This window comes from Mycobacterium sp. OTB74 (assembly GCF_029892685.1).
Lineage (GTDB): Bacteria > Actinomycetota > Actinomycetes > Mycobacteriales > Mycobacteriaceae > Mycobacterium.
In genome coordinates, this window is sequence record NZ_JARXVD010000007.1 from 171,914 (window position 1) to 221,389 (window position 49,476).

Consider the following 49,476-nt stretch of genomic DNA (forward strand, 5'->3'; position numbering starts at 1 on the left):
ACCGTCGCGATCTCGTAACCGTGCAGCGTCAGACCGTCGTCGGTGGCCGACGGGCGCTCCAGCAGGTCCAGTCGTTCGGGCTCGTCCAGGTGGCGAATACCCGACGTGATGCGGACATCTGTCGGCCTGCCCGAGGTCTGCACCAGCCGCAAGGTGATCCCCGCCCGCGGGTCTACCGGGGCGCGGCTGCCCGCGGCGATCGGGTTGCCGGTCGCTTTCAACGCACCGAGGCTCACCTCGGTCGCCGGTTCGACACCCAAAAGCGAGCCGATGCAGGGCAGTCCGCCGGCCACCGCCGGATGGTCGGTGTGCACCCCGATCAGCGGATGGCCGAACTCTGCACTGCGGCCGGGCATGGATGACGCCCGCCAGTCCCCGTCGCCGGCTGCGACGGCGTAGTCGAAGGTGTGGGTCCAGTGCTGCAGCTGGAAATTCGACCCGTCCGGCGCGGTCCGACGAGGCGGGTCGATCCAGGTGCCCGACGGCCATCCGGTGCATGACCGCATGAGCGAGGTATGCAGCACACCGTCGGGCTCGACTGCGAAACCCGGTATGCCACTATTGAATACGGCGACGGTACGGGATTCGAACGGACCCACCTCAGCGGGCGCATCCTGCACTACGGCGATCCGCGCGTCGGCAAGATCGTCGATCAGATCGGCAACCGCCTCGAGCCCGGCCACGATCAACACCGGCAGAGCGCGCACCGCACGCAGGTCGGCACCGGGCACCCAACGCTGGATCAGATCGGCGTCGGCAGGTACCCACACCCGGGCCTGCCCGGCTTCCAATTGACGCAGCACATCAGCCCGGTAGGCACGGCCTGCGGCATCCAATACTGCTGCAGTGAAAGGGTTCTCATCAGGTCCACCGAGCGCGATGCGCGCGTCGGGCAAGTTCGAGTCGACGGCAAGGTCGCCGTACCGTGGGTGGTCTGCGGTACTGCTGGTGGCGGTGACTCCGGCCCGGACCAGCGCGACCATCAGATCACGAGTGCTCGCGCTCCCATCGGGTGCCACCACTTCGGCAACCGAGATGGCGCGCACCCCCTCGCCGTGTGCGTCACGCACGTGCACCTGCACCGCCGACGACAGCCCGAACCACCCGTAGGCCGGGTTGTCCAGGGTGTACGGATGATGGGCGGTATCGACGGCGGTGTGTGAATGGCCTTGGTGCAGAAGCCCGAATCCCCTGCCGATCACCGCGTCGCCGACCTCACTGATCGGCATGGCGCCCGGGATCGGGCAGGGCCAGCGCAACCGTAGTAGATGGTCAGAACCGGTGAATTCGTCGACGACGGTGCGGCAGTCCACGCGGTCGACGCCGTGCCACAACGTGATGGTCTGGGTGTAGCTCAGTACCTCGCCGATACGCCCAGTAACTACGATGCGTTCACCGAGCGCACTGCGGTATGCATGCACCGATTGGGCGGGCTGGTCGGCTGAGCCCACCACCGGCCCCTTGGGCAGCAGGTGCCACGGCCCCTCGTTCTCGGTGGGGTGCGCTGAATACTCGTCATAGACGGCTAGTTCGTTGCCCACCTGTCCCTCGACGATCAGCTCGACACCGCCTCGGCGCAGCGAAGACACTGCGCCTCCACGAGCCGGGTCGACGGTGCAGCAGTGGGTTTCGGTGGCAATCACGTTGCCCGGCACTGGCCGCCAGGTGTCGGCGACTGCCTCACCGTCAATTCGGTAGGCCCGCCAACCCAGCGGCGGTACGTCCTGTGCCAGCCAGCTGACGGTGCGACCACCGTGCTCGCTGAGCACCGGGACCGGAGTCCCGCCGGAATCGTGCACTGCACCCTGCAATGGCTGGTCCAGGTACACGGTGACCACATCGGTCCGGTTGTGCGCCAAGGGATTCCACACCACCACGTCGCCGTCCACCGCCCGCGACAACAGCGCAAGTGCATTGTCTCGCGCGGTGCGCCCGAGTTCCCAGGCCTCCCGCCACCCGGTCAGCAGATCCAGGTAGACCTGGTCGGATTCGGATCCGGTGATGGCGTCGTGGTGGGCACCGTAAGCCAGCTGCACCCAGGCCTTGGCCAAGGTGGCCTGCGGATACGTTGCGCCGGTGAGCAATCCGGCGAACACGGCGAATCGCTCAGCTTCCAGCACCGCGTTTTCCGCCGCGCGGTTGGCTTGCTTGGTGTCGATGTACGACACGTCCTTGCCGGTGTAGATGGGATTCATGTCCCGGGTCTGCGGCGACGGGGACGCACCGGTGCGGTCGAGTTCATCCCGCACTGCGGCGAAGAACTCCCGCGGCAGTGCGCAGACGAAGCGCGGCCAGGTGTAGCGGCTGGCCCAGTCCCGATGAATTTCGGTGACCCACTTGTTCGGCGGGGTGTAGTCAGTGCCCACCGGAAGCAACACATTGCGGGTCAGCGCAACCTTTTTCAGCTGCGTGAACAGCTTGTACGTCTCGGCTTCTGCGTCGGCCAGCGATGCTGCCGAGTCCATCCACCAACCAGCCGAATAGTGCGCGGGCATGTAGTGGGTGAGCAGGCCACGGCCAGACGGTGCGATCCAATCGAATTCGCTGGCGAACTGCATGCGTTCGGGGTCGCCGTCGCGGTGCATGGGCCCCCACTGGTGGTGCGGCCCGCGGGCCCATGAGCTGGACGTCAGGCCCACATCCGAAGCCATTCCGGGGAACTGCGGATCATGGCCGAACACGTCCAACTGCCATGCCGTTTCCGGATCAGCACCCATGATGTCACGCTGGAAACCGATGCCGTGCACAAAGTTCCGGATGGCGGTCTCCGGGCTGGTCAGGTTGGTGTTGGGCTCGTTGTAGGTCCCGCCCATGATCTCGAGCCGCCCCTGATCGAGCAGCTCCCGCAGCGACGCGCGTTGTTCGGGATGGGTGTCCCAGTATGGCTTGAGGTAGTCGACCTCGGCCAATACGAATTTGTATTCCGGTTCCCGCCTTGCCATTTCGAGGTGCGCGGTGACCAGGTCGAAGCCGTTGGTCTGCCGGCACCGGCCTGGCGGATTCTCGGTCCAGACACTGGTGTAGGCAGCCTGGGTGTTCCACCACACCGGGTCGTAATGGAAGTGGCTGACCATGTACATGGTCCAGCCCGGCTCTGCGACGGCGAAGTCGAACGGCACCTGGGCCCCGCCCACCTGCAGCTGCGCCGCCCGGACCTGGCCAGGCACCGGGTCGGTGACGGTTACGGGAATTTCGACGCTGCCATTGCCCGGCCCGGCCTCCGCCTGGCCGGTCAGGCCGTCGCCGCGGACGCGCAGCTGCGTCGGTTCGGTACAGCCGGTGTAGTCGACTCGGACGATCTGGACCGGCTGATCGACCGGCCCGACGAACAATTCGGTGGCAACCACCGCCGTTATCTGCAGGGATCGTCCCTTCGACACTCCTGCACCCTACGACGCGGCACAGCTAGTCGGGCGGCATTGCGCCGCCGAGTCGTTGGGCAACCGAACGTAATGCGACCTGCACCTCGACGGGTTCGAGCACCTCGAAGCGCGGGCCCGCCATCGCCAGCCACAGCACCAGCCGCTCCGGATCATCGGCCCCAGTCGTGACGATGCACCGGTCCGGCCCGTCAGCTTCGACGTGCACCGCTGCTGAGGAAAATGACTGGGCGACAACACTTTCCGAAGCGTGGAAACGTACCCGCGCGACGTGCCGGTACGGCAGAGCCGAGATGGCCCGTCGCACATACTCCGCTGCATCGGGTGCATCGCGCGGGACGAACCTGCCGCCGGTCGCAACCACCTCGGCCATCCGGTCCAGGCGCAGGGTGCGCCAGTCCCGCCGGTCTCGGTCGAAGGCCATCAGGTACCAGCGGCGACCAGTAGTGACCAGCTGGTACGGCTCGATGCGACGGCGGGTGACATTGCCAGACCGGTCGGTGTAACCGAGGCCGACGTGCTCGTGGTCGCGACAGGCCCGCGCCAATGTCATCAGCACGTCAGGCGAAACGATCTCGTCGGGCCTGCCGGCCGGCTGCAGGGTCACGGTCGCGCCGTGCACCGCGGCCACCTGCGCCCGCAGGCGTGCCGGCATCACCTGGTCGAGCTTGGACAACGCACGCAGTGCGGACTCCCCAACGCCCGCGACGCTGCCTCCGGCTGCGAGGCGCAGACACACCGCCATCGCCACAGCCTCGTCCGGGTCAAGCAGTAGCGGCGGCAGCGCGGCCCCCGCGCCCAGTTGATAGCCGCCGTCGCTCCCCTTGCTGGCGTGCACCGGGTAGCCAAGGGCACGCAACCGCTCGATGTCCCGACGCACGCTGCGGTCGGTGACGCCCAGTCGCTGCGCCAATTCTGCGCCTGTCCAGACCCGCCGCGACTGCAGAAGTCCCAGCAGTTGCAGCACCCGGCTCGCGGTTTCGGACATGCCAACTATTGTTCCGCACCCTTAGGACACAAACTGTCCTAAATCGATGAAAGGCTTCTCCCATGACCACCGAACTGGGCGACCAACTCGAATGGCATTGGCAACATCAACTACGACCACGGCTCAACGGACTCACCGATGACGAGTACTTCTGGCAGCCGGTACCCAACTGCTGGACCGTCCACCCGGACGGATCGATCGACTTCGCTTATCCCCCACCAGCTCCCGAGCCGTTCACCACCATCGCCTGGCGGTTGGCACACGTCATCGTCGGGGTACTGGCCATGCGCAACCATTCACACTTCGGCGGCCCGCCGGCCGACTACCAATCCTGGCCATCCGCCACTGACGCCGACACCGCGTTGCGGCAGCTCGATGATGCCTACGCGGACTGGATTGTTGGGGTCCGGGGATTGGACGCCGCCGCGCTGGCGCGACCGTGCGGACCGGCCGAAGGCCCCTACGCCGACCTGTCGATGGCCACCCTGGTCTTGCACATCAACCGCGAAGTGATCCACCACGGAGCCGAGATTGCCTGCATCCGTGACCTGTACGTCCACACCAAACCGAAGGAGAACTGACCATGCCCGGACTACCGCTGCCCGCCACCAACGAGCGCCAATCGCTACTCAATTTCCTGGCCTACCAACAGGACTCGTTCTATGCCGTGGCGTACGGACTCGCCGATACGCAGGCCCGCCGCACACCCTCGGTCAGCGCGCTGTCGATCGGCGGCCTGATCAAGCACGTCACTGGGGTTCAACGAGGCTGGACGGCCCGCGTGACCGCGGCGCCGGACTTCCCCGCTCCCGACTCCCGCCCGATGGCCGAGATCATCGCCGAGCACGCCGACCAGCACGTGATGCGTGACGACGAAAGCCTCGAAACTCTGTTGGCGGCGCTGCGGGTGCAGAACGCCGCCACGCTGGACGCATTCGCCGAAGCCGATCTGGACCTCCCGGTTCCGGTTCCCCACGAGGTGCCGTGGTTCCCGGCTGACGTCGATCACTGGTCCGTGCGCTGGGTGGCCATGCACCTGGTCGAGGAGTTGTCCCGACATGCCGGGCACGCCGACATCATTCGCGAATCGATCGACGGCGCAACCATGTACGAGCTGATGGCCGCGGCCGAGCACTGGCCGGAGAACGAGTGGATCAAGCGCTGGCGGCCCGCCGCGTCGTAGGTCGGCGACGAGGTCGACGAAATGTTGGCTCGCCGCGACCCCGGAGCAGCCATTTCGTCGGCTTCAGCGGCGGATGACAGTCAGCGCGTAGTCGACGACCTGGCACCGCACACCGAGCCCGAATACGTGCTCGGCAGCGACCCGATCCGCAGCCGCGCAGAGATCGAACACGACTTCGCTCCGGTATGAGATCGCATAGCGACACATGTGACGGCAGACACACATTTTTGGCGGTACCCACGGTTTTGAGACACTGCATTGATGAGTACTCCGCGGAAACCTCCCCACCGCGAAGGTGCCCGGCTGGATCGCGTGCCGTTGCCGGTTGAGGCGGCACGCATCGGCGCCACCGGTTGGCAGCTCACCCGCACCGGACTGCGCGTGGTGACGAACATCTTCGGCGGCGGTTCGCTGCAGCAGAAGGTTCTCAAGCAGATGCCGCAGGCCTTCGCAGACCTGGGCCCCACCTACGTCAAATTCGGACAGATCATCGCGTCCAGCCCCGGAGCCTTCGGTGAACCCATGTCCCGCGAGTTCCGCAGCCTGCTGGACCGGGTCCCGCCCGCCGACAAGGCCGAAGTGCACCAACTGTTGCGCGAAGAACTCGGCGGCAACCCGTCCGACTTGTTCCAGACTTTCGACGACGAACCGTTCGCCTCTGCCTCGATCGCCCAGGTGCACTACGCAACGCTGCACAGCGGCGAAGAGGTCGTAGTCAAGATCCAGCGGCCGGGCATCCGCCAGCGAGTGGCGGCCGATCTACAGATTCTCAAACGCGGCGCGCAGGTGGCCGAACTGGCCAAGCTGGGTCAGCGGCTCTCCGCCCAGGATGTGGTTGCCGACTTCGCCGACAACCTCGCCGAGGAGCTGGACTTCCGGCTTGAGGCGCAGTCAATGGACGCCTGGGTTGCACACATGCACGCCTCGCCGTTGGGCCAGGGCATCCGGGTCCCACAGGTGTACTGGGACCTGACCAGCGAGCGGGTGCTGACCATGGAACGCATCCAGGGCATCCGCATCGATGACGCCCCCGCCATCCGCAAGGCCGGCTTCAACGGCGAAGAGCTGGTCAAGGCACTGCTATTCAGCCTGTTCGAGGGCGGCCTGCGTCACGGCCTGTTCCACGGCGACCTGCACGCCGGCAATCTGAACGTCGATGAGAACGGCAAGATCGTGTTCTTCGACTTCGGCATCATGGGACGGATCGACCCGCGCACCCGCTGGCTGCTCCGCGAGCTGATCTACGCGCTGCTGGTCACCAAGGACCACGCAGCCGCGGGCAAGATCGTCGTGCTGATGGGTGCGGTCGGTACCGTCAAGCCCGAAGGCCAGGCCGCTAAGGACCTGGAAGCGTTCGCCACACCGCTGACCATGACATCCCTCGGCGACATGTCGTACGCCGATATCGGCCGGCAGTTGTCAGCCCTGGCCGAGGCCTATGACGTCAAGCTGCCCCGCGAACTGGTGCTGATCGGCAAGCAGTTCCTATACGTCGAGCGGTACATGAAGCTGCTGGCACCCAAGTGGCAGATGATGAACGACCCGCAGTTGACCGGCTACTTCGCCAACTTCATGGTCGACATCAGCCGGGAACACAAGGACACCGGCGAAGATCAGCCGATCCCCGATCCGGCCAACTGAGCACAAGAGACAACGAGAAGGCATGCAACCCGAACGTGAAACCGAACCGGTGGTGCGCACCGGCTTCGCGAAATCCGGTGATCTGGATATCGCCTACGAGGACATGGGCAACCCTGACGACCCCTCAGTGCTGCTGATCATGGGACTCGGCGCACAACTTCTGCTGTGGCGCAAGGGGTTCTGCGACAGGCTGGTCAGCAAGGGCTACCGAGTCATCCGGTTCGACAACCGCGACGTCGGACTGTCCACCAAGCTGGATGGCCGGCACGCGTCGTCGCCCTTGCTGCCGCGGATGGTGCGCTCGTTCTTCGGGCTGCCCAGCCAGGCGGTATACACACTGGAAAACATGGCCGATGACGCCGCGGCGCTGCTCGATCACCTCAATATCGACCAGGCACACATCGTCGGCGGCTCGATGGGCGGCATGATCGCGCAGGTCTTCGCGGCGCGCTACCAGCAGCGCACCAAGACACTCGGGGTCGTCTTCTCCAGCAATAACCGCGCGCTGCTGCCGCCGCCGGGGCCCAAACAACTCAAGGCGATCACCACCCGTCCCCAGGACACCTCCCGCGAGGGCATCATCGCCAATGCGGTGCGGGTGGGCGAGATCATCGGTAGCCCGGGATACCCGACGCCGACCGAACAGGCCGAAGCCGACGCCGCCGAAAGCTATGAGCGGTCCTACTACCCCATCGGCGTCGCCCGGCATTTCGGCGCCATCCTGGGCAGCGGCAGCCTGCGGAAATATGACCGGCTGATCACCGTGCCGACCGTTGTCATCCATGGGCGCGCCGACAAACTGATGCGCCCGACCGGTGGCCGCGCCATAGCCAGTGCCATTCGCCGGGCTCGGTTGGTGTTATTTGACGGCATGGGCCACGATCTGCCCGAGCCGTTGTGGGACGGCATCGCCGCCGAACTGGCAACCACATTCGCCGAAGTTCAGTAATCATCCAACTTCTGGTTAGCTTCTCGACGAAGCGCGCTAACCTACGCGTGGTCGGTCCCAATGGGATTACCACGCGGGTCCACTGCAAATTGCCTGTGGGGGCCGCGTGTCTTCAGCGCCCGGCCAGGTAGTGTGCGGGCAGAATTAAGTGCTAGTGATGACCGTCGCGGTCGCCATAGGGAAGGCCTAGCGGGTACGGATATGTCTGAAAACACAGCGAACACCAAAGATATGCGACCGCATTTCGAGGACATCCAGGCTCATTACGACCTGTCGGATGATTTCTTCGGGCTGTTCCAGGACGCCACTCGTAAGTACAGCTGCGCGTACTTCACCGGCCCGTTCGTCTCGATGGAGACCGCCCAGATTGCCAACGTCGACCAGCATCTCGAAAGCCTTGATCTGAGGCCCGGGATGACGCTGCTCGAGATCGGCTGCGGCTGGGGCCTCACCATGCAGCGGGCCATGGAGAAGTACGACGTCAACGTCATCGGCCTCACCTTGAGCAAGAACCAGCAGGCGTTCTGCACCCAACTGCTGGACGGCTTGGAATCCGACCGGTCGCATCGCGTGCTGCTGCACGGCTGGGAGGAATTCCACGAGCCAGTGGACCGGATCGTGTCGATCGAGGCGTTCGAACACTTCGGCTTCGAGCGCTACGACGACTTCTTCAAGAACTGCTACGACATCCTGCCCGCTGACGGCCGCATGACCATCCAGAGCAGCGTCAGCTACCACCCCATGGACATGGCAGCGCGGGGCAAGAAACTCACGTTCGAATTGGCGCGGTTCATCAAGTTCATGGCCACCGATATCTTCCCCGGCGGCCGGCTGCCCACCACGCAGATGATGGTGGACCACGGCGAGACGGCCGGCTTCGGCGTCCCAGACGTGACGTCGCTGCGCAACCACTACATCAAGACCCTCGGGGTGTGGGCGGCCAACCTGGAGCACAACAAGGACAAGGCCATCGAAATCTCCGGCGAGGTGAACTACGACCGGTACATGCGTTACCTGACCGGTTGCCAGTACTACTTCCTGGACGAAATCCTCGACGTCAGCCTGGTCACCTACGCCAAGCCAGCCGCAGCCTGAGCTAATACCCCGCTGCCTGTGGTGGACACACCTCGTGTCCACCAGGGTCAGCTGACCGGTACATCGAGGACCGGACGCGGCTCCTTGGCGCCCGGTCCGTCGAAATGCCACCACTCCCCCGAATACGGGGTTAGCCCGCCCGCCACCATGGCGTCCCGTAGCCGGGCCCGGTTGGCCTGCTGCTGCGCGGTGACACCCTCTGTGGCATAGGCCAATGCACGCGGGCTGAAGTCATCGAAGTCGGTTCCCATGTCGGCACCGGCGATGGTGACGTCGACCGACCTGCCGGCCTCGTGGCTGCGGGCAAACTCGGTGGGTTTGGCCACCCAGTTGGGATTGGGCACCGCCTGGAACATCCGCACCTGCACCTCGTGCGGTCGGTAGCAGTCCCAGAACACCAGCCGCTCGCCGTGAGCGCGCAACTTGTCGGCAGCCTTGGCCAACCCCGACACCATCGATTGGTGCACCAAGCAGCGGGCATCAGCCGGATACAACGCGACCCCGACGAAGTTGTTGGGCGTCGCATAACGCAGATCGATGACAGCGTCAGGCACCACGGTCCGCACGTCGACCAGACCGGCGGCCTGCGCTTGCGGCGACACCGGCGGCGGCGCGGCCGACGCGGTACCGAAGTCGGTGATCGCCCACAGGGCGCCCAGCGTCAGAGCCAGCGTTCGCACGATCATCCTCTGACCCTATTACCCGGTGCCGAAATAGCCGGTGTCGACGGATCGGTGCCGTCCGTCAAAACAAAAGAACCCCGCACGTCTGAACGTGCGGGGTTCTTTTCAGTCAGATTCGGCCTACGCCTCTTCGATTTCGACCTACGCCTCTTCGGTGAAGTTACGGGTGATCGCCGGGTCAACCGGGATGCCCGGGCCGGTGGTCGTCGAGATGGTGACCTTCTTCAGGTAACGACCCTTCGACGACGACGGCTTGGCGCGCAGCACCTCGTCGAGCGCCGCACCATAGTTCTCCACCAGCTTGGTCTGGTCGAACGAAGCCTTGCCGATGATGAAGTGCAGGTTGGCCTGCTTGTCAACGCGGAAGTTGATCTTGCCGCCCTTGATGTCGGACACGGCCTTGGCCACATCCGGGGTGACGGTTCCGGTCTTCGGGTTCGGCATCAGGCCACGCGGGCCCAGCACGCGGGCGATCTTGCCGACCTTGGCCATCTGGTCAGGCGTCGCGATCGCCGCGTCGAAGTCGACCCAACCACCCTGGATCTTCTCGATCAGGTCATCGCTACCGACGGCATCGGCGCCGGCGGCCACAGCGGCCTCGGCCTTCTCACCGACCGCGAACACCACTACGCGGGCGGTTTTACCGGTGCCGTGCGGCAGGTTGACGGTGCCGCGCACCATCTGGTCTGCCTTACGAGGATCGACACCCAGCCGGATCGCGACCTCGACGGTTGCGTCCTGCTTCTTCGACGACGTCTCCTTGGCCAGCTTGGTGGCCTCGAGCGGGGTGTACAGGTTGTTGCGGTCCACCTTCTCGGCGGCTTCGCGGTATGCCTTGCTGTTCTTGCTCATTGAAACTCCAGTATCTCCAGTTCAGAGGTTGTGGTTAACGAGCCGAAGCGGGCTCTTCCACGTATTGCTTGTGTTGACTTTGCGCTCATGGCGGTGGCTACTCGCCTGTTACCGCCCTCAGCACAGGGTCAGGCGGACTTACTCGACAGTGATACCCATCGACCGGGCAGTGCCGGCGATGATCTTGGCAGCGGCGTCGATGTCGTTGGCGTTGAGATCTTCCTTCTTGGTCTCGGCGATCTCGCGCACCTGGTCCCAGGTCACCTTGGCGACCTTGGTCTTGTGCGGCTCGGCCGAACCCTTCTGCACACCGGCGGCCTTGAGCAGCATCCGGGCGGCGGGCGGGGTCTTCAGAGCGAAGGTGAAGCTGCGGTCCTCGTAGACAGTGATCTCCACGGGGATGACGTTGCCGCGCTGCGATTCGGTCGCAGCGTTGTACGCCTTGCAGAATTCCATGATGTTGACGCCGTGCTGACCGAGCGCAGGACCGACCGGCGGGGCGGGGTTGGCCTGCCCGGCCTGGATCTGCAACTTGATCAGCCCGGTGACCTTTTTCTTGGGGGCCATGGGTTGTGGTGTTCCTTTCTAGGCAGCCGCGGCGCGACTGCGTCCTGCTAGTCGGTGAGCAATTGCTCCCGGCTAAATCTTGCTGACCTGGTTGAAGGTCAATTCGACCGGCGTCTCGCGTCCGAAGATGGACACCAACACCTTGAGCTTCTGCTGCTCGGCGTTGACCTCGCTGATCGAGGCCGGCAGCGTGGCGAACGGACCGTCCATGACGGTGACCGACTCGCCGACCTCGAAGTCGACCTCGATGACCGGACGCTCCAGGCCACCGGTCTCGGCGACGGCACCGGCAGCCGCGGCCGCACCGGTAGACTTGGCCGGCTTCTTCGCCGCGCCCTGCGGCAGCAGGAACTTGACGACGTCGTCCAGCGACAGCGCCGAGGGCCGAGAGGTTGCGCCGACGAACCCGGTCACACCCGGGGTATTGCGCACTGCGCCCCACGACTCGTCGTTGAGCTCCATGCGAACCAGGATGTAGCCCGGCAGCACCTTGCGGTTGACCTGCTTGCGCTGGCCGTTCTTGATCTCGGTGACCTCTTCGGTGGGCACTTCGACCTGGAAGATGTAGTCGCCGACATCCAGGTTCTGCACGCGGGTTTCGAGGTTGGCCTTCACCTTGTTCTCGTAGCCGGCGTACGAGTGGATGACGTACCACTCACCCGGCTTGCGACGCAGTTCCTTCTTCAGCGTGACTGCGGGGTCCTCGTCCTCAGCGGCGGGCTCCTCAGCAGCCGATTCCTCAGCCGCGGGCTCCTCAACAGCCACCTCGTCAACAGCCACCTCGTCAGCAGCCGACTCCTCGACGGCTTCCTCGACAGCCGTATCGGCCGCCTCGACCGTCTCCACCGACTCGACTGCCTCGGCGGTCACGTCGGACTCATCCGAGGGCGTCTCGCCATCGAAAGTCGTCACGGTAGTCAGTCCTCTCTAACGTTTTCCAGCTCATCACGGGCAGATGGATCGGCGTCAGCCGAACACCCACATCACGAGCTTGGCGAGACCGAAGTCGACCCCACCGATCAGCGCCACCATGAACACCAAGAAGACCAGCACCACCGTGGTGTAGCTGATCATCTGCTTGCGGTTGGGCCAGATGACCTTCCGCAACTCGGCCACTACCTGCTTGAGGTAGTTCCAAACGAACACGAACGGGTTACGCGACGGGCCGTCCTTTTTCGGCTTTTTTGCCTTCTTGGACTTGGCCTTCTTGTCAGCCTTCGCATCCTCGGCGCCCTCGTCCGAGTCCTCGCCGGCCTCGGTGGCGTCCTCGAGTTCGGCGTCGTCGGTGTCAACCGACACGGCACGCCGTGCCCGCTTACCAGTCGGGCGCGCCGGACGCGTCACAACCGCAGTCTGGCCGCGCGACTCAATATCGCCCGCGTCGGTGCCCGCATCAGTACCGGCGCCTGCGGAGCCGGCACTATCGCGCTCGTCGCTCACCGCATGCCTTTCGTCTGGTCCAGGTGGTCACATAATCCAGTGTCCACATCGGGTATTCAGTTGAGCAGGGGCGACAGGACTTGAACCTGCAACCTGCGGTTTTGGAGACCGCTGCTCTGCCAATTGAGCTACGCCCCTTCAGCGTCGGCATTGCCGCCGCTTCCGGTTGGGGCCTCACACAGTTCGCGCGCTCTCCGATCGGTCGATATCAAACCGACGGACAGCGCGCTGAAATGGAAGAAGCCCCGAGGACCGAGTGTACATCGGCCCATGTCGGAGTTACTAATCCGCTAATAGCCTCCGGCGCCGCCGCGCAGCGTCGCGCTAGTGAACGGCGGTCCGGACGACCTGACCCGTCTCCGGGTCCCACTTGGCCGAGATGGAGTTCTCGCCCTCGTGGCCCATCAGGGTGGTGAAGGCCTCCATGACGACCTCACCCTTGTGGTCGGTCAGCACGTTGCGGGTGGTGACTATGTCCGCACCAAAGCGCTCGACGACGGAATCAACGTGCATGACACCGGTCAGCACGTCGCCGTTCACGATCGGCCGGTGGTACTTGAACCGCTGGTCCACCTGGACGATCTGCAGCGTCTCCATACCGATGTCGACCGTCTGGAAGAAGTACCGCTGGATCATCACAGCGAAGATCGACATGAAAGTCAGCGGTGCGATCAGCGCCATGTGGCCAAGTTCTGCGGCGGCCGCCTCGTCCATGGAGGCAGGGTCGGCGGACTTGACCGACTGCGCGAACTGACGGATCTGCTCGCGACCGACCACGAAGCTATCGGGGTACTGGCAGGTCATGCCGCGGATGTCTGTCTTGAGAGCCATGAGCTAACTCCTCGCCTACGCCAGCTTGGCGGTCGCGACGGCGCGGCCGAAGATCTTCTTTCCTCCGGTCGTGGCCGAGATCGCGACAGTCACGGAGTTGGTCTCAGGATCGACGGACTTCACCCGGCCGCTGAACACCAGCTCGGCGCCGACACCGTCGTTGGGAACCGGCACCACCGCGGTGAACCGGACGTTGTACTCGGTCACCGCACCCGGATCGCCGACCCAGGAGGTGATGTAGCCGCCGCCCAGACCCATGGTGAGCATGCCGTGGGCGATCGCGGTATCCAGACCGACCTGCTTGGCGATGTCGTCATCCCAATGGATGGGGTTCAGGTCACCGGAGACTCCGGCGTAGTTGACCAGGTCCTGCCGGGTCAACTGAATGATCTTTTCGGGCAGATCGTCGCCAACCTTGACCGAACTGAACTCACGCAGCGCCATCTGAGAAACCCTCTCGTCCGTCCTCACCCGACCGACCCGCCAGGGTCGTGTAGGTCTCCTGCACAACATCACCGCGATCATTGGTGATGATGTTCTTGGTCACGATGATGTCGGTCCCATGCGCCCGCCGGAACGCGTCAACGTAGACGTCGCAGTAGATCTTGTCCCCAGCTTTGATCGGCACCAGGAACTTCAGTTGCTGATCAACCTGGACGATCTGAGCGTCTTCGATGCCGATACCGGCGTCTTCGAACATAGCGAACTGTGCCTGGTACCCGAAGATACAAATGAAGGTCAGCGGCGCGAGAATTGAGTCGTGACCGAGTTCGGCCGCGGCTGCCTCATCGAAGTAGCACGCGTCGTCGTTCTTTACGGCCGTCGCGTGCTCACGGATTTTCTCGCGTCCGACCTCGTAATACTCGGGATGGCGATAGTGCAACCCGACGATATCCGACGATAGACCCACGGTTAGTGGCTAACGCGACTCTTTGTGCGGCTGGTGCGTACCGCAGTTCGGGCAGAACTTCTTCAGTTCGAGCCGATCGGGGTCGTTACGACGGTTCTTCTTGGTGATGTAGTTACGGTGCTTGCACACCTCGCAGGCCAAGGTGATCTTCGGCCGTACGTCGGTACTCGACGCCACGTCTCTGCCTCTTTCGCGGTTCTTTTCGGGTCTTCGTTATCTAGCTTCTTGCGCATTGCGCTTGTAGCGGTGGGGAGGCTCGATCTCCCGACCTCACGATTATGAGTCGTGCGCTCTAACCAGCTGAGCTACACCGCCCCGATAGACGCTGGCAGTGCGCCGGCGGAGTTGGCCTCCGTCGCTCAGCTCGCCTTATGTCCACCGAGCCCCCTAACGGAATCGAACCGTTGACCTTTTCCTTACCATGGAAACGCTCTGCCGACTGAGCTAAGGGGGCCTGGCCCTCGGATCGAACAGCCGGTTGATGACTGCCTGCCCGGTGGGCCTTAAAGAGGGTACAACCTACCTGGCAGCCGCACCAAACCGCAGGTCAATGCGGCCGCCAGGAGTGCGTTCTAGCTGCCAGGATTCAATTCAGCAGCCAGTCGTTGGGTGAGAACAGCTCGCAGTGCACACGCTCGGCGGTGATGCCGCGGTCGAGCAATTGGCTGCGTACAGCTTGAACGAATCCGGACCCGCCGCACAGGTAAATCTGCGCATCGCCCGGCAGATCGACGCCGGACACGTTCATCAGCCCGGGGTGCACACCAGGAGTTCCTGCGGTGACGCCGTCCTCGTACCAGACTTCCAGACTCGCGTTGGGCAGCGCCAGGATCAGCTCGTGCTGACGCTCCCGCAGCGGGTGGGTGGAGTCACCGCGGTCGGCGTGCAGGACTTGCACACGGGTGTCGGGATGCCCGGCTGCCAACGCCTCGAGGATGCCGATCATGGGGGTGATCCCGACGCCCGCCGAGATCAGCACCAGGGGCTGACCGGTCTCGCGGGCAGTGTGCAGGTCGCCGAACGGCACAGTGACGTCGAGTAGGTCGCCGATGCAGAGATTGTCCCGAATCCAGTTCGACACCTCGCCGGCCGGCGCGTCACCGGCCGCCTCGACAGGCTTGACCGCGAACGTGAGGTGGTCGGTTCCGCTGACGCCGACGAGGCTGTACTGACGCAGTTGGCGGGCCCCGTCGGGCAAGGTGACGCCGACCGAAACATACTGTCCGGGAAGGAAATTCGTCGGCGTCCCGGTTGCGACGGTGACCAGCACGGCTCCGGAGGGGTCATCGATGCGCGAGGTCACGCGGAGCCTGCGGTAGACATCGCCCGGTTCGACTCCCGCGGCCGCGTAGAGGTCCCGTTCGAGCGCGATCAGGGTGTCGGCCATGATCCAGTAGACCTGGTCCCAGGCCCCGGCCACCTCTGCCGTGACCGTGTCGGCGCCGAGCACCTCCACAATCGCTGCGAACAGGTGCTCATGGACGATCGGGTACTGCTCGGCGACGATGCCGAGCGACGCGTGCTTGTGCCCGATCCGGGACAGCAGCTCGGCCGGGTGCGGCAGCGCTGGGTCAACCAGATGCGTGGCGAAGGTCGCGATCGACGCCGCCAGCGCGCGCTGCTGAGCCCCGTGGGCCTGGTTTCCACGGTTGAACAGATTGCGCAGCAGTTCGGGGTGCGCCTGGAACATCCGGCGATAGAACTCAGAGGTGATCTCGTCGATGTGCGCGCCGACCAGCGGCAGCGTCGCCGAGATGATCTCGACGTTACCGCTGTCGAGTTCTCTTGCAGCAGAGACCTTTTCGGAACCTACGCCGGACATGTTTACTCCTTCTCCTTGCGGTGATGATGGTTGAAAATCGGGTTGCGGTAGCTCAGCTCACGGCCGGGCCGTGATCTGCAGAGTGCGACCATTGACCAGGTCGTCAACGGTCAGTTCGTCCAAAGTTCGGTAGAACGCGTCCTTCGCATCGGATAGCGCCCAGCGCAGTCGACACCCGGCGATCAGCGGGCAGGGGTTCTCGCCGTGGCAATCGATGACGTCGTGATCGCCCTCGAGTTCGCGGACCAGCCAGCCGATGGACGCCTGGCGGCCGGCATCGGTGATCGACAATCCGCCGGACCGCCCCCGCCGGGCCTCCACCAGGCCCAGTTCGACCAGTCGCGAGACCGCCTTTGCCACGTGATTGTCCGAGGCGTTCGAGCTGGCCGCGATGGAGCGCGTGGTGACGCGGCGATCGGCGACGTCACCGGTGGCCAGCAGCATCACGGCCCGCAGACCGAGATCGGTGAACCGGGTGAGTTGCATGTCAATCACGGTATTAAATTCCGCATCAGAAATGCGGAATTTAGTCAGTGTTGTCAAACACCCCGCCCGGTGCGGTTTTTGCACCTGCAGTTTTGGCGGTCACCCCTCGGCAATAGGCTCGTCTTCATGGCTCATCCCACGGCTGACGACCGCCTGTACTTCCGCCAGTTGCTCTCCGGCCGCGACTTCGCGGCGAGCGACCCGATCGCCCAGCAGATGCGCAACTTCGCCTACCTGATCGGCGATCGCGAGACCGGCGATGCCGTGGTGGTCGATCCCGCCTACGCCGCCGGTGATCTGGTCGATGCGCTGGAGGCCGACGGCATGCGGCTGTCCGGAGTCCTGGTCAGCCACCACCACCCCGACCACGTCGGGGGTTCCATGATGGGCTTCGAGCTCAAGGGCCTGGCTGAACTGCTGGAGCGCGTCAGCGTCCCGGTGCACGTGAACACCCACGAAGCCGACTGGGTGTCCCGGATCACGGGTATCGCACTCTCCGAACTGACCCCGCACGATCACGGCGACACGGTGAACGTCGGCGCGGTACCCATCGAGTTGCTACACACCCCGGGCCATACCCCGGGTAGCCAGTGCTTCCTGCTCGACGGCCGACTGGTCGCCGGGGACACCCTGTTCCTCGACGGCTGCGGCCGGACCGACTTCCCCGGCGGCAACGTCGACGACATGTTCCGCAGCCTGCAGTCGCTGGCCGCACTGCCCGGAGACCCGACGGTGTTCCCCGGCCACTGGTATTCGCCCGCACCCAGCGCCTCGCTGGACGAGGTTCGGCGCACCAACTACGTCTACCGGGCCTCCAACCTGGACCAGTGGCGCATGCTCATGGGCGGCTGACCAGCAACTGCAGCTGCTGCGTTGTGCAAGTTCACCAGCGAAGCTCTAGGGTCGGGACGACGGTACGATTGGCCGCGCCGTCGTAAAGCCCCGCAAGCCTTGCCCACCCCAATGGACTGGATGACGCCGTGGACTGGATGACCAATCGTTGGCACGACCTCACAGGTTTCGGATCCGGCGGTTGGCTCGCTCTCGCCGCCTGGGCCGCGCTGGCGTTCGGCGTTGCGGCGCTGGTCGTCACAACGCGCCAGCTGAACCGGAATCGCGAGCTCAAGCGAGACCAAGTCCGCCCCCAGGTCACCATGTTCATGGAGCCGCACTCGTCGGACTGGCACCTGATCGAGCTGGTGGTACGCAACTTCGGCCAGACCGCAGCGCACAACGTCATGCTCAACTTCACGGAGCACCCAACGGTCGCCGTCTACGAGAGACACGAGTACGACGGCGAGCTCGACGTCACTGAACTACCACTTCCCAGCGAACTCTCAGTGTTAGCTCCGGGACAAGAGTGGCGAACAGTGTGGGACTCGGCGATCAGCCGCGAACAACTCGGCGGATCGATCCGCTCCCGGTTCGACGGCACGGTCACCTACTACGACGGGCCGCGGATCGAGAACGCCAAGCGCACCGCGAGATTCGGCCCCCAGCGCAGGCAGTTCGAGTCGACCGCGGTGCTGGACTGGGACGCGCTGCAACCGGTACACCGCCTGGAGTTGATGACGTCGCACGATCTGGCCAAGCGCGAGAAGCAGAAGCTGGAACTGCTGCGGAGCGTGCTGACGTACTTCCACTACGCCTCGCAGGAGACTCGGCCCGACGTCTTCCGGGCGGAGATCGACCGGATGAACCGCGCCGTCCGGGAGACCCAGGATCGTTGGCGCTCAACGCAATTCGATGAGACCACCGAGCTAGAGGTGCAGTGGGTCGACGCAGGTCAGCAGGGCCGGCACCGCAACGGCGCTGCAGCACCGCGATCGCCCGACCCCCGGCCCGTCTAGCATCGGCTCAAACCCGTTCCCGGCACTGGGACAAACCAGGCACGGGACGAACCAAGGGAGAACGATGAGCACCGTCAACTACGCGCAGGCCGACGCGGTCGCGACCATCACGCTCGATGACGGCAAGGTCAATGTGCTCAGCCCGACCATGCAGCAGAACATCAACATCACACTGGACCAGGCCCAGCATTCCGCCGCAATCGGCGAGGTCAAGGCCGTCGTCCTGGCCGGAAACTCCCGGGTGTTCAGCGGCGGATTCGACCTGGCGATCTTCGGCTCCGGAGATCCGGTCGCCGGGTTGGCCATGCTGGGCGGCGGGCTGGAACTGATGGTCCGCATCCTGACCTTCCCCGTCCCGGTGGTGATCGCGGCCACCGGCCCAGCGATCGCCGGTGGATCGTTCCTGCTGATGTCCGGCGATCACCGGGTCGGGTCGTCGAAGACGCGGTGCCAGGCCAACGAGGTCGCCATCGGTATGACTGTGCCGCAGGCCTGTGTGGAGATCCTCCGAATGCGGTTGACCGGCGCGGCTTTCCAGCGGGCAGTCGGCCTGGCCGCGACCTTCGCCGGTCCCGAGGCGGTGGCCGCCGGTTGGCTGGACGAGATCGTCGAGCCGGAGAACGTATTGAGCCATGCGCAGCAGGTAGCCGCCGGATTCGCCGCGACACTGCATCCCCAGCACCACCTGGCCAGCAAGCTCAAGGCCCGCGGCGAGGGGCTCGCGGCGATCCGGCTCGGCATAGACGGGTTGGCCGCCGAGTTCGGCGGATAGCGTCCTAGGAGATACCAACACCGTTGTCGGTGGGTCCGACTACGCTCGTAAACGGCGCTGACCAGTAAGAACGGTATCGGTGCCGGAGGACGCAGCGAGCAGAGGCAGACGGTGATGGCCGAGGGCGCACGGCACAGGGCCGGCCATGAGTAGCAGACGCTCATCCGGCGGATCCGGTGGCGTGGGCGGCGCAATTTTCGGTCTCATCGTGCTGATCGCGTTGGTCCCCAAGCCGGTGTGGATAGTCCTGGGCATCGTCGCCGCCATCGCGGTGACGGGCTGGATTGCCTATCGCATCTTCGCGGCCGCGGACGCGCGCCGCGCGGCAGTGGAGGAGCACGCCCGTGTGCAGCTGACCCAGCGGGCGGCGGCCGCCGAACAGGAACGCGAGGATCGAGCCCGCCAGGAAAAGCAGCAGCGCCTCGACACCCTCGGCAGGGAGAATGCCGCATTCGTCGAGTCGGCGCTGACCGCCGTGAAAATGGTCGCGACGTCGGAAGCGGCGCGGGCAGGGTGGCTGGGCGATGTCGACTTCAGCGCCGACATCCAGCAGATCACCGCCACCTTCGAGAAGGCGTACGCCCTACGCGAGTTGACCAGAAAACTGTCCGCACTGGACAAACCAAGCGCCGAGGACCGCAAAATCCTCGCCGAAGCCCGAACCACCGCGGCAAAACTGGAACTCGCCGCGGTCGAGCGGGTCGACCTGATCGACAAATGCGCCATCGAAGCGCAACTGATCGACAAATCGCTTCAGACCGAGCGCGAGGATGCTCGGATTGCCGAACAGCGCGCCGAGTTGCACGCGAAGCTCACCTCCATGCTGTACGGGATCGAGGCCGCACCGGACACCACGCCCACCGATTCCGCGGTCGACGCGGTGATGGCCCGCGTGCAGGCCTACCGGGAGATCAAGAACCAGATTCATCAAGCCCGCGAAGGCGAAGCCTGAAAGGGCATAGCTTCCGCGGCTTTCAGATACCCGCGTAGAACTGTCGGTCCCACGCCCTAGGGTTGGGGCCGATGGCACTACACCTGCATCGAGCCGAGGACACCGGCGCCCTCGCCGCCGGACTGGGCGCACTGTTGTCCGAACCGATGCCGGACCCGTTCGCGACCGAATTGGTTCTGGTCTCGGCCCGTGGGATGGAGCGCTGGCTCAGTCAGCAGCTGTCCCATGTCCTGGGCACGGGGTGGACAGGCATCGCCCGCGATGGTCGTCCGTCGACCGACGGGGTCTGTGCTGGAGTCGAATTCCGCTCCCCCGCATCACTTCTCGCCGAGATCTCCGGCACGGCCGGCGGCACCAACCCGTGGGACCCGGATGCCATGGTGTGGCCGGTACTGGAAGTCCTGGACCAGACCGGCTCAGCGCCGACTGTTGGTACGTGGGCTGGCGCGCTGGCCGCCCACCTCGGATACACCGAGTTGGGCAATCCCGAGGAGACCGACCTGCGCCGGGGGCGGCGCTACGCGGTGGCCCGCCGCCTGGCCGGCTTGTTCGATACCTATGCCAAGGCTCGGCCGGCCATGCTCGCCGACTGGCTGGACGGTCGTTACACCGACGGGGCGGGCCGCCAACTGGACGATGACCTGCGCTGGCAACCGCAGCTGTGGCGATCGGTCGCCGAGCGGATCACCGCCGATCCGCCGCCGGTAAGACAAGCGAAAATCGTTGCACAGTTGCAGGATTCGCCCACCGATTTGCCCCAGCGATTGTCCCTGTTCGGCCACACGCGGTTGCCCGCGGCCGATATCGAGCTGCTCGGCGCGTTGTCCACTCACCACGATCTGCACCTGTGGCTGCCACATCCCAGTGACCCGTTGTGGCGCGCACTATCCGACCTGAGCGGGCAGGTGGCCCGCAGTGCCGATACCAGTCGACTGCGAGTCGGTCATCCGCTGCTGCAAACGCTCGGCCGCGACTTACGCGAGCTGCAGCGCGGGCTGCCCGCTGCGCAAACCGATCAGTTCCATCCCCGCTCGGCTTTCCCGGATACGTTGCTCGGCTGGCTGCAGTCCGACATCTCGGCCAATGAGGTGCGGCCCGTCGGGCACCGGTTCCACAAGCAGGACGACCGCTCCGTCCAGGTCCATCGTTGTCACGGCGCAGCCAGGCAGATCGACGTCCTGCGCGACATCCTGCTCGGCCTGCTCGACGACGATCTCACTCTGCAACCGCGCGACATTCTGGTGATGTGCCCGGATATCGATACCTATGCGCCGCTGATCACCGCGGCGTTCGGCGCGGGCGAGTACGCCGACCGCAATCATCCCGCCCAGGGGCTGCGGGTCCGACTGGCAGACCGGGCACTGACCCAGACCAACCCGCTGCTGGGTGTGCTGTCCGAGCTGCTGGGTATCGCCGACGGGCGCGCCACGGCCAGCGCCGTACTGAGCCTCGCGCACAGCGAACCGGTGCGGCGCCGCTTCGGTTTCAGTGACGATGATCTGGTGACCATCACCGAATGGGTTGCCGCAGCAGGCATCCGGTGGGGATTCGACGCCGACCACCGCACCCCGTACCACCTGGAGCAGTACCCGCAGAACACCTGGCAATTCGGCGTCGACCGGCTGTTGACCGGTGCCGCGATGTCCGACGACTCGCACGCCTGGCTGGATACCGCCCTACCGCTGGACGACGTCGACAGCAATCGTGTCGAACTGGCCGGGCGGCTGGCCGAATACGTGCAGCGGTTGCGCACCGTGGTGGACCGCCTCACCGGCGCCGAGCCCCTACATAGATGGGTCGAGGTACTTCGCGAAGGCACGGCCCTGCTGACCCGGATCGGCCCTGATGAGCTGTGGCAGCAGGGTCAGTTGGACCGAGAACTGGCAAAAATATTGTCCCACGCAGGTTCTCGGTCTGACACGACGCTGCGACTGACCGATGTCCGCGCCTTGCTCAGCCGACAACTGGCGGGCCGGCCGACCCGCGCCAACTTCCGCACCGGCACCTTGACCGTGTGCACCATGGTGCCGATGCGCTCGGTGCCGCATCGGGTGGTGTGCCTGATCGGTTTGGACGACGGGGCGTTCCCGCGCACCAACATTGCCGACGGTGACGACGTGCTGGCCCGGCATCCGCTGACCGGCGAACGCGACATCCGTTCTGAGGATCGGCAATTGCTGCTCGACGCCGTGTGCTCGGCCACCGACACCCTGGTGATCACCTACACCGGGACCGACGAGCACTCCGGCGAGCACCGCCCGCCTGCGGTCCCGGTGCAGGAATTGCTCGATGCCGTGGACCGGACCACCCAGGAGCGGGTACGCACGCAGATCGTCGTCGACCACCCCTTGCAGCCGTTCGACATTCGCACCGTCGAGCCCAATGGACTGGTGCCGCACCAGTCGTTCACCTACGACCCGGCGGCACTGCGCGGCGCCCGTGCCATCATCGGTGAGCGCGCACCCAAGCCCCGGCTGATCGATGAACCACTGGACCAATTGCCTTGTGGCGATATCGAATTGATCGACCTGCTGAAATTCTTCGAGAACCCGGTGCGGGGCTTCTTCCGGGCACTTGACTACACCCTGCCGTGGGACGCCGAAGAACCGTCCGATGCCATGCCGGTCGCCATCGACAGCCTGGACCGGTGGGCTGTCGGTGACCGCATGCTCGGTGATCTGATGTCCGGCCAGGACTCCGATTTCGTCATCGGTGCCGAATGGCGGCGCGGCACTCTGCCGCCGGGGCGCCTCGGCTGGCGTCAGGCCCGCGAAATCAGCGGCGAGGCAAGCGAACTGGCCGCCGCGGCCCGGACGTTACAGCAGGGCCGCGAACCAGGTGCGCTGGACATCAACATCCACATCAGCGACGACCGTGGCCGAAAGCTCACCGGCACCATCACCCCGCTGTGGGGCGACCGGACCGTGGCGGTGACCTATTCGAAGCTGGGGGCCAAGCACCGACTGCAGGCCTGGATCACGCTGGTGGCGCTGGCTGCCGGGGCACCGGACGGCGACTGGGAGGCATACTGCATCGGCCGCGGCCCTCGCAATACCATTCAGACCTTGGGTTATCGTCGCCCTGCACAACCACTTTCGGTGTTGCGCGAGTTGGTCGCCATCTACGACGCCGGCCGGCGCGAGCCGTTGCCATTGCCGCTGAAGACCTCGCTGGCCTGGGCGCAGGCCCGGCAATACAGCGATGTGCCCGAACGCGAGGCCGACCGGGAATGGCGCTGGGAGAAGGACTCTGCCGAACAGGTCGAGATATGGGGTCAGGCACCACCGTTGAGCGTCTTGCTCGATCCGCCACGACCCGACGATGTCGCGGTGCATGGCGAGACCACCCGGCTGGGGAGCTACGCGAGCCGACTGTGGCTGCCACTGCTCGACGCTGAGCGGCGGTGCTGATGCGCGCCTTCGATCTGCTCGGCCCGCTGCCGGCACCGGGGAGCACAACCGTGTTGGAGGCCAGCGCCGGCACCGGCAAGACCTACGCTCTGGCTGGGTTGGTCACCCGTTACATCGCCGAGGGCGCGGCCACCCTTGATCAGATGCTGCTGATCACGTTCAGCCGCGCGGCGACCCGGGAATTGCGTGAACGGGTTCGCAGTCAGTTGGTGAAAACCCTTGCGGCCCTGGAGCATCCGTCTGGCGAGGACGACGACCTGATCCGGTATCTGGCGGCGGCACCTCCCGAAGAGCTGGACCAGCGGTGCGCCCGACTGCGCGATGCTCTTTCGGATTTCGACGCCGCGACCATCGCCACCACGCACGAATTCTGCGGGCTGGTGCTGCGCTCTCTCGGGATCGCCGGTGACACCGATTCGGGCGCACGACTGGTGGAAAGCCTCGACGATCTGGTCACCGAGATCGTCTCGGATCTGTATCTGACCGCCTACGGAGGCCAGCGTGACGAACCTGCGTTGAGCTACCCCGCCGCGCTCGAGCTGGCCAAGCGGGTGGTCGGCGACCCTGGTGCGCAGCTGCGGCCACTGACCACCGAGCCTGACAGCGTTGCAGCAGAACGTTTGTCGTTCGCCACCGCGGTGCTCGACGAGCTTGAGCGCCGTAAACGCAGGCTCGGTGTGCTGAGTTTCGATGACCTGCTGAGCAGGCTGGCGACCGCCCTGCAAGAGCCCGACGCGCCGGCCCGCGACCGGATGCGCAGACGCTGGCCGATCGTGATGGTCGACGAGTTCCAGGACACCGATCCGGTGCAATGGCAGGTGATCTCCCGGGCGTTCGTCGGGTACAGCGCGGTGATCCTGATCGGCGACCCGAAGCAGGCCATCTACGCGTTCCGCGGCGGCGACATCGTCACCTATCTGAGCGCCGCGCGCAGTGCCGACAGGCTCACCTTGGCCGAGAACTGGCGCAGCGACAAGGTTCTGGTGGATAGCCTGCAGACCGTGCTGCGGGGTGCGGCGCTGGGTGACCCGGACATCGTGGTGCACCCCATCGAGGCGCGCAGAGACCGCCATCGCCTCGCCGGTGCACCACGCAATGCGCCGTTCCGGCTTCGCGTCGTCAACCGCGATGAGTTCGGCACGCCCCAGCGCAAGACCATTCCCATCCCGGCACTACGGCCGTACATCGCCAAGGATCTGGCCGCCGACATCTCCGTCCTGCTGGCCAGCGGCGCGCGGTTCGATGGCCGGCCACTCACCGCTGGTGATATCGCGGTCATCGTCGATGGTGCACGGGACGCCGAGCCGTGCCGAGATGCCTTGCTGGACTTGGGCATTCCGGTGGTCTACTCAGGTGACACCGACGTGTTCGGGTCAGTGGCCGCCGCCGAGTGGCTGCGGCTGCTCGACGCCTTCGACACACCCAACCGCAGCGGGGTGGTCCGGGCCGTAGCGACGACCATGTTCTTCGGGTACCGCGCTGCCGATCTGGCCGCCGGCGGCGACGAGTTGACCGATCGGATCACCAACACCGTCCGACACTGGGCCGGGCTGGCCCGGGAACGGGGCATCGCTGCGGTGTTCGAAGCCGCCCAGTCGCAGGGGGCGGCCGGGCGGGACGGGCAGGGCCTGTCCGAGCGGGTGCTGAGCTACCGCGGCGGTGAGCGGCACATGACCGACCTTGCTCACGTCGGGCAGCTGCTGCATGAGGTCGCCCACCGCGAGCGGTATCACTTACCGGCCCTGCGTGATTGGCTGCGCCGTCAGCTGCAGGACCGCAGTGGCCCCGCCGAACGTAACCGTCGCCTGGACAGCGACGCCGCCGCGGTGCAGATCATGACGGTGTGGCGCAGCAAGGGGTTGCAGTTCCCGGTGGTGTACCTGCCGTTCGGGTTCAACCGCAATGTCCAGACCGACGCGGTGCTGCGCTTCCATGACACCGATGGCACCCGCTGCCTGCATGTCGGCGGCGACGGCGCCTGCGACCGCGACGCAGTGGAACAGGCCGGCCTGGCCGAGATCGCCGGAGAGAACGTCCGGCTCACGTATGTCGCGCTGACGCGGGCGCAGTCGCAGGTGGTGGCATGGTGGGCGCCGTCGTGGGATGAACGCCACGGTGGTCTGTCCCGGTTGCTGCGCGGCCGCCGGATCGGCGAGACCAATGTTCCGGATGTGCTGGCGCCGCAGACGATTTCCGATGACGATGCGCTGGCCTGTTTCGCGGCCTGGGAGCAGGCCGGTGGTCCGGTGATCGAGTCGGCAGAGCCGGTGACCCCGGTGCCCCCAGCCATTCAGTCCCCGCCGTGGAATCTGGATGTGCGGCATTTTCACCGCGACATCGACACCCATTGGCGGCGCACGTCGTACTCGGCGCTGGTGCGGGTTGCCGATGACGGCGGTACGCGCGCGGGAGTGGCGAGCGAGCCCGAATCGGCGCTGCGGGACGACGAATCCGACAGTGACTTCACCCCTGGCGGCCCGTCCGGGCCGCCGGACGCCGACCTGACGTCGCCCATGGCACAACTGCCGGCCGGCGCCGCGTTCGGCTCGCTGGTGCACGCCGTGCTCGAACACGCCGACCCGCTGGCCCCCGATCTGACCGCCGAACTGACGACCCGGATCGGGGAACAGGTCGGACTGTGGAACGTCGAGGTACCCACCGACGAGTTGGCCGCGGCACTGGTGCCGATGCACGACACCTCGCTGGGTCCGCTGGCGCCGGGCCTCACCTTGCGTCAGATCGGTCTCAAAGACCGGCTGCGGGAGCTGGATTTCGAGATACCGCTGGGCGGCGGCCAGTACCGACCCGACCTGGCACCGCACATCCGGCTGGGTGATGTGGGTGAACTCCTCACCAAGCTGCTTCCGGCCTCCGATCCGTTGTATGCGTACGGTGCCCGGCTGCAGTCCGAGCCACTCGCCGATCAGCGACTGCACGGTTATCTGTCCGGTTCGATCGACGCGGTGCTGCGGGTGCCGGGACGGTGGGGGCAGAAGTACCTCGTGGTGGACTACAAGACCAACCGGCTTGGCTCGTTCGAGGCCATCAATACCGCTGCGGACTACCGGCCCGCCGCCCTGGCCGAGGCCATGATGCATTCGGACTATCCACTGCAGGCCCTGCTGTATTCGGTTGTGCTGCACCGTTTTCTGCGCTGGCGACTGCCGAACTACCAGCCTGACCGGCACCTGGGCGGCGTACTTTACCTGTTTGTCCGCGGCATGTGCGGACCACAGACCCCGATGGTGGACGGCAACCCGTGCGGAGTCTTCAGCTGGCAGCCGCCCGCCGCGCTGGTGAGCCGGTTGTCCGATGTGCTGGATCGAGGTCCCGAACGGTGACCGAGGATCTGATGGACTGGCGACGGGTGCCGCAGGCGACCGGCAAACTGGCCGAGTTCAACGCCGCGGGCGTGCTGGACGCCTCCGATGTTCATGTGGCCGGGCGGTGTTGCATGCTCGCCGGCGAGCCCAGCGAGGTAGTCGCGCTGGCGGTGGCACTGACTGTGCGGGCGCTGCGCGAAGGTTCGGTGTGCGTCGACCTGACTGCGGTCGGCGGTGACCTGGCCGACCCGGATCATGAGTTGCCTTGGCCGGCGCCGGACGAGTTCATCGCCGCGGTACAGGCCAGCCCCCTCAACGGCGTGGCCATCCAGCTCTATCAGGACCGGCTGCTCTATCTGGATCGGTACTGGCGCGAGGAACAGCAGGTGTGCACCGACCTGCTGGCCTTGGCCATCCGGGCCGGGAACACCCCTGAGCCGGATCCGGCCGCACTCGAACGACTTTTCCCGCCACCGGCCTTCGGCGAGCAACGGGCCGCCGCCGAGCTGGCTGTGCGGCAGCCGGTCACGGTGCTCACCGGCGGCCCGGGCACCGGCAAGACCACCACTGTCGCACGCCTACTGGCGCTGCTCACCCAGTCGGCGGCCGGTCCGCTGCGTATCGCACTGGCTGCCCCCACCGGTAAGGCCGCCGCTCGCCTTCAGGAAGCGGTCGCCGCCGAGGTGGGCAAGCTGGATGCCGACGATCAGCAGCGACTTGGCTCGTTGCGTGCGGTCACCCTGCACAGGCTGCTGGGCGGACGGCCGGACAGTTCGACGCGGTTCCGCCACAATCGCGCAAACCGGCTGCCGCATGACGTGATCGTGGTGGACGAAACGTCGATGGTGTCGCTGACCATGATGGCCCGGCTGCTGGAGGCAGTACGTCCCGAAGCCCGGCTGCTGTTGGTCGGTGACCCCGACCAGCTGACCTCGGTTCAGGCGGGAGCGGTTCTGGCCGACCTGGTCGACGGGCTGGCCGCGAACCCGGACATCCGGATTGCCGCGCTGCACACCACGCACCGATTCGGTGCAGCCATCGGCGGGCTCGCGGAGGCTATCCGCTCAGGTGACTCCGACCGCGTGGTGGAGCTGCTGCGTTCCGGCGATCCGGCCATCGAGTTCGTCGAGGATGCAGATCCGGCCAAGATACTGCGCCCTGTGCTGGTGAACCATGCGGTGCAGGTTCGGGAGTGCGCTCTGCTGGGCGCCGGCTGGGTCGGGGTGCTGACCATGGACGAGCACCGGTTGCTGTGCGCACACCGCGAGGGTCCGCACGGGGTGCGGCACTGGAACCGGCAGGTGGAGCGGTGGGTCAGCGAAGAAACCGGACAGGCGACCTGGTCACCGTGGTATCCGGGACGACCGCTGTTGGTGACGGCCAACGACTACGCGCTTGGCATCTACAACGGCGACACCGGACTGGTCGTCGCGGGGCCGCATGGGCCGCAGGTGTGCATCTCGGGCGCGAATGGGATGAAGGAGTTTTCACCGGGCCGGATGGCTGATGTCGAAACCATGTACGCAATGACCATCCACAAAAGCCAGGGTTCGCAGGCCAAGGAGGTGACGGTGCTTTTGCCGCCGGCCGACTCCCGCCTGCTCACGCGCGAGCTTTTCTACACCGCGGTGACCCGCGCCAAAAAGAAGATACGGGTGGTTGGCTCGGTCGATGAGGTACGCGCCGCGGTCCAGCGTCAGGCACTGCGAGCAACCGGGCTGCGGATTCGGTTGCGAGAGGACGGGATTCACACCCCGTCGTGACAACTGAGAACCGGTGGCCCGGCGATGACCGACGGCAGGTGGGTCAGCCGGCGTGCAGGCGCCGGTCCGGGTGGTCTGCAAGCCAGCGCTGTTCCACCCTCTTGACCCGGTAGTGCTCCAAGGTCACGACCATGGCCCCGGCAGTGACCAGCGCACCAGCGATCAGGCCGAGCGGTAACTGCAGTTGATCGCGGTGGTAAGCGGTGGCTGCGACGAAGCCCGCGATGGTGACGATGCCGAGTGCGATGAGGCCCAGCCCAGGTAGCCACAACGTGTCGATGAAGGATTCACCTGCGTGTGGTTGCGTGGTGCGGGAGTGATCCACTGGGTCGTGGTACGCGCCTTTCATTGGCATCTCCCTTCGTGCGTGAGATACCTATGAGGCTACGCCCGTAAAGCAGTATGCGTGAGATGGGTCACAATCCACCTAACGCGGGAGCCGGCTGCCATTCAGCCACTGATCCCACGGCATGCTCCAGTCGCCGTTCTGGTTCATGCGCTGCGGTGGCCCGCCGGTGTTGTGGATCTCGACCACGTCACCTGGCTGCGAGAAGTTGTAGAACCACTCGGCGTTCTCACCGTTCAGGTTCAGGCAGCCGTGCGAGGTGTTGGTCTTGCCCTGTGCCCAGATAGTCGCGTTCAGCTGGTGAAGGTAGATGCCATCGGCGCTGATCCGGGTGGCCCACGGGATGGTCTCCTTGTAACCCAATCGGCTGTTGACCGGCAGCCCGAACGTCGAGGAGTCCATGATCACCGGGTTGGCCTTGTCCATCACGGTGTACACACCCGGCGGAGTCCAGAACGACAGCTCCCGCTCGCCGATCATCTCGGTGCCGCCCATGCCCATCGAGGTTGGCATGGTGCGGATCAGTTTGCCGTTCTCGAAGACGCTGACCTGCTTGGTGTTGTCGTCGGCGATGGACACATGGGCGTCACCGATCCGGAGCGAGACGCGCTCGTCCTCCTGGCCGTAGGTGCCGTCGGCGACCTTGAGGCCGTACACCTTGGCGTCCACGGTGACAGTGGTGCCGGGCGCGTAGTACCGCTCGGGCCGCCAGTGCGCGTTCGAGTCGTCGATCCAGTGCCACGACCCGAACACCGGCGGGTTGGTGGTCACGGTCATGGCCCGCTCGGCGGCGGCCTTGTCTTCGATCTTGTCGTCGAAGTGCGCGACGACGACGGTGCCGATGCCGTAGGTGCCGCCTTCTTGCAGTTGTGCACCCGAGACGGTGTTCAGGTAGACCGTGGTCTGGTAGTCCGGGCTCAGGGTGTTGAAGCTGGACGTCTGCCGCGAGGGCATGCCCGAGTTCCCGCGTGCGTCGATGGTCATGGTGTAAGTGCGGCCGTACCCCAGCTGCTCGGCCGGTGTCCAGGTCTTGCCGTCGGCGCTGAGCGTTCCGGGGATGGTCTTGCCGGACTCGTTCTCCATGGCAACCGAGGTCACGGTTCCGGTGACCGCGGTGACGCTCACGGGCGCGGCGGGGTTCACGCCGGCCAGCCCCGCAGCCGGGACGATCTTCAGCGCGGCGGGCTCGGGAGCGGGTTGTGCCGATGCCGACAGATCACGGGCCGCAGCAACTACTCGGCAGCCGTCCGCACAGCGCGACGTCGACGAGACTGTTGCTCCTCCGAGTACGGCAAGGACGGCCAGCACTGCTGCCAGCCAGGCGCCACGGACACGGCGGGATGACGTCAACACAGCTCCAAAAATTCGGCGTCAGCGTGGGATTGTCGATTGGGTACTCATGGGGTACCAGAGCAAGCGTAAGCCGTCACCGGGGTGATGTGCACCTTGCACCCGGCGCGTCCCCGGTACACGCCACACCGTTCGGGCGTGTCGCCTACCGAACTGCAGCAATGTCGGGCCGCGAGGACCGATCGGCCGCGGGGCGCCCACTACCCGCGGCGGTGCAGCCGTTCGTACGCCATGAATAACCTTGCCCACCAAGCTTATTCGTCACCATAGCCTAAGTTTGTAACGAAATATGTTCCGTTGGAACGAGTTTCAATATCGTTCTATGAGCATTCGATGGGCATTCGACCGGTCAGACCGGGTTGATGTCCTCCAGATTGCGGCCGCTCGTACGCGGCCCCAGCGCGGCGACGACGCCCATCACTACCACCAGCGCCGCAACCACCACGCCGAACATCGCGGTGGCGCCGTAGTCGTCCAGCACCGGCAACAAGATGAACGGGAGCAGGCCGCTGGACAGCCGCGACAGCGAATAGGTCGCTCCGACCGCAGTCGCCCGGATGTCGGTGGGGAAGATTTCGGCCTGGTACACGTGGTACGCGTTGGAGAACACGTTGCACAGTGCGGTGGTCAGGAACCCCATGATCACGATGGCCGGCGCAGTGTCGGCAGTCGCGAACAGGACGCCGCTGACCGCGATCGCCGCGGCAGAGCCGATGATCAGGAATTTGCGTTCGATCCAGCCCAGCAACGGGATCGCCAGCATCGAACCGACGGGGTAGCCGAGGTAGGACAGCGCGGTGAAAAGTAGCGAGGACGTGGTGCTGTAACCGCGGCTGACCAGCACCAATGCGGCCAGCGTCCCAAAGCCGTAGTACGCGAACGGCTGGCACAGGTGGAACACCGACAGCATGGCCACGCGCTGCCGGTAGGGGCTGACCCACAGCCGGTCACGCGGCGCGGGCTGCCCATCTGGTTCGGCCGGGACTACAGCGGCGGCATAGTCAACCGGTTCTGCGACCGCAGCACCACCGGCCTCGAACTGCTGGACTGCTGCCTCTGCCTCATCGAGTCGGCCCCGACTGGCCAACCAGCGCGGCGACTCGGGCAGCCCTCGCCGCAGTGCCGCAACGCCGACCGCGCCCAGCGCTCCAACGGCCAACAACACCCGCCAGCCTTCGATACCGAGGATGGTGTGCTTGTCCAGGTACAGCGACAGAAAGCCCAGTACCGGTACCGCGACGAATGAGCAGGTGTAGGCCCAGGCCGCCAGCCGTCCGCGGTGTTCCTTGGGCAGCACATCGGCCAGGTACGAATCGGCCACCGGATACTCAGCGCCAACCCCGACGCCGGCCAGGAATCGGGTCATCACCAGCACCCACGCATTGGGCGCACATGCGCCGGCCACACTCCACACCGAGAACCAGACCAGGTTCAGGATGAATGCGCGGCGGCGGCCGAGTCGGTCGGCCAGCCGCCCGAACCCGACCGACCCTACGAACATCCCGACGAACGTCGAGGCCAGCAGCAGCTTCAGGGTCGATGCGTCGACCTGGTAGTGGCTGCGCAGGGTTGCCGCGATGCTGCTGGCCAGGAAAATTTCGTAGACCTCGAAAAACAGACCGAGCCCGATGGCCGCGACCACCCGGCGATGCACCGGCCCGACGGGTAGGTGGTCAAGTCGTTGTCCGATTTGGGTCAGTGCCTGGCTTTGCGGCTGTACAGACATTGCCAATCATTGTGCCGCGAGGCACGCACCGGACTCGTCGAGGGCGAACGCGTCAGCTCAGGAACCGGGCGCCGGCACCGGCGTGCACCATATGGCCGGCACGCGCCTGCCGGTATCCGATCAATCCACCGAAGATCGTGAACACCACGATGCCGGTAATTCCAGTGACCGCCACGGTCGCCACCTCGTCCAAGCCGGCAGAACGCAGGTAGTCCGTGTACCCCGGACGGAAAACCGGACCGACGGGCAGCCGGTTACCGGCCCGGTAGAGGTGGCCGGACTGGTCGGGGCCGCCGGGCTGTTGCGCCGCGCTATTGGTATCCAGTGGATAAGGCCGCAAAGCTGGAAGCTCGGCGATGCCGTGAACGTGTTCGGGGAGCGTCGAGGGCGGTTGCAGCGCCAACGCGATCAACTCGACGGGCGAAGCGAGTGTCGGCTGCGACGCCACGGGGTTCTCCGGACCCAGCGAGGCGGGTTGCCCATTGCCGGCCGGAGATATGCCTGCACCCACCGACGTCAGAGGCAGGGACCCGATGCCTGCCCCCAATGGCACAGCGACCGTCGCAGGACCTGGCGAGGTGCCGTTCTGCTGGCCGGACGCAGAGCCGGTCGCACCTATGACGCCGCTGCGACCGTCGCCGAATTTCGGGGTTGTGCTGACGGTCGGAACGGTGCGGCCGATGATTCCGCCACCGCTGCCAGTGGGTTGGCTGCCGCCGGTGGACTGACCGCCCCCGGCAAAGAGGCTGGCGAGAAGCTTTTGCAGCTCTTCAGCAAGATATCGGTCGTGGCAGTCCCGAGATGACGGGTCGCCGGACTGGCCCCGATCCGGCCAACCCCGGTCTGGCCAGCCTTTATCCGGTCGGCCGCTACCGTCGTGATCTTTGTCTGGCCGCCCGCGACCCGGTTGATCCTTGTCTGCTCGGCCCCAGCCCTGCTTTGTCTCGCCCGGTCGAGATGCGTCCTTGCCCTGCCCGGTCGCAGGATGGTCCGCCCGACTGATGGACCCGCGATCGTTCGATCCGTCCTGCGGCTCGGCATGCGCGGTAGCCACTTCGATGCCGAATATGGGCATCGAAACCAGCCACGCCGCGACAGAGAGCCGCACTGGTGCTCCCACGCCCAGACCGTCCTTTCGACATCGGGCTATAGGCCGTGAATAAGTTTGGCACGAAAACATTCCGAATCGATATGTTCGGCGATTTGGCGCATTCGCGCCTCTCGGCACTTGCCACAGCGCTTTCTGAGTTTCGAGCGGAATTGGGCTCAGACCCATTTCGCGCGCGTTTGCGCAACTGGACACACTTCGGTCGTTGTATGCGGCGCATTTGAGGACAACTCGCCGCAAAGTCATTCGGCCTGAAAGTTGAGGCAAGTGCCTCATGCGCAGGCCGAGGGCCTGGGTCGAGCATTGCGGCATGACCAATCCTGACCGGTTTCCGTACGGGGCCGATCACCCAAAGAACGGAGAAGTTCATGACCACAATCCAGACCCCCGTCGACAACGGCGTCAACGTCGAAGCTCTGCTCGGTGTCCGTGAGGCCCTGGCCGACACGCCGGAGATCGCCCAGTTCCAATGGCGGACAAGAGTTTCCTGGGTAAACGGCACCCACAGCCGCTCGAGCGTGGACACCTTCTACGGATTGGGCGAGCAGCAACACCACAAGACGACGTTCACCTATGACGTCGACCATCCACTTGCATTCGCCTCGCAGGACAACGGCATCACTCCGGTCGAGTATGTGTTGGTCGCCCTGGGCGGCTGCCTCACCGCCGGCATCGCCTCGATCGCCCAGCGCCGAGGCATTCAGCTGCGCTCGGTGCACGCCACCGTGGAGGCCGACGAGGACATCCACGGAATCCTCGGCGCGGACCCCGATGTCCGCAACGGTTTCAGCGGGGTCAGGGTGACCTACACCATCGACGCCGACGCTACCACCGACGAGATCAAAGCCCTTGTCGCGCAGTCGCAGAAACGCTCGGCCGTCTACGACATCCTGACCAACCCGACGCCCGTCACCGTCGACCTGTCCTGACCGGGCGACGTTTCAACAGGAGACCGACCATGCTGAAGACAACCGCGATCGTGGTGGGTGCCGGGCACTGCGGACTGGCCATGAGTCGTTGCCTCGCCGACCGTTCGATCGACCACGTCGTGCTGGAACGCGGTGAGGTAGCGCACTCCTGGCGCACGCAGCGCTGGGACTCGCTGCGACTGCTCACCCCCAACTGGATGACCCGGCTACCGGGTTACGCCTACCGAGGCGACGACCCCGACGGGTACCTCGCGGCACCCGACGTCGTGGGACTGATCGAGCGCTACGCGAAGGAGTCGGCGGCACCCGTGCGAGCCAACACCACCGTCACATCGGTGCGGAGGGACGAGCGGGGATACCAGGTGCAGACCGACCAAGGTTTGTGGCACGCGCGAACGGTCGTGCTCGCCCCGGGCGCAAGCACGGTTCCCAAGGTGCCTGCGCTGCAGGGCGGCGTGCCTGGCGGCATCACCACGATCACCCCCGCCGACTACCGCAACCCGAGCCAGCTTGCCGACGGCGGGGTCCTTGTCGTCGGCGCCTCGGCGAGCGGGATCCAGATTGCCAGGGAACTGCACCACTCCGGCCGGCCGGTCACGCTCGCCGTCGGGGAACATGTCCGAATGCCTCGCACCTACCGAGGCAAGGACATCCTGTGGTGGATGGACGCGGCGGGATTGTTGGACGAGCGCTACGACCAGATACCCGATCTGATCCGAGCCCGCAACCTGCCGTCGATGCAGCTGGTCGGGTCACCCGAGAGAACCACCCTCGACCTGAATTCGCTGAGTCAACTCGGCGTGCGGTTGGTCGGACGGTTGGCCGGCATCGGAGGCGGCATCGCGCAATTCTCCGGCTCGTTGCCGAACATGTTCGCGCTGGCCGACCTCAAACTCGGCCGGTTGCTCGACACCATCGATGCGTGGGCGACCGAAGTGGGCTTGGACGGCGGCGATCCGCCGCGACGGTTCGCAGCGACCGCCGTTCCCGCCCACACGCCGCTGACCCTCGACCTACGCTCCGGCGCCGTCCGAACGATTCTCTGGGCCACCGGATTTCGTCCGGACCTGTCCTGGCTGGACGTTCCGGTCTTCGACCGAAAAGGCCATGTCCGCCACGACGGCGGCATCACCCCCAGCCCCGGCCTGTACGTGATGGGGATGCCGTTCCTCCGCCGCCGCAAGTCGACCTTGATCGACGGCGCAGCCGCCGACGCGACCGACCTGAGCCAACACCTCACCCACTATCTCGACTCGAACTGAGGAGCAACTCATGGACAACGACTATGACGCGATCGTCGTCGGCGGCCGGTGTGCCGGTGCGGCCACCGCGATGCTGCTGTCCGGCGGCGGCATGCGTGTGCTCGTCGTCGAGGCGACCCGGCCGCGTTCCGACACACTGTCCACCCATGCGCTCATGCGCGGCGGTGTGCTGCAATTGCACCGCTGGGGTCTACTCGACGCGGTCATCGACGCGGGCACTCCAGCCATCGTTTCGACCGAGTTCGCTTACGGCGACGACATCGAGACCGTCAATATCCGCCCGAGCGGTGGAGTATCGGCGCTGCGCGCCCCCCGCCGAACCGTCCTCGACGCGCTGCTTCTAGAGGCCGCGCGCAAGGCAGGCGCCGCTATTCGCGCCCCGGCGCGGGTGACCCGCGTGCTCACCGATGGCACCAGGGTGCGCGGCATCGAGGGCATCGAGCGCGGCACAGGCACTCGTTTCCGCGCCAGCGCGCCGCTGACCATCGGCGCCGACGGGCGGAACTCGACGATCGCGCAAGCGGTCGACGCCCCCTTCCGCCGACGCGGCACGGTGTCCGGCGCGATCGTGTACGGCTACTTTCCCGGACTCGCGCGCGACCGCTACCACTGGGCGTACCGACAGGGGGTGACCGCGGGCGTGGTGCCGACCGGCGACGGTTTGGCGTGCGTCTGGTCGGGCACTGCAAGCGACAGGTTCGCCCGACAACGGTCCGCAGGTCTGGACGCTACGTACCGGTCGCTGCTTGCCGAGGCCGCCCCGGAGCTGGCCCGCTCTATCGCCGACACACCACCCGTCGGCACGTTGCGAGGCTTCCCCGGCCAACCGGGCTGGATCCGCGCGTCCGCCGGGCCGGGCTGGGCATTGGTCGGTGATGCAGGTTATTTCAAGGACCCGATCACCGCGCACGGCATCACGGACGCCTTGCGCGACGCGGAACTGCTCGCCCGCGCGGTGCTCGACGCACCCCGCGGCGGGCAGGCACAGCTCAACTCTCTCTACGACTACGAGCGCACCCGAGACCGACTGTCCGAGCCACTGTTCGACATCACCGAACGAATCGCGAGCTACCGCTGGGATCTCGCACAGCTGCGCGGATACCTTCGTGAACTGAGCGATGCGATGCGGCCGGAAGTCGACGCGCTGCTCGCACTCGACCAGATGCCGGCCGCCTGAATGGAATTGGACGATGACGCCGTCAGGGACCAACCGGCAACGCGCACTCGTTGCGGTTGTCGAGGTTTTGGCACTGAGCGCATGGTTCTCTACCACCGCGGTCGTGCCAAGTCTCCGTTCCGAGTGGGGTATCGGAGCGACGGCCGCGGTCTGGCTGACCGCGTCAGTGCAGATCGGATTCGTCGTCGGGGCGATCACCTCGACGGTTTTCAACCTCGCCGACCGCACCACACCGCAGCGCCTGCTCGCTGCAAGCGCCTTGGGCGCGGCGGCCTGCACGGTGACCCTGGCTCTTTTTGCCTCTGGTCTCGCCGCGGCGGTCCCGCTGAGATTCCTCACCGGGATCTTTCTCGCCGGCGTCTATCCGGTGGGGATGATGTTGATGGCGTCATGGTCGGCATCCACCGATCGAGGCCGGACGTTCGGGGTTCTGCTGGCAGCACTGACCATCGGCTCCGCCCTCCCACACCTCATCACCGGCCTCGGACCGCTGCCTTGGAGGACGGTGCTGCTGGCCGCGGCGGCACTGACGGGGGCGGGCGCCGTTGTCGCTCTGACGGCGGTTCGGCCCGGCCCCCATCTGGCCGTCCGCGCGGTCGCCCCGAATCCGCGCTACGCGCTCGCTCTGCTCACCGACCGCAGACCGCGGCTGGCCAGTCTCGGCTATTTCGGACACATGTGGGAGCTGTACGCCCTGTGGACCTGGCTGCCGATGTTCGTCGTCGCCGGTCGGGCCGCACGAGGCGACGCGGCCGTGGGGTCGACCGGATTCATCGCATTCGGGGCTATCGGAGTCGCAGGGACCGTCGGATGCCTACTGGGCGGTTGGGCGTCAGACCGTTTCGGTCGCCCTCCGGCGGCGGTGGCGGCACTGGTGATCAGCGGAACCTGCTGCGTGGCATCACCACTATTCTTCGCCGGCCCGACGCCGCTTCTCGTGGTCTTCCTCTTGGTGTGGGGTACCGCCGTCATCGCCGACTCAGGTGTCTTCTCCACCGTGCTCAGCGAGACGACGGACACCCGGTTCGTCGGCACGGCCCTGACCGCGCAGACCGCGACCGGTTTCCTGTTGACCGTTGTCACCATCCAACTCGTTCCTGTCGTCGCCGAACTGATCGGTTGGCAATACGCATTTCTGCTTCTTGCACCCGGCCCCCTACTCGGTGCCGTAGCGATGTCGGCCCTACACAACCACCACCAATTCAAGGAGCAAAGCAATGGTTACCAGCCCTACGCGCACGACACCGTCGGTCGGTCAGACAGCGCAGCTCTCACGCACTGTCGGTGACAACGACATCGCCCTGTTCACCGAGATCAGCGGCGACCGGAACCCTTTGCACTACGACGAAGTGGCGGCCAGGGCGTCGCGGTTCGGGGAAATCGTCGTCCAGGGCGGGGTCACCAGCGCCATACTCAATGCCGTTGTGGCCGAGGAGCTGCCGGGTCCGGGCACGGTGTTTCTGAATGTCAATTGGGCCTTCAAGGCACCGGTGCGCTGCGGTGACACGATCACGGGCAGCGTCGAAGTCATCTCGGTGCGCACCGACAAACCGATCACCGAACTTCGAACCACCGTCACGCGGGACGACGGCACCGTCGTGCTGGACGGAACAGCGGTGTGCTACACGATGGACATCGGCACCAGGACCAGCAGTGACGTCTGACTGCGAGAACGCGGCACCGCCGGAAGGCCGACGCGCTGGGCATCGGACCCAGGCGCACGTAGTAGGGCCACTGCCTTGTCATTCGCGCCGATAGCGTCATGTGCAGGTGCAGAATGACCGCATGCACCCGACCGGGACGCTGCACGGTTCGACAAAGGGCCTACGCAAAGCCGAGTTGCTGGCGGCCATATCGCTGGGGATCGACCTCGGTCTGGGGCAGCCGATGGAACACATGCTGCGGTCTTCCCTGATCGCAACTCGCATCGCCGAGCGGATGGGGCTAGACGCTCAACAGCGCGCGACGGTGTATTACGCCAACCTGGTGGGGTGGATCGGTTGTCACGCCGATTCCCACGAGCTTTCGGCGCTGTTCGGCGACGACATCGCCTTCCGGGCCGACACCTATGGGGTGGATATGGCTGGGCTGCCGTTCCTGCGTCTTATGGTCGGTCACGTAGGGCGTGGATTGCCGGGCGGGGAGCGCGCCATCCGCTCGGTTGCCTTTCTGCTCACCGCGCGTCACCAGGTTGCCAACCTCATCAGTTCGCATTGCACTTCTGCCGGGGTCCTATCCGATCGGATCGGCCTGGACAGGCAGGTCGGGAAGGCGCTGGCGTATATCTTCGAGCGCTGGGACGGCCGGGGGATGCCGAACGGCGCTCGCGGGGAGGATATTCCGCTCGAAATCCACATAGTTCACCTGTCCGATGTCATCGAGGTGCACCTGCGGACGGGTGGCCTGGCACAAGCGGTCGAGGTTGCCCGGTCCCGGCGTGGCACGCAGTTCAGCCCGGCCGTGGCTGATGTGTTCGAACGTGATGCCGCCGCAATCGTCGAGGGGCTGCTCGAAATAGATGTTTGGACCGCGGCTTTGGCGCAGGCACCGGATCGCGATCGTACTCTCGATGGGGAAGAGATCGACGAGTTACTAAGGGCAATGGCGGATTTCGTCGATCTCAAATGTCCTTGTTCTCCGGGCTACTCGCGGGGCGTTGCGGATCTCGCGGCCGCAGCGGCCCGACACCGGCGTATGCCGCCGGCGGACATCACACGTCTGTACCGTGCGGGCCTCGTCCACGGCCTCGGCAGATTAGGCGTGTCCAATCAGATCTGGGAGAAGAAGGGGCCGCTCAGTACGGCTGAATGGGAGCGGGTACGGATGTACCCATATCTGACGGGACGAATATTGAGCCGGGTCGACGGCTTGGAGTCGGTGGTGTCCGTCGCTACCAAGCACGAGGAACGCATCGACGGGTCCGGCTTTCCCCGAGGGCTCGCCGGTGCTGAATTGACTGCGCACGACCGGTTGCTTGCCGCGGCGGTGGTTTATCACCAACTTCTCGAGCCACGTCCACAACGGGCCGCCCGCGATCCTCGCGATGCTGCCGGTCAGCTGCGCCAAGAGGCGCGCGACGGACGCCTCGATCCCGAGTCGGTGGAAGCCGTCTTGGCGGCGGCCGGGCATCAGACATCGCGGCGGACGTCCTGGTCGGCGGGGCTCACCGCCCGGGAGGTCGAAGTCCTCCGACTCGTCGCGCAGGGCCGGTCGAACCGTGAAATCGCCACCGAGTTATTCATCGCCGAGAAGACAGCGCGCAACCACGTCGAGCGCGTCTATGCAAAGTTGGGCGTCAACAACCGCACGCAGGCGAGTCTCGCTGCAATCGATCGGGGCCTGGCGGGCTTTCCGGTCAACGCAGCCGCCGAACGATGAAGAGCCGCAACGTTTTACCGGCCAATAGCAGCGTGCACTGAGACATTCGCCTCCCTCGTCATCCGCAGCAGCTCACGCCTCTCTGTCGCCGGCTGTCTTCAAACCGCTGGCGCGCTTTGCATTCCACCTGCGGAGCCTTTCCGCCGGCTGACGTCGACTCTTGGAGTTTGAGGCAAACGCCTCATGCAACCAGTGCTGCCACAGGCCGATGATCAGATCCTGACAGTGCAATTCAGGAATCACGGAAGGCTACCAACATGACCGAATTGGCGGTTCAACCAACGGCAATCGAGCGTTTCGATGCGCTCTCGTCGAGTCAGACACCCGGAGCGCCGGTCGGCGGGCGGGTCAATGCTGTCAACGTGAGCCGGCGGGTCGGCGCACGGCAAATCCTGCAGGAGCTGTCACTCTCGATAGACCCAGGCGAGTTGGTAGCCATTGCCGGCGGCAGTGGAGCAGGAAAAACCACATTGCTGGAGATCCTCGCAGGACTGCAGCCAACGTCTGCCGGCCAGGTTTCGCACAACGGCGTCGTTCGCGGTGCCCGAGCCGGTGTCGATTCCCGTATCGGCTACGTGCCCCAAGACGACATCATCCACCTCGAAATGCCCCTGCGCCGCACGCTGCACTACGCGGCGCGACTACGGCTCCCCGCCGGCACATCGGCGGCCGAGGCCGATCGTGTGGTCGCGGAGACCATGCGTGACCTCGGCCTGGCTGATCGGGCCGAGGTGCCGGTCCGTGCGCTGTCCGGCGGCCAGCGCAAGCGCGCCAGTATCGCCGTAGAACTACTCACCCGGCCACGCCTTTTCTTCCTCGACGAGCCCACCTCCGGGCTCGATCCGTCGACCGCGGCCGACGTGATGCGCCTGCTGCGCAGGCTCAGCCAGCGCGGGGTAACAGTCGTCCTCACTACGCATGCGCCGGAGGACATCGATCGGTGTGACCGAGTGGTGTTCCTCGCCCGCGACGGCCACCTCGCATTCAGCGGCAGCCCGACCGAGGCTCGGCGCTACTTCGGTGTGGAGAATCTCGCCGGCGTGTACGAGCGACTGGCTGGTGAGCACACCCCTGCGATCTGGGCGGAGCGATTTGCGAACAGCCCGACAAGTCAGAAGCCCTACCCGGCTCCGCCGGCCGCCCCGGCGACCCGTTCAAGTGTCAAGCGCACGGGCATGGTGAGGCAATGGTGGCTGCTCACGCGCCGCAATGTTGATGTTCTGATCCGCAACCGGCTTACGTTGGCAGTCCTGCTCGGTTCACCGGTGCTGGTCACGGCGATGATGGCGACGCTGTTCAAACGCGGCGCGTTCGATCCAGGCGGCGCGGCCGACGTCGGCCCGGCCCAAATCGTTTTCTGGATCGCATTCGACGGCTTCTTCTTCGGCCTGACCTACGGTCTGCTCCAGATCGTCGGAGAGATCGCCGTATTCCGGCGGGAGCGCCTGGCCGGGCTCAGTGTGGGCGCCTACGTGGGGTCCAAGGTCACCGCCCTGCTTCCGGTGCTGGCCGCAGTGAGTGCGGTGCTCCTCGCCGTGCTGCGGGTACTCGGTCGGCTCCCCGCCGTCGGATGGCACGTGTACGCCTTGCTATTCGTGACGATGGTCATCGAAGCGACCTCGGCGCTGGCCCTCGGCCTGCTCGCCTCGGCCGCCGTGCACAACGCCGCTCAGGCCGCCCTCGCCCTGCCGATGCTTTGCTTCCCGCAGGTTTTGTTCGGTGGCGCCATCGTCCCCGTTGACAAGATGGCTTTCCCAGGACGTTTGATGAGCCTTGGCCTATCCAACCGCCACGCATTCGAAGCATTGGGGCGCGACCTGGATCTCGACCGGTTCACCGCCACTCTGCCGGCCATGTCCGCCTATCGCGAGACATTCCACGGAGGCACCGATGTGAATCTCATTGTGCTCGCATCGTTTGCCGTTGCCCTCATGCTGGCCACGGTGTGGGTACTGGACCGGCGGTCCCGGTCCAGCGCATCCAGGCGATGAGGACACCGCACAGTCGGGCCCGCGAGACGTCTGCACAGTCTCGCGGGCCCGGCGACGTGGACCAGCCCGGCGCAGCGGCGCTCGCGCGGCCCGTCCTATCCGCGGACGGACGAGCTTCGGCGCAATGGTCAACCAGCTGCGCTTCGTTCGAGATCACCACAAGCACATACAAAGGATCGCCGTGGTCACAGACTCCCACTTGGGCGACGTCGCAGAGCATTTAACGTCGCACTTCGTGGCAGCGGAGATCAAACACTTCCCCGGTGGGCGGGCCGAGGAGGCACGACGATGGATCATCAACGGCACGTAATGCTTTGACGTAGCGCTCTGCGGAGGAAAGCCCCGGCGATCCACTACGACCTGTTGGCCAACGCGCGGAGCGCGCGGAAAACCGCACCGAGCTACCAGAACCCCAAGCACAGGGTTCACGCCGATCTCAGGCGATTGGCTGCGGGCGCGATCGGAGAGTCCGCACCCGCAGCGGTCCACAATCGCCTTTCAGTGACGGTGGGGGGCCGTCACGGCAACCTGATCCTCTGCCGTTGAAATCGGCAGTGCCGCAGGAGATGTGGGGCACGATCGCCGACAAGCTGGACCAGGTCGAGCAGGATCCGCGAACAGTGGCGCGATTCGTTGCAGGTGATCGCTGAGTTCCTCGCCGGCTGCCGCTACACGCAATGGCGGTCCTCGCTTCCACGCCGAGGAGGTACCACCGTGTGTCGTGCCACCACCGACTCCCATCCTGCGCGGTCGACACGCCTTCGTTGTCCAGTTGTTTCGCGATTTGGCCGAAGCTCATGCCGGGGCGGGCGGGGCTCGAACCCGCGACCAACGGATTTGCGGGCCGTGGTTCTCGTTGAGTCTCGTTGGTTGTCGAAACTGTTGGACTGCAACAGGATTCGCTATCCAGCAACAATCAATGACAACCGTTGAAAGGTAACGAAACTGGTCATTCCCGCTGAACAGGCGCCGACCGCAACAGGTTTGCCCGTTTGGCCCCCCGGCGACGTAATCGCCCCATGAACGTGGCCGTGGCGGGCCGGCCACCCCGACCGCTGCGATATTAGAGCGGCGCCTGGGCTGGGCAGTAGTGCTGGATCGACCTCTCGACGAAGCGGGTCGCGGTGGGAACTGACCAGTCGGGGTGCATCCGCCTGATCTGCGCGATGGCGTTCCACATCGAGCCGCCGGCAAGGAACATGCATACCGCGTGTCCCTCTCTTATCGCGGCATCCTGATCCATTGAGATGCCGTCGCCGGTGATCGCCGTTATGAATTGGTCGTCGTTTGGGCTCATCCAGTCCTCCTTGACCGCTGGGGTGATCAACCGATCCATGCTTGGTCCGCCGTGCTGAGCCGCATCAGTAACGAACTTGTGTTGCTGGTCGCTGAAGGCATTCGCAGGAGCAGCGCAGCCGATTGAAGCGGCCGCTATTACCGCAGTAGCGAGAAAAGCCTTGGTATGCACGACGAGAGCGTAGGCGACCAACCTCATGCCGGTGGGCGGAATACCGCCAAGAGTTATATGCGGCCTTCCTGCTGGCGGCGCATCATCTCATCGAGTCGACTGATTCTGCGCACTTCGGAGTATCCCAACCGTGAGCGCGCCGCCGGAGTTAAACCGAACTCCACCTCAAGCTTACGGATCCCGCTGTCCAACCGCGAGGGTCGACTTCGTCAACGCAACGGCCACTGCCCTTACCCCGCCGGCCTTCCTTGAAGTGGTGATGCACAAGGCATTCCGCCGCCTCGTGGAAAACGATGTAGAGGTCAGTGTCGACACCGGGCTGCGGGCTGCCGAGAAGCTGCAGTCCATTTTGGATAAGCACGATCCGGTCGAAGACGTCGCCGACATGCGCCGTCAGGTCAACCAAATCCTCCACGCGGTGAGATCCACGGTGCCGCTGGAAATGTGGGGTGCGATTGCCGACAAGCTGGATCAGGTCGAGCAGCATCCGGAGGCGCTCGATGGTGACATCGAGGATTTCGACGAAGACGAAGACGCCTACGATCCCACCGAGTTCGCCGAGGACGAGGATGAGTTTTGACCTCGGTAGCGCCCGCCGTCACCGAGGGTGATGGGGACCGCTGCCTGTGTTCACGATGCGGTCAGGGACGCCCGCTGGGGCGACGGGGCGAGGCAGTTCATTTCTGTGGATGCCCCATCCCGTTGAGTCCTGTTATTAGCCCCGTTGCCGGGAGGGTCGGATGAGTCTGCGGGACCAGATGACTGACCGTTGGCAAGCAAGGGTTGTGCCGTGCGGATCACAACGCCTTACGTTTGAGGAGAATGGTTGAGGAGGAAGCGGTGGATCATCCGATTCCCGACGTTCCGGTGAGCATCACGATCTTGGTGGTCTCCGTGGCTGTCGTCTTCACCGTGTGGGTGCCGATGATCATCTATCGCGCTGCGCAACGCCATGGCCGTTCGACCCGTGAGTCGCTCAGGCTGGCGGGTGTCCTTATCGTCGTGTTCGCGGTCTGGTTCGGCTTGTCAGCGGGATACACCCGAGTGGAGGCTCTTCACGATGGTCCGGACCGCCCGCCTTGGCTGGTGTACGTGTTCTTCGCGCTGATCGTTATTGGACCGATTGCGGTGGCGCGCTCGTCGTCGCTGGATGAACTGTTGGCCGACCGGCGAACGCTCGCCGAGCTGAACATCTCACAGACCGCTCGCTGGTTGGGATGCGTGTTCCTGGTGTTGAAGGTCGGCGGTCAGCTTCCGGGCTTCTTCGCCTACCCAGCAGCGTTCGGTGACATCGCTGTCGGTCTGACTGCCTGCGTCGCCGTGATCGCCCTCATCTGGTCGACGTCGACCAGTATTCCGATTGCGTGGTCGGTGCTTGGCCTTCTCGATTTCATCGGCGCGGTGGGAACCGCATTCCTGGCGACCCAAACCCTCGCCATAGTGCACACCGACCCACCGACGTCGGTGTTCACCCAATGGCCGATGGTCCTCTTTCCGGCCTACCTGGTGCCCTTCTCGATCATTCTGCACATCACCACGATCCGCGTGCTGCTGGCAAACCGGAGGCGTGCTCGGGATGTACATGCGTCCGTGGCCGCATCGCTGTGACGGTGGAACTTCGACGCAAAAACCCCGTGTCATCGTGTTGCGCAGCGCGATTGAGGCTAATGACGGGTTCTTGTTCAGCAACACCGGAGATGGCGTGGTCGCCGCGTTCGCCTCGCCGAAGTCGGCGGTTGATGCGGCGGTCTCTGCGCAGCGGGCGCTGGAGTTGCCGGTGCGGATGGGGTTGGCGACCGGTGAGGCCGAGCTACGCGACGGGGACTATTTCGGCACGGTGCTTAACCGGGCGGCGCGGGTGATGTCCGCCGGGCACGGCGGTCAGGTCCTGGTGGCTGACTCGACGGCGGGGCTGCTCAGCGGCGTCGATCTCGTCGACCTGGGGCCGCGCCGGTTGCGGGACCTACCGACGCTTATCGGTGTCTTCCAACTGCGTGCCTCGGGCCTGCGCAACGACTTTCCGCCGTTGCGGACCCTGGATCCGAGTCCGGGGAACCTTCGGCCACAGCCGACGACGGCTGTAGTACTAGACCATCCGGCGGCCCAATATTCCTCTGCCCAGATTCAAGCGCATCGGGTTGGTGTCCCGACCATGGAACAACAAGGTCAGGCGCCAATTCTCACTGCGGGGTCGACGGCACGAAATGCAGCGGTGACGGTGTTGATGAAATTCTCCATCGACTGAATACCGGCTCTCCTCGTGACTCCGTCCTTTTCCCTCCAGCGGTCAATACTGACTTCCGCCCGAACAGTCGCTCGAGAGACCTGGTTGAAAGTCACGCTGGCGCTGAATTCGTCACCGGACCCGCCTGTGCCGATCTTGCTCGCGTGCTTGAAGATGATTCGATTCGGGCTCTCCATATGGACACGCATGCCGCCACCCAAGAATGCCGCCTTGACCGATGTGTCGTTAGGAATGAAGTGAGCGAGACTCGCAACGACGGAATCGATCGATGCAGTCGTCATCAAAATCACGTTCCGATCGATCAGCTGCCGCTGCCGCGCGTACTGATCACGGAAGAAGATATTGCGCTTGGCTTTTTTCTTGATCGTGGAATAGACCCAACTAACTCCGAAGAGTCCACCGAAAAACAGGACCGCGAATCCGACGCCTGACATCTTAGCGCCCCGGGTATTGCGTTTGGCCAGGCTGCCCCCAGCTATTCGGCTGCTGCTGGCTAGCGGGCGGCGGTGCGACTCCCGGATATGGCTGCGGTGCTTGCGGATACGCGCCAGTCACCGGTGGTTGTGGCGGCGGTTGATTCCATTGCGCCCGATTCGGCTTGCTCAATCGGTTCTCTAGGGCAGTGAATCCCGCACTCAAACCACGTCCGAGCAGAATCTCGACGCCGCGAATCGCGTACCAACACACCACGCTGGCAACAACAGCAACAGCGATGCCGGCCGCGACGCTGTGCGTCTTGACGCCGACTAGCAGTCCAGCAGCCATTCCAACGAGCACACCGTTGGGAGCATAAGTCAATCCCATAGCTGACTCACTTCGTAGGTTCGGTATTGGGGACTATCAGTATTGAACGAGGCAATACGTGACGTCGTGTGGTTCGTGCGCGAATGTAATATCCACTCGCCCTGGGCAACTCGCATGCAGGTCCACGATATTGGCGATGCGATAAACCGTTTCATCGGACTTAAAATGATTTGTCATCCAGCGAGGTGATCCGTCTCTCGTCGATCTGCATTCGACTTTCTTCAGGTCGTGGCCACTGCTGTAGGCGATCTTCGGTGTTACGCAGTCGCCGATTTCGAACTTCGGGTCGATCAAGCTACCGACGAGCTTGAATCCACCAAACCCTATGATCAGAATTCCGGCAATGAATCCAAGCTTGAGCAGACCACGGTTCTTCGGCGGACCCGACGGATACGGACCCGACGGATACGGTCCCGACGGATACGGTCCCGACGCCTGCGACGCCGGAGTCGGACCGGGACCGACGCTGGGAGCCGCGCCCTCCGCCTGATTCGCCAGTCTCACCTGAGCCAGTAATTGGTGCACGTGCCGCGGCCACGGAAGCCTGCGGACACGCACGAACCAAGCGCCGCCGGCTGCAACCATCGTCACCAGCAGCCAGAAGAACCCGGGTGAGAACAAGAAGGCCAAGAGTGCAAACCCGGCCACGCCGGCAAGCAGATGGAACGGCTGCAGGCTGAACAGTGGGGCACCGCTGTTCGGGGAAGGCTGCTGCGCTGGACCAGATGGCGTTGTGCCCCAAGGCTGCGGCGGCACTACGGGAACCGACGGAAGCGAGTACTGGCCGGCATCGTGGCCGCCAGCGGCGGCTGGCGGCGGCAAGGGCGATGCCGCCGGCCCCACCGGCGGAGGCGGGTCAGTGTGCGCGGCAGGGGTAGGCCCGGCGCCGCTGTATGTGGTACCCGCGGCGAACTTGCTGGGATCGACTACGGGCCGACCGGGCGGCCGCGGAGTGGGCTCAGTCTGTGAGGAAAAGTGCTGGGCAGCTTGACGGCGGTACTCCTGATGGGGATCAATGCTCCCGGTGTCGCTCATTGCGGCTCCTAACCATCCAGCAAAGTCGCATAAATGCGCAAAGACTGAGGAGAGTTTACGGTGACGGCACCGCTACGAATGTCAGTCGTTCGGTTGAATTCACGTCCGTCCGCCAAACGCAAATGTGCCCAATTCCCTGAGGAATTGGGCACATTTGAAACTCTTCGCGATATAGCCTTCGCTACTTGGCCTTCTCGAGCACCTCGACCAGACGCCACCGCTTGGTGGCCGAGGTCGGACGGGTCTCCATCAGCGAGACGCGGTCGCCAATACCGGCCGACTCGTTCTCGTCGTGCGCCTTGACCTTCTTAGTGGTCCGGATGATCTTCCCGTACAGCGGGTGCATCTTGCGATCTTCCAGCTCGACCACAATGGTCTTCTGCATCTTGTCCGACACCACGTAACCGATCACGGTCTTGCGGCTGCCACGCGGCTTCTCGGTGCGCGCGGTGTGCTTGGGTCCCTTAGTTTCTGCCATGATCAATCCTTACCAACCGGCCCGGACGCCAGGCCCAACTCACGTTCACGCAGGATGGTGTACACCCGCGCAATCTCCTGACGCACGGTACGCAGCCGGCGATTGTTTGCCAGCTGACCGGTCGCCATCTGGAAGCGAAGGTTGAACAGCTCTTCCTTCGACTCGCGCAGACGGGTGGTCAGCTCTTCCTCGGTCAGCTCACGCAGCTCGCCGGGCGAAGTTCCAACTGCCATCAGAACTGCTCCTCTCGGGTCACGATGCGTGCCTTGATCGGCAACTTGTGGATAGCGCGGGTGAGCGCCTCGCGGGCGATCTTCTCGTCGGGGTAACTCAGCTCGAAGAGCACACGGCCCGGCTTGACGTTGGCGACCCACCACTCCGGCGAACCCTTACCCGAACCCATGCGGGTCTCGGCAGGCTTCTTGGTCAGCGGGCGGTCCGGGAAGATGTTGATCCACACCTTGCCGCCACGCTTGATGTGCCGGTTGATGGCGATACGAGCGGACTCGATCTGCCGGTTGGTGATGTAGGCATGGCCCAGGGCCTGGATGCCGTAATCACCGAAGCTCACCGAGGTGCCGCCACTGGCGATACCGCGCTGCTCCGGGTGATGCTGCTTGCGGTGCTTGACCTTGCGGGGAATCAGCATGATCAGCTCTCCGTTGCTTCCGACGGTGCGTCGGCAGAAATGGCGGCCATGTCGACCAAGCCCCCGAAGCAATCCCACGTGGCGATGCCGGTAGAAACCGCCGAGCGTCATCGGCCACCGCGTGTCACGGGCGGACACGCGGCCACGGCTATCGAGGCTGCCGACTCAACCAGATCCATATGCCATCTAGCGAAAGCGCGGCACAAACGACAACAGGTTGGACCACACGATCCTGCCTGAGCGAAAGGAAGTGTCCGTTGCCTGAATGATGTGTGATCACTAGCAGAGTCCGGGCGCCGTAATTCCCCGAATACACAAGCCCGGCTTGGACCTACCGCTGCTGCTGCCACCACCGCTCGATGACGAACTTCCGCTGCTTTGCTGCTGTCGTTGCTGCTGCTGCTGGCGTTGCCGCTCCTGCTCAGCCGCAGCAGCCGCCTGACGTTCCTGCTCAGCCGCAGCAGCCGCCTGACGCTCCTGCTCAGCCGCAGCAGCCGCCTGACGCCGCTGCTCAGCCGCAGCAGCTTGCCTATCCTGTTCAGCCTGCTGCTGCGCCGCCTGCTGCTTCTGCTTGTCCTGCTCAGCCTGCTGCTGCGCCGCCTGCTGCTTCTGCTTGTCCTGCTCAGCCTGCTG

Annotated in this window: 47 protein-coding genes, 3 tRNA genes and 1 pseudogene (1 of these 51 running past the window's edge); 25 read left to right on the plus strand and 26 right to left on the minus strand. The window is 65.1% G+C overall.

Annotated features, from left to right (window positions below; genetic code table 11):
* Both M2432_RS12325 and M2432_RS12330 read right to left on the minus strand, forming a co-directional pair.
* Window positions 1–3,362, minus strand: partial view of an NEW3 domain-containing protein gene (locus M2432_RS12325; protein WP_280827144.1) — the 5' portion only. 814 nt of this gene lie to the left of the window's left edge; only the first 3,362 of its 4,176 coding nucleotides appear in the window; the start codon lies at window positions 3,360–3,362; its stop codon lies beyond the left edge, outside the window.
* Between the two features lie 43 nt (window positions 3,363–3,405).
* The gene (locus M2432_RS12330) at window positions 3,406–4,368 is read right to left on the minus strand and encodes a YafY family protein (protein ID WP_280827090.1); all 963 of its coding nucleotides are present in this window, start codon (window positions 4,366–4,368) and stop codon (window positions 3,406–3,408) included.
* A gap of 62 nt (window positions 4,369–4,430) precedes the next feature.
* On the opposite strand from M2432_RS12330, the gene M2432_RS12335 reads away from it, so the two are divergent.
* The 6 genes from M2432_RS12335 (at window position 4,431) to M2432_RS12360 (ending at window position 9,236) form a co-directional block, all read left to right on the plus strand.
* A complete protein-coding gene (locus tag M2432_RS12335; protein ID WP_280827092.1) occupies window positions 4,431–4,949 on the plus strand; it encodes a DinB family protein in 519 nt (172 codons plus the stop codon).
* Between the two features lie 2 nt (window positions 4,950–4,951).
* The gene (locus M2432_RS12340) at window positions 4,952–5,551 is read left to right on the plus strand and encodes a DinB family protein (protein ID WP_280827093.1); all 600 of its coding nucleotides are present in this window, start codon (window positions 4,952–4,954) and stop codon (window positions 5,549–5,551) included.
* A gap of 21 nt (window positions 5,552–5,572) precedes the next feature.
* Window positions 5,573–5,740, plus strand: a complete 168-nt coding sequence (locus M2432_RS12345; protein WP_280827094.1) for a hypothetical protein — start codon at window positions 5,573–5,575, stop codon at window positions 5,738–5,740.
* 72 nt (window positions 5,741–5,812) lie between these two features.
* Window positions 5,813–7,192: an AarF/ABC1/UbiB kinase family protein gene (locus M2432_RS12350; RefSeq protein WP_280827096.1), complete on the plus strand. Its 1,380-nt coding sequence runs from the start codon at window positions 5,813–5,815 to the stop codon at window positions 7,190–7,192.
* Window positions 7,193–7,214: 22 nt separating this feature from the next.
* Entirely contained in the window at window positions 7,215–8,141 is a 927-nt protein-coding gene (locus tag M2432_RS12355) for an alpha/beta hydrolase (RefSeq protein WP_280827097.1), read from the plus strand.
* A 201-nt stretch (window positions 8,142–8,342) separates the two neighbouring features.
* Entirely contained in the window at window positions 8,343–9,236 is an 894-nt protein-coding gene (locus M2432_RS12360; protein WP_280827098.1) for a cyclopropane mycolic acid synthase family methyltransferase, read from the plus strand.
* A gap of 47 nt (window positions 9,237–9,283) precedes the next feature.
* On the opposite strand, the gene M2432_RS12365 is transcribed toward M2432_RS12360, so the two are convergent.
* From M2432_RS12365 to M2432_RS12430, 14 genes are all read right to left on the minus strand, one after another.
* Window positions 9,284–9,922: a M15 family metallopeptidase gene (locus tag M2432_RS12365; RefSeq protein ID WP_280827099.1), complete on the minus strand. Its 639-nt coding sequence runs from the start codon at window positions 9,920–9,922 to the stop codon at window positions 9,284–9,286.
* A 138-nt stretch (window positions 9,923–10,060) separates the two neighbouring features.
* Window positions 10,061–10,771: a 50S ribosomal protein L1 gene (gene rplA / locus M2432_RS12370; RefSeq protein WP_280827100.1), complete on the minus strand. Its 711-nt coding sequence runs from the start codon at window positions 10,769–10,771 to the stop codon at window positions 10,061–10,063.
* A 138-nt stretch (window positions 10,772–10,909) separates the two neighbouring features.
* The gene (gene rplK / locus M2432_RS12375) at window positions 10,910–11,338 is read right to left on the minus strand and encodes a 50S ribosomal protein L11 (protein WP_280827101.1); all 429 of its coding nucleotides are present in this window, start codon (window positions 11,336–11,338) and stop codon (window positions 10,910–10,912) included.
* A 72-nt stretch (window positions 11,339–11,410) separates the two neighbouring features.
* A complete protein-coding gene (gene nusG, locus M2432_RS12380) occupies window positions 11,411–12,184 on the minus strand; it encodes a transcription termination/antitermination protein NusG (RefSeq protein WP_280827145.1) in 774 nt (257 codons plus the stop codon).
* 120 nt (window positions 12,185–12,304) lie between these two features.
* Window positions 12,305–12,778: a preprotein translocase subunit SecE gene (gene secE, locus M2432_RS12385; RefSeq protein WP_280827102.1), complete on the minus strand. Its 474-nt coding sequence runs from the start codon at window positions 12,776–12,778 to the stop codon at window positions 12,305–12,307.
* Between the two features lie 65 nt (window positions 12,779–12,843).
* A tRNA-Trp gene (locus M2432_RS12390) sits at window positions 12,844–12,916 on the minus strand.
* A gap of 186 nt (window positions 12,917–13,102) precedes the next feature.
* On the minus strand, window positions 13,103–13,609 hold the full coding sequence (gene hadC, locus M2432_RS12395; protein WP_280827103.1) for a (3R)-hydroxyacyl-ACP dehydratase subunit HadC: 507 nt from the start codon (window positions 13,607–13,609) through the stop codon (window positions 13,103–13,105).
* 15 nt (window positions 13,610–13,624) lie between these two features.
* On the minus strand, window positions 13,625–14,053 hold the full coding sequence (gene hadB, locus M2432_RS12400; protein WP_280827104.1) for a (3R)-hydroxyacyl-ACP dehydratase subunit HadB: 429 nt from the start codon (window positions 14,051–14,053) through the stop codon (window positions 13,625–13,627).
* Complete coding sequence (hadA, locus tag M2432_RS12405; protein ID WP_280827105.1) at window positions 14,040–14,519, minus strand: (3R)-hydroxyacyl-ACP dehydratase subunit HadA; 480 nt, start codon at window positions 14,517–14,519, stop codon at window positions 14,040–14,042. The genes hadB and hadA overlap by 14 nt, the downstream gene beginning before the upstream one ends.
* A 9-nt stretch (window positions 14,520–14,528) precedes the next feature.
* Window positions 14,529–14,696, minus strand: a complete 168-nt coding sequence (gene rpmG, locus M2432_RS12410; RefSeq protein ID WP_059015841.1) for a 50S ribosomal protein L33 — start codon at window positions 14,694–14,696, stop codon at window positions 14,529–14,531.
* A gap of 64 nt (window positions 14,697–14,760) precedes the next feature.
* Window positions 14,761–14,834, minus strand: a tRNA-Met gene (locus M2432_RS12415).
* A 66-nt stretch (window positions 14,835–14,900) separates the two neighbouring features.
* Window positions 14,901–14,973 (minus strand) — tRNA-Thr (locus tag M2432_RS12420).
* Window positions 14,974–15,105: 132 nt separating this feature from the next.
* Entirely contained in the window at window positions 15,106–16,341 is a 1,236-nt protein-coding gene (locus M2432_RS12425) for a globin domain-containing protein (protein ID WP_280827106.1), read from the minus strand.
* 57 nt (window positions 16,342–16,398) lie between these two features.
* Window positions 16,399–16,827 (minus strand): Rrf2 family transcriptional regulator, encoded by a 429-nt coding sequence (locus tag M2432_RS12430; protein WP_280827107.1) that lies wholly within the window; start codon window positions 16,825–16,827, stop codon window positions 16,399–16,401.
* 126 nt (window positions 16,828–16,953) lie between these two features.
* Here M2432_RS12430 and M2432_RS12435 point away from each other — a divergent pair, with 126 nt between their 5' ends.
* From M2432_RS12435 to recD, 7 genes are all read left to right on the plus strand, one after another.
* Complete coding sequence (locus M2432_RS12435) at window positions 16,954–17,679, plus strand: MBL fold metallo-hydrolase (RefSeq protein ID WP_280827108.1); 726 nt, start codon at window positions 16,954–16,956, stop codon at window positions 17,677–17,679.
* A 116-nt stretch (window positions 17,680–17,795) separates the two neighbouring features.
* Window positions 17,796–18,677 carry a hypothetical protein gene (locus tag M2432_RS12440; RefSeq protein ID WP_280827146.1) on the plus strand — a complete coding sequence of 294 codons (882 nt, stop codon included), beginning with the start codon at window positions 17,796–17,798 and terminating at the stop codon, window positions 18,675–18,677.
* Between the two features lie 64 nt (window positions 18,678–18,741).
* Window positions 18,742–19,449: a crotonase/enoyl-CoA hydratase family protein gene (locus M2432_RS12445; protein WP_280827109.1), complete on the plus strand. Its 708-nt coding sequence runs from the start codon at window positions 18,742–18,744 to the stop codon at window positions 19,447–19,449.
* 145 nt (window positions 19,450–19,594) lie between these two features.
* Window positions 19,595–20,401, plus strand: coding sequence for a hypothetical protein (locus tag M2432_RS12450; protein ID WP_280827110.1), 807 nt, complete (start codon window positions 19,595–19,597; stop codon window positions 20,399–20,401).
* Window positions 20,402–20,472: 71 nt separating this feature from the next.
* Window positions 20,473–23,811, plus strand: a complete 3,339-nt coding sequence (gene recC, locus M2432_RS12455) for an exodeoxyribonuclease V subunit gamma (protein WP_280827111.1) — start codon at window positions 20,473–20,475, stop codon at window positions 23,809–23,811.
* A complete protein-coding gene (locus M2432_RS12460) occupies window positions 23,811–27,152 on the plus strand; it encodes a UvrD-helicase domain-containing protein (RefSeq protein WP_280827112.1) in 3,342 nt (1,113 codons plus the stop codon). Before recC ends, M2432_RS12460 begins: the two co-directional genes overlap by 1 nt.
* 11 nt (window positions 27,153–27,163) lie before the next feature.
* Window positions 27,164–28,897 carry an exodeoxyribonuclease V subunit alpha gene (gene recD / locus M2432_RS12465; protein WP_280827147.1) on the plus strand — a complete coding sequence of 578 codons (1,734 nt, stop codon included), beginning with the start codon at window positions 27,164–27,166 and terminating at the stop codon, window positions 28,895–28,897.
* Window positions 28,898–28,940: 43 nt separating this feature from the next.
* Here recD and usfY read toward each other — a convergent pair whose 3' ends face one another.
* The 4 genes from usfY to M2432_RS12485 form a co-directional block, all read right to left on the minus strand.
* Complete coding sequence (gene usfY, locus M2432_RS12470) at window positions 28,941–29,246, minus strand: protein UsfY (RefSeq protein WP_280827113.1); 306 nt, start codon at window positions 29,244–29,246, stop codon at window positions 28,941–28,943.
* A gap of 78 nt (window positions 29,247–29,324) precedes the next feature.
* Window positions 29,325–30,596, minus strand: a complete 1,272-nt coding sequence (locus tag M2432_RS12475) for an Ig-like domain-containing protein (RefSeq protein ID WP_280827114.1) — start codon at window positions 30,594–30,596, stop codon at window positions 29,325–29,327.
* Window positions 30,597–30,942: 346 nt separating this feature from the next.
* Window positions 30,943–32,319, minus strand: coding sequence for an MFS transporter (locus M2432_RS12480; protein ID WP_280827115.1), 1,377 nt, complete (start codon window positions 32,317–32,319; stop codon window positions 30,943–30,945).
* 52 nt (window positions 32,320–32,371) lie between these two features.
* Entirely contained in the window at window positions 32,372–33,439 is a 1,068-nt protein-coding gene (locus M2432_RS12485) for a hypothetical protein (protein WP_280827116.1), read from the minus strand.
* A 356-nt stretch (window positions 33,440–33,795) separates the two neighbouring features.
* Here M2432_RS12485 and M2432_RS12490 point away from each other — a divergent pair, with 356 nt between their 5' ends.
* From M2432_RS12490 to M2432_RS12525, 8 genes are all read left to right on the plus strand, one after another.
* Window positions 33,796–34,356 carry an OsmC family protein gene (locus tag M2432_RS12490; RefSeq protein ID WP_280827117.1) on the plus strand — a complete coding sequence of 187 codons (561 nt, stop codon included), beginning with the start codon at window positions 33,796–33,798 and terminating at the stop codon, window positions 34,354–34,356.
* A 29-nt stretch (window positions 34,357–34,385) separates the two neighbouring features.
* A complete protein-coding gene (locus tag M2432_RS12495) occupies window positions 34,386–35,618 on the plus strand; it encodes an NAD(P)-binding domain-containing protein (protein ID WP_280827118.1) in 1,233 nt (410 codons plus the stop codon).
* Window positions 35,619–35,628: 10 nt separating this feature from the next.
* Entirely contained in the window at window positions 35,629–36,795 is a 1,167-nt protein-coding gene (locus tag M2432_RS12500) for an NAD(P)/FAD-dependent oxidoreductase (RefSeq protein ID WP_280827119.1), read from the plus strand.
* Window positions 36,796–36,808: 13 nt separating this feature from the next.
* Entirely contained in the window at window positions 36,809–38,083 is a 1,275-nt protein-coding gene (locus tag M2432_RS12505; RefSeq protein WP_280827120.1) for an MFS transporter, read from the plus strand.
* Window positions 38,013–38,459, plus strand: coding sequence for a MaoC family dehydratase (locus M2432_RS12510; RefSeq protein WP_280827121.1), 447 nt, complete (start codon window positions 38,013–38,015; stop codon window positions 38,457–38,459). Before M2432_RS12505 ends, M2432_RS12510 begins: the two co-directional genes overlap by 71 nt.
* 121 nt (window positions 38,460–38,580) lie before the next feature.
* Window positions 38,581–40,173: an HD domain-containing phosphohydrolase gene (locus M2432_RS12515; RefSeq protein WP_280827122.1), complete on the plus strand. Its 1,593-nt coding sequence runs from the start codon at window positions 38,581–38,583 to the stop codon at window positions 40,171–40,173.
* 257 nt (window positions 40,174–40,430) lie between these two features.
* Window positions 40,431–42,164 (plus strand): ATP-binding cassette domain-containing protein, encoded by a 1,734-nt coding sequence (locus M2432_RS12520; RefSeq protein WP_280827123.1) that lies wholly within the window; start codon window positions 40,431–40,433, stop codon window positions 42,162–42,164.
* 124 nt (window positions 42,165–42,288) lie between these two features.
* Complete coding sequence (locus tag M2432_RS12525) at window positions 42,289–42,474, plus strand: STAS/SEC14 domain-containing protein (protein WP_348536308.1); 186 nt, start codon at window positions 42,289–42,291, stop codon at window positions 42,472–42,474.
* 753 nt (window positions 42,475–43,227) lie between these two features.
* Here the strand turns inward: M2432_RS12525 and M2432_RS12530 are convergent.
* Window positions 43,228–43,632 (minus strand): DUF732 domain-containing protein, encoded by a 405-nt coding sequence (locus tag M2432_RS12530; protein ID WP_280827125.1) that lies wholly within the window; start codon window positions 43,630–43,632, stop codon window positions 43,228–43,230.
* Between the two features lie 130 nt (window positions 43,633–43,762).
* On the opposite strand from M2432_RS12530, the gene M2432_RS12535 reads away from it, so the two are divergent.
* The 3 genes and pseudogenes from M2432_RS12535 to M2432_RS12545 all read left to right on the plus strand — a co-directional run.
* Window positions 43,763–44,212 carry a hypothetical protein gene (locus M2432_RS12535; RefSeq protein WP_280827126.1) on the plus strand — a complete coding sequence of 150 codons (450 nt, stop codon included), beginning with the start codon at window positions 43,763–43,765 and terminating at the stop codon, window positions 44,210–44,212.
* A 242-nt stretch (window positions 44,213–44,454) separates the two neighbouring features.
* Window positions 44,455–45,240: a hypothetical protein gene (locus tag M2432_RS12540; protein WP_280827127.1), complete on the plus strand. Its 786-nt coding sequence runs from the start codon at window positions 44,455–44,457 to the stop codon at window positions 45,238–45,240.
* Between the two features lie 34 nt (window positions 45,241–45,274).
* Window positions 45,275–45,715, plus strand: a pseudogene (locus M2432_RS12545) (adenylate/guanylate cyclase domain-containing protein); the annotation flags it as partial.
* A gap of 83 nt (window positions 45,716–45,798) precedes the next feature.
* Here M2432_RS12545 and M2432_RS12550 read toward each other — a convergent pair.
* From M2432_RS12550 to rplP, 5 genes are all read right to left on the minus strand, one after another.
* A complete protein-coding gene (locus M2432_RS12550; protein ID WP_280827128.1) occupies window positions 45,799–46,311 on the minus strand; it encodes a hypothetical protein in 513 nt (170 codons plus the stop codon).
* 406 nt (window positions 46,312–46,717) lie between these two features.
* Window positions 46,718–47,437 carry a hypothetical protein gene (locus tag M2432_RS12555; RefSeq protein ID WP_280827129.1) on the minus strand — a complete coding sequence of 240 codons (720 nt, stop codon included), beginning with the start codon at window positions 47,435–47,437 and terminating at the stop codon, window positions 46,718–46,720.
* 460 nt (window positions 47,438–47,897) lie between these two features.
* The gene (gene rpsQ, locus M2432_RS12560; RefSeq protein ID WP_280827130.1) at window positions 47,898–48,194 is read right to left on the minus strand and encodes a 30S ribosomal protein S17; all 297 of its coding nucleotides are present in this window, start codon (window positions 48,192–48,194) and stop codon (window positions 47,898–47,900) included.
* A gap of 2 nt (window positions 48,195–48,196) precedes the next feature.
* Window positions 48,197–48,427, minus strand: coding sequence for a 50S ribosomal protein L29 (gene rpmC, locus M2432_RS12565; protein ID WP_280827034.1), 231 nt, complete (start codon window positions 48,425–48,427; stop codon window positions 48,197–48,199).
* On the minus strand, window positions 48,427–48,843 hold the full coding sequence (gene rplP, locus M2432_RS12570; RefSeq protein ID WP_020101406.1) for a 50S ribosomal protein L16: 417 nt from the start codon (window positions 48,841–48,843) through the stop codon (window positions 48,427–48,429). Before rplP ends, rpmC begins: the two co-directional genes overlap by 1 nt.
* 378 nt (window positions 48,844–49,221) lie before the next feature.
* Here rplP and M2432_RS12575 point away from each other — a divergent pair.
* Window positions 49,222–49,476: hypothetical protein (locus M2432_RS12575; RefSeq protein WP_280827131.1), on the plus strand; the 255-nt coding region annotated here is incomplete at its 3' end.

What these genes read in the sequence shown, in the direction of transcription:
- M2432_RS12330 (WP_280827090.1), bottom strand. Translation starts at nt 4,368, where the DNA reads ATGTCCGAAACCGCGAGCCGGGTGCTGCAACTGCTGGGACTTCTGCAG.
- M2432_RS12335 (WP_280827092.1), top strand. Translation starts at nt 4,431, where the DNA reads ATGACCACCGAACTGGGCGACCAACTCGAATGGCATTGGCAACATCAA.
- M2432_RS12340 (WP_280827093.1), top strand. Translation starts at nt 4,952, where the DNA reads ATGCCCGGACTACCGCTGCCCGCCACCAACGAGCGCCAATCGCTACTC.
- M2432_RS12345 (WP_280827094.1), top strand. Translation starts at nt 5,573, where the DNA reads ATGTTGGCTCGCCGCGACCCCGGAGCAGCCATTTCGTCGGCTTCAGCG.
- M2432_RS12350 (WP_280827096.1), top strand. Translation starts at nt 5,813, where the DNA reads ATGAGTACTCCGCGGAAACCTCCCCACCGCGAAGGTGCCCGGCTGGAT.
- M2432_RS12355 (WP_280827097.1), top strand. Translation starts at nt 7,215, where the DNA reads ATGCAACCCGAACGTGAAACCGAACCGGTGGTGCGCACCGGCTTCGCG.
- M2432_RS12360 (WP_280827098.1), top strand. Translation starts at nt 8,343, where the DNA reads ATGTCTGAAAACACAGCGAACACCAAAGATATGCGACCGCATTTCGAG.
- M2432_RS12365 (WP_280827099.1), bottom strand. Translation starts at nt 9,922, where the DNA reads ATGATCGTGCGAACGCTGGCTCTGACGCTGGGCGCCCTGTGGGCGATC.
- rplA (WP_280827100.1), bottom strand. Translation starts at nt 10,771, where the DNA reads ATGAGCAAGAACAGCAAGGCATACCGCGAAGCCGCCGAGAAGGTGGAC.
- rplK (WP_280827101.1), bottom strand. Translation starts at nt 11,338, where the DNA reads ATGGCCCCCAAGAAAAAGGTCACCGGGCTGATCAAGTTGCAGATCCAG.
- hadC (WP_280827103.1), bottom strand. Translation starts at nt 13,609, where the DNA reads ATGGCTCTCAAGACAGACATCCGCGGCATGACCTGCCAGTACCCCGAT.
- hadB (WP_280827104.1), bottom strand. Translation starts at nt 14,053, where the DNA reads ATGGCGCTGCGTGAGTTCAGTTCGGTCAAGGTTGGCGACGATCTGCCC.
- M2432_RS12425 (WP_280827106.1), bottom strand. Translation starts at nt 16,341, where the DNA reads ATGTCCGGCGTAGGTTCCGAAAAGGTCTCTGCTGCAAGAGAACTCGAC.
- M2432_RS12430 (WP_280827107.1), bottom strand. Translation starts at nt 16,827, where the DNA reads ATGCAACTCACCCGGTTCACCGATCTCGGTCTGCGGGCCGTGATGCTG.
- M2432_RS12435 (WP_280827108.1), top strand. Translation starts at nt 16,954, where the DNA reads ATGGCTCATCCCACGGCTGACGACCGCCTGTACTTCCGCCAGTTGCTC.
- M2432_RS12445 (WP_280827109.1), top strand. Translation starts at nt 18,742, where the DNA reads ATGAGCACCGTCAACTACGCGCAGGCCGACGCGGTCGCGACCATCACG.
- M2432_RS12450 (WP_280827110.1), top strand. Translation starts at nt 19,595, where the DNA reads ATGAGTAGCAGACGCTCATCCGGCGGATCCGGTGGCGTGGGCGGCGCA.
- recC (WP_280827111.1), top strand. Translation starts at nt 20,473, where the DNA reads ATGGCACTACACCTGCATCGAGCCGAGGACACCGGCGCCCTCGCCGCC.
- M2432_RS12460 (WP_280827112.1), top strand. Translation starts at nt 23,811, where the DNA reads ATGCGCGCCTTCGATCTGCTCGGCCCGCTGCCGGCACCGGGGAGCACA.
- recD (WP_280827147.1), top strand. Translation starts at nt 27,164, where the DNA reads ATGGACTGGCGACGGGTGCCGCAGGCGACCGGCAAACTGGCCGAGTTC.
- usfY (WP_280827113.1), bottom strand. Translation starts at nt 29,246, where the DNA reads ATGAAAGGCGCGTACCACGACCCAGTGGATCACTCCCGCACCACGCAA.
- M2432_RS12480 (WP_280827115.1), bottom strand. Translation starts at nt 32,319, where the DNA reads ATGTCTGTACAGCCGCAAAGCCAGGCACTGACCCAAATCGGACAACGA.
- M2432_RS12490 (WP_280827117.1), top strand. Translation starts at nt 33,796, where the DNA reads ATGACCACAATCCAGACCCCCGTCGACAACGGCGTCAACGTCGAAGCT.
- M2432_RS12495 (WP_280827118.1), top strand. Translation starts at nt 34,386, where the DNA reads ATGCTGAAGACAACCGCGATCGTGGTGGGTGCCGGGCACTGCGGACTG.
- M2432_RS12500 (WP_280827119.1), top strand. Translation starts at nt 35,629, where the DNA reads ATGGACAACGACTATGACGCGATCGTCGTCGGCGGCCGGTGTGCCGGT.
- M2432_RS12505 (WP_280827120.1), top strand. Translation starts at nt 36,809, where the DNA reads ATGACGCCGTCAGGGACCAACCGGCAACGCGCACTCGTTGCGGTTGTC.
- M2432_RS12510 (WP_280827121.1), top strand. Translation starts at nt 38,013, where the DNA reads ATGGTTACCAGCCCTACGCGCACGACACCGTCGGTCGGTCAGACAGCG.
- M2432_RS12515 (WP_280827122.1), top strand. Translation starts at nt 38,581, where the DNA reads ATGCACCCGACCGGGACGCTGCACGGTTCGACAAAGGGCCTACGCAAA.
- M2432_RS12520 (WP_280827123.1), top strand. Translation starts at nt 40,431, where the DNA reads ATGACCGAATTGGCGGTTCAACCAACGGCAATCGAGCGTTTCGATGCG.
- M2432_RS12525 (WP_348536308.1), top strand. Translation starts at nt 42,289, where the DNA reads ATGGTCAACCAGCTGCGCTTCGTTCGAGATCACCACAAGCACATACAA.
- M2432_RS12540 (WP_280827127.1), top strand. Translation starts at nt 44,455, where the DNA reads ATGGTTGAGGAGGAAGCGGTGGATCATCCGATTCCCGACGTTCCGGTG.
- M2432_RS12550 (WP_280827128.1), bottom strand. Translation starts at nt 46,311, where the DNA reads ATGTCAGGCGTCGGATTCGCGGTCCTGTTTTTCGGTGGACTCTTCGGA.
- rpsQ (WP_280827130.1), bottom strand. Translation starts at nt 48,194, where the DNA reads ATGGCAGAAACTAAGGGACCCAAGCACACCGCGCGCACCGAGAAGCCG.
- rpmC (WP_280827034.1), bottom strand. Translation starts at nt 48,427, where the DNA reads ATGGCAGTTGGAACTTCGCCCGGCGAGCTGCGTGAGCTGACCGAGGAA.
- rplP (WP_020101406.1), bottom strand. Translation starts at nt 48,843, where the DNA reads ATGCTGATTCCCCGCAAGGTCAAGCACCGCAAGCAGCATCACCCGGAG.